58 protein-coding genes, 12 pseudogenes and 1 other annotated feature (1 of these 71 only partly in view) are annotated in these 56,576 nt (G+C 38.1%); of the genes and pseudogenes, 28 read left to right on the top strand and 42 right to left on the bottom strand.

All coding sequences use genetic code 11. The features are described 5' to 3' along the window. Positions 1 to 36 precede the first annotated feature (36 nt). The 3 genes and pseudogenes from fabI to ACEWFH_RS14190 form a co-directional block, all read right to left on the bottom strand. Entirely contained in the window at positions 37 to 816 is a 780-nt protein-coding gene (gene fabI / locus ACEWFH_RS14180) for an enoyl-ACP reductase FabI (protein ID WP_473724500.1), read from the bottom strand. Positions 817 to 924: 108 nt separating this feature from the next. Beyond that, on the bottom strand, positions 925 to 1,071 hold the full coding sequence (locus ACEWFH_RS14185) for a hypothetical protein (RefSeq protein ID WP_473724501.1): 147 nt from the start codon (positions 1,069 to 1,071) through the stop codon (positions 925 to 927). 342 nt (positions 1,072 to 1,413) lie between these two features. After that, positions 1,414 to 3,254 (bottom strand): annotated as a pseudogene (locus ACEWFH_RS14190) (monovalent cation:proton antiporter family protein). 150 nt (positions 3,255 to 3,404) lie between these two features. Between ACEWFH_RS14190 and ACEWFH_RS14195 the strand changes: the two are divergent. Together ACEWFH_RS14195 and prpE are read left to right on the top strand one after the other, a co-directional pair. Then, positions 3,405 to 4,562 carry an FtsW/RodA/SpoVE family cell cycle protein gene (locus ACEWFH_RS14195; protein WP_473724502.1) on the top strand — a complete coding sequence of 386 codons (1,158 nt, stop codon included), beginning with the start codon at positions 3,405 to 3,407 and terminating at the stop codon, positions 4,560 to 4,562. 64 nt (positions 4,563 to 4,626) lie between these two features. Beyond that, on the top strand, positions 4,627 to 5,367 hold the full coding sequence (prpE, locus tag ACEWFH_RS14200) for a bis(5'-nucleosyl)-tetraphosphatase PrpE (protein WP_473724503.1): 741 nt from the start codon (positions 4,627 to 4,629) through the stop codon (positions 5,365 to 5,367). Between the two features lie 137 nt (positions 5,368 to 5,504). On the opposite strand, the gene ACEWFH_RS14205 is transcribed toward prpE, so the two are convergent. The 5 genes and pseudogenes from ACEWFH_RS14205 to ACEWFH_RS14225 all read right to left on the bottom strand — a co-directional run bounded on the left by ACEWFH_RS14205 (position 5,505) and on the right by ACEWFH_RS14225 (position 9,119). Beyond that, complete coding sequence (locus ACEWFH_RS14205) at positions 5,505 to 6,236, bottom strand: sulfotransferase family 2 domain-containing protein (RefSeq protein ID WP_473724504.1); 732 nt, start codon at positions 6,234 to 6,236, stop codon at positions 5,505 to 5,507. A 137-nt stretch (positions 6,237 to 6,373) separates the two neighbouring features. Beyond that, the gene (locus ACEWFH_RS14210) at positions 6,374 to 7,267 is read right to left on the bottom strand and encodes an RluA family pseudouridine synthase (RefSeq protein WP_473724505.1); all 894 of its coding nucleotides are present in this window, start codon (positions 7,265 to 7,267) and stop codon (positions 6,374 to 6,376) included. A gap of 1 nt (position 7,268) precedes the next feature. Beyond that, a pseudogene (locus ACEWFH_RS14215) lies at positions 7,269 to 8,062 on the bottom strand (NAD kinase). Between the two features lie 14 nt (positions 8,063 to 8,076). Further along, positions 8,077 to 8,724: a GTP diphosphokinase gene (yjbM, locus tag ACEWFH_RS14220; protein ID WP_473724506.1), complete on the bottom strand. Its 648-nt coding sequence runs from the start codon at positions 8,722 to 8,724 to the stop codon at positions 8,077 to 8,079. Then, entirely contained in the window at positions 8,721 to 9,119 is a 399-nt protein-coding gene (locus tag ACEWFH_RS14225; RefSeq protein WP_473724507.1) for a UPF0738 family protein, read from the bottom strand. The genes yjbM and ACEWFH_RS14225 overlap by 4 nt, the downstream gene beginning before the upstream one ends. Before the next feature lie 337 nt (positions 9,120 to 9,456). On the opposite strand from ACEWFH_RS14225, the gene ACEWFH_RS14230 reads away from it, so the two are divergent. From ACEWFH_RS14230 to ACEWFH_RS14250, 5 genes are all read left to right on the top strand, one after another. After that, positions 9,457 to 10,044, top strand: coding sequence for a CYTH domain-containing protein (locus ACEWFH_RS14230; protein WP_473724508.1), 588 nt, complete (start codon positions 9,457 to 9,459; stop codon positions 10,042 to 10,044). Positions 10,045 to 10,201: 157 nt separating this feature from the next. Next, positions 10,202 to 10,882 carry a lytic transglycosylase domain-containing protein gene (locus tag ACEWFH_RS14235; RefSeq protein WP_473724509.1) on the top strand — a complete coding sequence of 227 codons (681 nt, stop codon included), beginning with the start codon at positions 10,202 to 10,204 and terminating at the stop codon, positions 10,880 to 10,882. 132 nt (positions 10,883 to 11,014) lie between these two features. After that, positions 11,015 to 11,428, top strand: a complete 414-nt coding sequence (locus ACEWFH_RS14240) for a globin domain-containing protein (RefSeq protein ID WP_473724510.1) — start codon at positions 11,015 to 11,017, stop codon at positions 11,426 to 11,428. Beyond that, on the top strand, positions 11,412 to 12,314 hold the full coding sequence (locus tag ACEWFH_RS14245) for a ClpXP adapter SpxH family protein (RefSeq protein ID WP_473724511.1): 903 nt from the start codon (positions 11,412 to 11,414) through the stop codon (positions 12,312 to 12,314). Before ACEWFH_RS14240 ends, ACEWFH_RS14245 begins: the two co-directional genes overlap by 17 nt. Before the next feature lie 105 nt (positions 12,315 to 12,419). Next, positions 12,420 to 12,596, top strand: coding sequence for a hypothetical protein (locus ACEWFH_RS14250; RefSeq protein ID WP_473724512.1), 177 nt, complete (start codon positions 12,420 to 12,422; stop codon positions 12,594 to 12,596). A 48-nt stretch (positions 12,597 to 12,644) separates the two neighbouring features. Here ACEWFH_RS14250 and pepF read toward each other — a convergent pair whose 3' ends face one another. The 4 genes from pepF to mecA form a co-directional block, all read right to left on the bottom strand. Beyond that, a complete protein-coding gene (gene pepF, locus ACEWFH_RS14255; protein WP_473724513.1) occupies positions 12,645 to 14,462 on the bottom strand; it encodes an oligoendopeptidase F in 1,818 nt (605 codons plus the stop codon). Between the two features lie 96 nt (positions 14,463 to 14,558). After that, entirely contained in the window at positions 14,559 to 14,756 is a 198-nt protein-coding gene (locus ACEWFH_RS14260; protein ID WP_473727309.1) for a hypothetical protein, read from the bottom strand. Then, the gene (locus ACEWFH_RS14265; RefSeq protein WP_473724514.1) at positions 14,744 to 15,724 is read right to left on the bottom strand and encodes a competence protein CoiA; all 981 of its coding nucleotides are present in this window, start codon (positions 15,722 to 15,724) and stop codon (positions 14,744 to 14,746) included. The genes ACEWFH_RS14260 and ACEWFH_RS14265 overlap by 13 nt, the downstream gene beginning before the upstream one ends. A gap of 162 nt (positions 15,725 to 15,886) precedes the next feature. After that, complete coding sequence (gene mecA, locus ACEWFH_RS14270; RefSeq protein ID WP_473724515.1) at positions 15,887 to 16,555, bottom strand: adaptor protein MecA; 669 nt, start codon at positions 16,553 to 16,555, stop codon at positions 15,887 to 15,889. A gap of 322 nt (positions 16,556 to 16,877) precedes the next feature. On the opposite strand from mecA, the gene ACEWFH_RS14275 reads away from it, so the two are divergent. After that, complete coding sequence (locus ACEWFH_RS14275; protein WP_473724516.1) at positions 16,878 to 17,459, top strand: TerC family protein; 582 nt, start codon at positions 16,878 to 16,880, stop codon at positions 17,457 to 17,459. A 199-nt stretch (positions 17,460 to 17,658) separates the two neighbouring features. Here ACEWFH_RS14275 and spxA read toward each other — a convergent pair. Then, positions 17,659 to 18,056 (bottom strand): annotated as a pseudogene (spxA, locus tag ACEWFH_RS14280) (transcriptional regulator SpxA). Between the two features lie 433 nt (positions 18,057 to 18,489). Then, entirely contained in the window at positions 18,490 to 19,104 is a 615-nt protein-coding gene (locus ACEWFH_RS14285; RefSeq protein WP_473724517.1) for a GNAT family N-acetyltransferase, read from the bottom strand. 129 nt (positions 19,105 to 19,233) lie between these two features. Here ACEWFH_RS14285 and ACEWFH_RS14290 point away from each other — a divergent pair, with 129 nt between their 5' ends. The 3 genes and pseudogenes from ACEWFH_RS14290 to ACEWFH_RS14300 all read left to right on the top strand — a co-directional run bounded on the left by ACEWFH_RS14290 (position 19,234) and on the right by ACEWFH_RS14300 (position 22,171). Then, a complete protein-coding gene (locus ACEWFH_RS14290) occupies positions 19,234 to 19,413 on the top strand; it encodes a hypothetical protein (protein ID WP_473724518.1) in 180 nt (59 codons plus the stop codon). Positions 19,414 to 19,509: 96 nt separating this feature from the next. Beyond that, positions 19,510 to 21,269, top strand: a pseudogene (locus tag ACEWFH_RS14295) (UbiD family decarboxylase). 362 nt (positions 21,270 to 21,631) lie between these two features. Next, a complete protein-coding gene (locus ACEWFH_RS14300) occupies positions 21,632 to 22,171 on the top strand; it encodes an HD domain-containing protein (RefSeq protein ID WP_473724519.1) in 540 nt (179 codons plus the stop codon). A 32-nt stretch (positions 22,172 to 22,203) separates the two neighbouring features. Here the strand turns inward: ACEWFH_RS14300 and ACEWFH_RS14305 are convergent, their stop codons facing one another. From ACEWFH_RS14305 to ACEWFH_RS14330, 6 genes and pseudogenes are all read right to left on the bottom strand, one after another. After that, on the bottom strand, positions 22,204 to 23,055 hold the full coding sequence (locus ACEWFH_RS14305; RefSeq protein WP_473724520.1) for a DegV family protein: 852 nt from the start codon (positions 23,053 to 23,055) through the stop codon (positions 22,204 to 22,206). 143 nt (positions 23,056 to 23,198) lie between these two features. Next, positions 23,199 to 24,196, bottom strand: a pseudogene (locus ACEWFH_RS14310) (ABC transporter ATP-binding protein). Continuing rightward, the gene (locus tag ACEWFH_RS14315) at positions 24,165 to 25,214 is read right to left on the bottom strand and encodes an ABC transporter ATP-binding protein (RefSeq protein ID WP_473724521.1); all 1,050 of its coding nucleotides are present in this window, start codon (positions 25,212 to 25,214) and stop codon (positions 24,165 to 24,167) included. Before ACEWFH_RS14315 ends, ACEWFH_RS14310 begins: the two are co-directional and overlap by 32 nt. 15 nt (positions 25,215 to 25,229) lie before the next feature. Continuing rightward, the gene (gene opp3C / locus ACEWFH_RS14320; protein WP_473724522.1) at positions 25,230 to 26,252 is read right to left on the bottom strand and encodes an oligopeptide ABC transporter permease; all 1,023 of its coding nucleotides are present in this window, start codon (positions 26,250 to 26,252) and stop codon (positions 25,230 to 25,232) included. Continuing rightward, positions 26,252 to 27,179: pseudogene (gene opp3b, locus ACEWFH_RS14325) on the bottom strand (oligopeptide ABC transporter permease). The gene opp3C and the pseudogene opp3b overlap by 1 nt, the downstream one beginning before the upstream one ends. Positions 27,180 to 27,416: 237 nt before the next feature. Beyond that, positions 27,417 to 29,096, bottom strand: a complete 1,680-nt coding sequence (locus tag ACEWFH_RS14330) for a peptide ABC transporter substrate-binding protein (protein WP_473724523.1) — start codon at positions 29,094 to 29,096, stop codon at positions 27,417 to 27,419. A gap of 429 nt (positions 29,097 to 29,525) precedes the next feature. Between ACEWFH_RS14330 and ACEWFH_RS14335 the strand changes: the two genes are divergently transcribed. Next, positions 29,526 to 29,897, top strand: coding sequence for a DUF3899 domain-containing protein (locus tag ACEWFH_RS14335; RefSeq protein WP_473724524.1), 372 nt, complete (start codon positions 29,526 to 29,528; stop codon positions 29,895 to 29,897). Positions 29,898 to 29,924: 27 nt separating this feature from the next. Further along, positions 29,925 to 30,173: a binding site (T-box leader), on the top strand. Between the two features lie 57 nt (positions 30,174 to 30,230). Next, positions 30,231 to 31,220 (top strand): tryptophan--tRNA ligase, encoded by a 990-nt coding sequence (gene trpS / locus ACEWFH_RS14340; protein WP_473724525.1) that lies wholly within the window; start codon positions 30,231 to 30,233, stop codon positions 31,218 to 31,220. 419 nt (positions 31,221 to 31,639) lie between these two features. On the opposite strand, the pseudogene ACEWFH_RS14345 reads toward trpS, so the two are convergent. The 3 genes and pseudogenes from ACEWFH_RS14345 to ACEWFH_RS14355 form a co-directional block, all read right to left on the bottom strand. Further along, positions 31,640 to 32,385, bottom strand: a pseudogene (locus ACEWFH_RS14345) (DUF3603 family protein). A 139-nt stretch (positions 32,386 to 32,524) separates the two neighbouring features. Beyond that, positions 32,525 to 33,735: pseudogene (gene fabF / locus ACEWFH_RS14350) on the bottom strand (beta-ketoacyl-ACP synthase II). 69 nt (positions 33,736 to 33,804) lie between these two features. Next, complete coding sequence (locus ACEWFH_RS14355) at positions 33,805 to 34,737, bottom strand: beta-ketoacyl-ACP synthase III (RefSeq protein ID WP_473724526.1); 933 nt, start codon at positions 34,735 to 34,737, stop codon at positions 33,805 to 33,807. A gap of 188 nt (positions 34,738 to 34,925) precedes the next feature. Between ACEWFH_RS14355 and ACEWFH_RS14360 the strand changes: the two genes are divergently transcribed. After that, entirely contained in the window at positions 34,926 to 35,228 is a 303-nt protein-coding gene (locus ACEWFH_RS14360) for a YppG family protein (RefSeq protein WP_473724527.1), read from the top strand. Between the two features lie 37 nt (positions 35,229 to 35,265). On the opposite strand, the gene ACEWFH_RS14365 is transcribed toward ACEWFH_RS14360, so the two are convergent. The 4 genes from ACEWFH_RS14365 to ACEWFH_RS14380 form a co-directional block, all read right to left on the bottom strand. Continuing rightward, positions 35,266 to 35,445, bottom strand: coding sequence for a ComZ family protein (locus tag ACEWFH_RS14365; RefSeq protein WP_473724528.1), 180 nt, complete (start codon positions 35,443 to 35,445; stop codon positions 35,266 to 35,268). A 439-nt stretch (positions 35,446 to 35,884) separates the two neighbouring features. Beyond that, positions 35,885 to 36,490 carry an NAD-dependent epimerase/dehydratase family protein gene (locus tag ACEWFH_RS14370; protein WP_473724529.1) on the bottom strand — a complete coding sequence of 202 codons (606 nt, stop codon included), beginning with the start codon at positions 36,488 to 36,490 and terminating at the stop codon, positions 35,885 to 35,887. Then, on the bottom strand, positions 36,406 to 36,789 hold the full coding sequence (locus tag ACEWFH_RS14375) for an NAD-dependent epimerase/dehydratase family protein (protein ID WP_473724530.1): 384 nt from the start codon (positions 36,787 to 36,789) through the stop codon (positions 36,406 to 36,408). The genes ACEWFH_RS14370 and ACEWFH_RS14375 overlap by 85 nt, the downstream gene beginning before the upstream one ends. Positions 36,790 to 36,902: 113 nt before the next feature. Beyond that, positions 36,903 to 37,643, bottom strand: coding sequence for an alpha/beta hydrolase (locus ACEWFH_RS14380; protein ID WP_473724531.1), 741 nt, complete (start codon positions 37,641 to 37,643; stop codon positions 36,903 to 36,905). Positions 37,644 to 38,058: 415 nt separating this feature from the next. On the opposite strand from ACEWFH_RS14380, the gene ACEWFH_RS14385 reads away from it, so the two are divergent. Next, positions 38,059 to 38,238: a YjzD family protein gene (locus ACEWFH_RS14385; RefSeq protein ID WP_473724532.1), complete on the top strand. Its 180-nt coding sequence runs from the start codon at positions 38,059 to 38,061 to the stop codon at positions 38,236 to 38,238. A gap of 38 nt (positions 38,239 to 38,276) precedes the next feature. Here ACEWFH_RS14385 and ACEWFH_RS14390 read toward each other — a convergent pair whose 3' ends face one another. Together ACEWFH_RS14390 and ACEWFH_RS14395 are read right to left on the bottom strand one after the other, a co-directional pair. Continuing rightward, positions 38,277 to 38,456, bottom strand: a complete 180-nt coding sequence (locus ACEWFH_RS14390; RefSeq protein ID WP_289495922.1) for a YjzC family protein — start codon at positions 38,454 to 38,456, stop codon at positions 38,277 to 38,279. Positions 38,457 to 38,545: 89 nt separating this feature from the next. After that, positions 38,546 to 38,773, bottom strand: a complete 228-nt coding sequence (locus tag ACEWFH_RS14395) for a hypothetical protein (protein ID WP_473724533.1) — start codon at positions 38,771 to 38,773, stop codon at positions 38,546 to 38,548. Positions 38,774 to 38,961: 188 nt separating this feature from the next. On the opposite strand from ACEWFH_RS14395, the pseudogene ACEWFH_RS14400 reads away from it, so the two are divergent. After that, positions 38,962 to 39,254: pseudogene (locus ACEWFH_RS14400) on the top strand (HNH endonuclease). 46 nt (positions 39,255 to 39,300) lie between these two features. Here ACEWFH_RS14400 and ACEWFH_RS14405 read toward each other — a convergent pair. From ACEWFH_RS14405 to ACEWFH_RS14425, 5 genes and pseudogenes are all read right to left on the bottom strand, one after another. After that, entirely contained in the window at positions 39,301 to 39,540 is a 240-nt protein-coding gene (locus tag ACEWFH_RS14405) for a hypothetical protein (protein WP_473724534.1), read from the bottom strand. Between the two features lie 119 nt (positions 39,541 to 39,659). Then, complete coding sequence (gene moaD / locus ACEWFH_RS14410) at positions 39,660 to 39,899, bottom strand: molybdopterin converting factor subunit 1 (protein ID WP_473724535.1); 240 nt, start codon at positions 39,897 to 39,899, stop codon at positions 39,660 to 39,662. Beyond that, positions 39,899 to 40,359: pseudogene (locus tag ACEWFH_RS14415) on the bottom strand (molybdenum cofactor biosynthesis protein MoaE). The gene moaD and the pseudogene ACEWFH_RS14415 overlap by 1 nt, the downstream one beginning before the upstream one ends. Next, complete coding sequence (gene mobB, locus ACEWFH_RS14420; RefSeq protein ID WP_473724536.1) at positions 40,356 to 40,886, bottom strand: molybdopterin-guanine dinucleotide biosynthesis protein B; 531 nt, start codon at positions 40,884 to 40,886, stop codon at positions 40,356 to 40,358. Before mobB ends, ACEWFH_RS14415 begins: the two are co-directional and overlap by 4 nt. Continuing rightward, complete coding sequence (locus ACEWFH_RS14425; RefSeq protein WP_473724537.1) at positions 40,826 to 42,145, bottom strand: molybdopterin molybdotransferase MoeA; 1,320 nt, start codon at positions 42,143 to 42,145, stop codon at positions 40,826 to 40,828. Before ACEWFH_RS14425 ends, mobB begins: the two co-directional genes overlap by 61 nt. A 102-nt stretch (positions 42,146 to 42,247) precedes the next feature. Here ACEWFH_RS14425 and ACEWFH_RS14430 point away from each other — a divergent pair, with 102 nt between their 5' ends. After that, positions 42,248 to 42,439 carry a hypothetical protein gene (locus ACEWFH_RS14430; RefSeq protein WP_473724538.1) on the top strand — a complete coding sequence of 64 codons (192 nt, stop codon included), beginning with the start codon at positions 42,248 to 42,250 and terminating at the stop codon, positions 42,437 to 42,439. Here ACEWFH_RS14430 and ACEWFH_RS14435 read toward each other — a convergent pair. Then, entirely contained in the window at positions 42,394 to 43,218 is an 825-nt protein-coding gene (locus ACEWFH_RS14435; protein ID WP_473724539.1) for an alpha/beta fold hydrolase, read from the bottom strand. The two genes, ACEWFH_RS14430 and ACEWFH_RS14435, sit on opposite strands and share 46 nt — an antisense overlap. A gap of 141 nt (positions 43,219 to 43,359) precedes the next feature. Here ACEWFH_RS14435 and ACEWFH_RS14440 point away from each other — a divergent pair, with 141 nt between their 5' ends. From ACEWFH_RS14440 to ACEWFH_RS14450, 3 genes are all read left to right on the top strand, one after another. Next, positions 43,360 to 44,172: a Cof-type HAD-IIB family hydrolase gene (locus ACEWFH_RS14440; protein ID WP_473724540.1), complete on the top strand. Its 813-nt coding sequence runs from the start codon at positions 43,360 to 43,362 to the stop codon at positions 44,170 to 44,172. Between the two features lie 371 nt (positions 44,173 to 44,543). Continuing rightward, positions 44,544 to 44,687 carry a hypothetical protein gene (locus tag ACEWFH_RS14445; RefSeq protein WP_473724541.1) on the top strand — a complete coding sequence of 48 codons (144 nt, stop codon included), beginning with the start codon at positions 44,544 to 44,546 and terminating at the stop codon, positions 44,685 to 44,687. 2 nt (positions 44,688 to 44,689) lie between these two features. Next, positions 44,690 to 45,091 (top strand): DUF3813 domain-containing protein, encoded by a 402-nt coding sequence (locus ACEWFH_RS14450; protein ID WP_473724542.1) that lies wholly within the window; start codon positions 44,690 to 44,692, stop codon positions 45,089 to 45,091. A gap of 27 nt (positions 45,092 to 45,118) precedes the next feature. Here the strand turns inward: ACEWFH_RS14450 and ACEWFH_RS14455 are convergent, their stop codons facing one another. Then, positions 45,119 to 45,706 (bottom strand): GDSL-type esterase/lipase family protein, encoded by a 588-nt coding sequence (locus tag ACEWFH_RS14455; protein ID WP_473724543.1) that lies wholly within the window; start codon positions 45,704 to 45,706, stop codon positions 45,119 to 45,121. A 145-nt stretch (positions 45,707 to 45,851) separates the two neighbouring features. Here ACEWFH_RS14455 and ACEWFH_RS14460 point away from each other — a divergent pair, with 145 nt between their 5' ends. The 3 genes from ACEWFH_RS14460 to ACEWFH_RS14470 are packed head-to-tail and all read left to right on the top strand — an operon-like array spanning position 45,852 to position 46,590. Then, the gene (locus ACEWFH_RS14460) at positions 45,852 to 46,070 is read left to right on the top strand and encodes a hypothetical protein (RefSeq protein WP_473724544.1); all 219 of its coding nucleotides are present in this window, start codon (positions 45,852 to 45,854) and stop codon (positions 46,068 to 46,070) included. Beyond that, on the top strand, positions 46,061 to 46,303 hold the full coding sequence (locus ACEWFH_RS14465; RefSeq protein ID WP_473724545.1) for a GNAT family N-acetyltransferase: 243 nt from the start codon (positions 46,061 to 46,063) through the stop codon (positions 46,301 to 46,303). The genes ACEWFH_RS14460 and ACEWFH_RS14465 overlap by 10 nt, the downstream gene beginning before the upstream one ends. A 26-nt stretch (positions 46,304 to 46,329) precedes the next feature. Then, complete coding sequence (locus ACEWFH_RS14470; protein ID WP_473724546.1) at positions 46,330 to 46,590, top strand: NifU N-terminal domain-containing protein; 261 nt, start codon at positions 46,330 to 46,332, stop codon at positions 46,588 to 46,590. Positions 46,591 to 46,676: 86 nt separating this feature from the next. On the opposite strand, the gene ACEWFH_RS14475 is transcribed toward ACEWFH_RS14470, so the two are convergent. Together ACEWFH_RS14475 and ACEWFH_RS14480 are read right to left on the bottom strand one after the other, a co-directional pair. Next, on the bottom strand, positions 46,677 to 47,492 hold the full coding sequence (locus tag ACEWFH_RS14475) for a BsuPI-related putative proteinase inhibitor (RefSeq protein WP_473724547.1): 816 nt from the start codon (positions 47,490 to 47,492) through the stop codon (positions 46,677 to 46,679). Between the two features lie 141 nt (positions 47,493 to 47,633). Then, positions 47,634 to 48,500 (bottom strand): YitT family protein, encoded by an 867-nt coding sequence (locus ACEWFH_RS14480; protein WP_473724548.1) that lies wholly within the window; start codon positions 48,498 to 48,500, stop codon positions 47,634 to 47,636. 157 nt (positions 48,501 to 48,657) lie between these two features. Here ACEWFH_RS14480 and ACEWFH_RS14485 point away from each other — a divergent pair. Next, positions 48,658 to 49,520: pseudogene (locus ACEWFH_RS14485) on the top strand (DegV family protein). A gap of 56 nt (positions 49,521 to 49,576) precedes the next feature. Continuing rightward, entirely contained in the window at positions 49,577 to 49,714 is a 138-nt protein-coding gene (locus tag ACEWFH_RS14490; RefSeq protein ID WP_473724549.1) for a hypothetical protein, read from the top strand. A 37-nt stretch (positions 49,715 to 49,751) separates the two neighbouring features. On the opposite strand, the gene ACEWFH_RS14495 is transcribed toward ACEWFH_RS14490, so the two are convergent. Then, positions 49,752 to 50,885 (bottom strand): histidine kinase N-terminal domain-containing protein, encoded by a 1,134-nt coding sequence (locus ACEWFH_RS14495; RefSeq protein ID WP_473724550.1) that lies wholly within the window; start codon positions 50,883 to 50,885, stop codon positions 49,752 to 49,754. 161 nt (positions 50,886 to 51,046) lie between these two features. Here ACEWFH_RS14495 and ku point away from each other — a divergent pair. The 3 genes and pseudogenes from ku (at position 51,047) to ligD (ending at position 53,776) form a co-directional block, all read left to right on the top strand. Next, positions 51,047 to 51,927 (top strand): annotated as a pseudogene (gene ku, locus ACEWFH_RS14500) (non-homologous end joining protein Ku). Then, positions 51,924 to 52,748 carry an ATP-dependent DNA ligase gene (locus ACEWFH_RS14505; protein WP_473724551.1) on the top strand — a complete coding sequence of 275 codons (825 nt, stop codon included), beginning with the start codon at positions 51,924 to 51,926 and terminating at the stop codon, positions 52,746 to 52,748. The pseudogene ku and the gene ACEWFH_RS14505 overlap by 4 nt, the downstream one beginning before the upstream one ends. 287 nt (positions 52,749 to 53,035) lie before the next feature. Then, positions 53,036 to 53,776, top strand: coding sequence for a non-homologous end-joining DNA ligase (ligD, locus tag ACEWFH_RS14510; RefSeq protein WP_473727310.1), 741 nt, complete (start codon positions 53,036 to 53,038; stop codon positions 53,774 to 53,776). Between the two features lie 35 nt (positions 53,777 to 53,811). Here the strand turns inward: ligD and ACEWFH_RS14515 are convergent, their stop codons facing one another. The 3 genes from ACEWFH_RS14515 to ACEWFH_RS14525 all read right to left on the bottom strand — a co-directional run. After that, positions 53,812 to 53,934, bottom strand: a complete 123-nt coding sequence (locus tag ACEWFH_RS14515) for a hypothetical protein (protein WP_473724552.1) — start codon at positions 53,932 to 53,934, stop codon at positions 53,812 to 53,814. Positions 53,935 to 54,000: 66 nt separating this feature from the next. Beyond that, on the bottom strand, positions 54,001 to 55,023 hold the full coding sequence (locus tag ACEWFH_RS14520; protein WP_473724553.1) for a LacI family DNA-binding transcriptional regulator: 1,023 nt from the start codon (positions 55,021 to 55,023) through the stop codon (positions 54,001 to 54,003). Between the two features lie 415 nt (positions 55,024 to 55,438). Beyond that, positions 55,439 to 56,576, bottom strand: the 3' portion of a protein-coding gene (locus tag ACEWFH_RS14525; protein ID WP_473727311.1) for an alpha-amylase family glycosyl hydrolase. Its footprint extends 173 nt past the window's final position; only the last 1,138 of its 1,311 coding nucleotides appear in the window; its start codon lies beyond the right edge, outside the window; the stop codon is at positions 55,439 to 55,441.

The raw sequence follows: 56,576 nt of genomic DNA on the forward strand, positions 1-56,576 counted from the left end.
ATTGAGAGCATTCGGGGTTTTGTCTATTCATCTTTATTAGCGTGCTATTGTATTATATCCGCTATCCACGTGAAGGATTTCTCCTGTAATTCCGCGTGCTAAGTCACTCATCAAGAATAGTGCTGCGTCTCCTACTTCTTCTTGTGTATTAGCTTTTCTAAGCGGTGATTTTTCTTCGATCTCTTTTAATACGGAATTGAAGTCACCGATTCCTTTTGCAGCCAGTGTACGAATTGGTCCAGCTGAGATCGCATTTACACGGATTCCGTCTTTTCCAACATCACTTGCTAAATACTTCACACTTGCATCCAGTGAAGCTTTCGCGACACCCATTACATTGTAGTTGGAGACAACTCTTTCTCCACCGAGGTAAGTAAGGGTTACAACGCTTCCGCCTTCTGTCATTAATGAACGAGCTTCTTTCACTACAGCCGTAAGAGAGTATGAAGAAATATTATGAGCAAGTAGGAAGCCTTCACGCGTAGTGTTCAAGTACTCTCCTTTAAGCTCTTCTGTGTTCGCAAAAGCAATACAGTGTGCTAATCCGTGAATAACTCCTACCTCTTCTTTAAGTTGAGCGAACGTGTTTTTAATTTCATCATCATTCGTAATATCACAAGGAAGAACGATTGAATCATTTCGATCTAAAGACTCTGCTAAATCTCTAACATTTTTCTCTAGTCTTTCACCAGCATATGTAAAAACTAATCGTGCACCAGCATTTGATAGAGATTGTGCGATTCCCCATGCGATACTTCTTTTATTGGCTACACCCATTACAACAAACGTCTTGTTTTCTAGTGATAGTTGATACATAAAAGCATTCCTCCCAATTGTTTCGGTTTTAAGATTTTTATAAATTAGTAATTGTTATTAGTACCAAGTCCTAATTAGTATAACAGAAACAATGGGGAAATTCACTAGTTAACCTTTACTAGTCTGAATATTTTTCACTTCGTAACCGCACGAATCACAGCGATAGATAACGTTTTGATTAGATTGAGCGATCAAAATCTCATGGTTTAAATCATGCATTTTATGACATTTAGGACAATGAACAACTGGCTGCATAACTATTTTCAGCTCCTTTTTTGTTTATATTTAGCATGCTCATATATTCAAAAAATAAGGCTTGTTTTGCAAAATTTGATGTTTTGAGAGAGAACAATGAAGCAGTTGATTTCCGTTTCAGATGCTTCCTTTCCGCGGGGCAGGCGGTGAGCCACATTCATAACGTTTCACTTTTAAGTGTCTCACCTGCCCACCTGTCCCGCAGGAGTCTCGCATCTTACACTCCAATCAACTTTCAATGAAGTTTACAAATAGATAAATGAGAAGTCATTAGTAGACATGAACCTAATTAAAAACGAAAAATAAAAAGCACTGGCATTTAACCAGCACTTTTAATGGACCTTAACTCAGTATTTGTCTCATTTGTTGAATCTGTTCCTTGCTTCCTGTTACAACCATCTTATCTCCTAAAAGAATCTCCGTATCACCATGTGGAACGATTGACTCTTTCCCTCTATAGATACGTACGATGATACTATCACCTAAGAATGGGAAATTTCTTAATGCTGTACGGTGGTACGAACTATTCGAAACGATAATCTCGTTCAAACTATTATCTGATGTAGTAAGGATATCGACAACGGCAGGATTTTCAATTAAAGCTTTTAATAAAACTTGCGACGAGAAGTAAACAGAATAAACTTCTACCCCTTCTTCTTTAAGTGCATCTCTTTTAATAGGGTCTTCAATACGAGCAACGATTCGTTGTACTCCTTCCTCTTTTGCAAGGAGCGCAAGATTTTCGTTCGTTTTATCGTTTCCTGTTGCAAATACAATTACATCTGTTTCAAAAACGTGAGATGCTTTTAGAGTATCTGCTTCGTAATTTTCAAGTTCACGTATATTAAAGCTTTCTAGCTGTTTCTGATCTTTCTCTTCTTGTTTTGTGTGATACATTCTAAATTCAAAACGAGTTTGATCTAATTCTGTAGTTAATGGCAGCGTAAATTGGTTTGCACCGACAAACACAAGCTGTTCTTTTGCTGCTTCTTCTTCCTTTTTTTAGGGAAGAACTTCTTAAAGAATATCGGTGTAATAATCGCACTTATAACGGCTGTTAAGATTAATGCTGATGATGTACGTGCATCAATAATCTTAATTCGTTCTCCAATTTTAGCAGCGGCAATAACAAGCGAAAGTGTTGACGTTAACAAAAATCCAGCTGCCGTTACGGTTTTCCAGTCGTACCACTTTCTAAGGTATAGAATAGGCAAGAATTTGGAGATTAACAGAGCCAAGAGCAATAAAGGAATCAATGCCAATGCTTTTGAATCAGCAAAAATTGAACGAATATCCAGCTCCACCCCTACCATTACAAAAAAGATAGGAATTAAAAAGCCATACCCAAACGAGTCTAACTTATGAACAAGCTGCTTATTAGGTGATAGAAGCGAAACTAAAACTCCCGCTAAGAATGCTCCTAATATATTCTCAGCACCAACCGATTCAGATAGTCCGACTAACACGATGATTAACGTAAATACTGCTCTTGTATCAAGCTGAATCGTTCCTTTAGACATCGTTTCAAGAAAAGAACGGTGTCTTATTTGCTTTCCGACAAAATACAGAAGAACACCTGCAGCGAAAAGAATAAGCAATAGCCACATTCGGCTTGGATCTCCTGATTCCATAGAAACAAATAGAGCAAGAAGAATCATTGTAACAAGATCCGCGATAACAGCGACTAATAATATAATTTGGCCGATCGTGGTTTTCGATAACTTTTCTTCTTTTAGCGTTGGTACTACCACACCTAAAGAAATAGTAGAGATTACTAGTGTCATGAAGAGCGCACTCTCCGTAAACCCACCCCATACAAACAATAGAGATAAACCATAAGAGAGAATGAGAATAAATAGAAAAATCACACTCGATACAGCAAGACGGTTTGGCTCTTTTTTTACATTCTTTTTCTTTGAATTAGATTCTCCTGCAAATATACTAAAATCTATCTCAAGACCGCTTAGAAACATTAAAAAGATAAATCCAAGTACAGATAAGATTTCAAGCCAAGCGTCTGAATGAACAATATCAAAACCGCTTTTTCCTAATATGATCCCGACAATAATTTCTGCGACTACAACAGGAATAACCCTTAAGCGAAATTTGTTTAGCAAAATAGGAACAAAAAATGCTGTAAGAATGACGATCACTAACGAAGCAAAAGATGCATGTTCTTCCATAATCCCTCCATAGTTTCTATATATTATTGGTTTACTATAGTAAAGCAGAAAAAGAAATGTCAAACGATTGTGCTCAAAATGATTTGCAAACGTTCTGTTTTTCGGTAAGATAATACATGTTATTGTTTTACTTTAAGGAGTCGATTCCACATGCAAAATAACCATAAATCTCCATGGCAGCAACTCGATTACAATCTTTTGTTTATTTTATTCTTAATGGTCATCTCAAGCTGTATTGCGATCTATAGTGCACAGATGATGGATCAATACGGCAGCAACTTCGTAATAAAACAAATCGTATGGTACATTATCGGTGGAATTGCTGTAATCGGAGTCATGGTGTTAGACTTTGATCAGTTCAGAAAGTTATCTTGGTATCTTTATGGACTTGGGATCATATTGCTATTAGGTATTCTTGCTGCACCAGAAAGCATTGTTCCAAACATTAATGGTGCACAAAGTTGGTACAGATTTGGACCTTTTGCACTTCAGCCATCAGAACTTGTTAAAGTGGCACTCGTTATAGCCTTAGCTAATACGATTGCAACACACAATGAAAAGTATATTATTCGTACAATTCATGAAGACCTATTATTGCTCGGAAAAATTGCTGTAATCGCTGGTTTTCCTACTTTTCTAGTGTTATTGCAGCCTGACCTTGGTACGAGCCTTGTTTTCATGGCAATCACCGGTAGCCTTCTACTTGTGTCAGGAATTAGATGGAGAATTATACTTATTCTTATTCTTTCCTTTATCTTGTTCATATCAATCCTGGTTTGGATATATTTTACCTTCCCACAATTTTTCGTAGATCATATCCTAGATCAATATCAGCTTAACCGATTCTACGCATGGCTTGATCCATATGGACATAAAGATGCAGGATATCATACGAGAAACGCACTGCTTGCGATTGGAAGCGGAATGCTGTTTGGAAAAGGATTTACAGAAGGCTCTGTATATCTGCCAGAAGCACAAACTGACTTTATTTTTTCAATCATCGGTGAAGAATTTGGATTTGTAGGAACAAGCTTTGTTATTTCACTCTTTTTCTTAATGGTCTACAGAATGATTAACACAGCCCTCGAAAGCAATGAAGCGTTTGGAAGTTACCTTTGTGCAGGTGTAATTGGAATGTTTACCTTTCAAGTATTTCAAAATATTGGTATGAACATTCAAGTGATGCCGATTACTGGTATCCCGCTCCCGTTTATCAGTTATGGAGGAAGTTCAGTACTCGCATGTATGATCGCATTCGGTCTCGTTCTAAATGTTCGATCTAGAACTGTAAAATACATGTTTGAATAACACCTGATTTTTTCAGGTGTTTTTCTTTACCTTTGAAGTATCCTATTGGGGATGAGGTGAAATTATGAGATACGATATTATTGGTGACATTCATGGGTGTTATAAAGAGTATTGTGAGCTAGTGTCAAAATTAGGATACGAGTGGAAAAATGGTCTGCCCGTACATAATGATAGCCGTAAACTTGTCTTCTTAGGAGATTTAATGGATCGTGGGCCTGAGTCCATAAAAGTTATGGAACATGTTTACAAGCTTGTACAAAATGATCTTGCCCTTTATACACCTGGAAACCACTGCAACAAACTATACCGATACTTTTTAGGGCGAAATGTACAGATTAAACACGGACTAGAAACGACTGTAGCTGAAATAAAAGCACTTAGTCAGGATAAAAGAAAAGAAATTAGGAATCATTTTTGTGACCTTTATGAAAATGCACCCCTTTATTTACATCTTGATGATGGGAAGTTAGTCGTTGCCCATGCTGGAATACGTGAAGATTATGTAGGGCAGACGCATAATAAAGTAAAAACATTTGTCCTATATGGAGACATATCTGGCGAAACCAATCCTGATGGAACACCTGTTAGAAGAGATTGGGCAAAAAAACATTCTGGCAGGATTACCATCGTTTATGGACATACACCGGTTGAAGCAGTCCGTCATATTCAAAACACGTGGAATATTGATACAGGCTGTGTGTTTGGCGGTAAATTAAGTGCATTAAGATATCCAGAGCTTGAGTCGGTAAGTGTACCTTCGTCGCTTCCGTTTGTACCTGAAAAGTTTCGCTCATTTGATGATTAAAAATGAATATAAGCAACAATTCTTTAGAAAACAGCCAATAAAAAAGAGAGGTAGATAAATTTTAAACTACACTCTTTTTTGACTCTTGGCATTATTTTTTGCTTTTGAGTGGTTGGTTTCTCACCAACTCAGCCTATTTATAAATTGTTAGGATTGTACCCCAGCTTTTTAAAATCATCAGCATATAAATTTTTTACAATCGCGATCGTCTCATTATCATAAAAATTCTCGTATGATGGAATGTCTTTTAATAGAAAGGGCTTCATGTTTATGTTTGCATAGGAGTTTGTCACTTCTAAGTTCATTCTTTGACTATTATGATGATTTGATGAAGACATTTGATTTAGCGGGGCTGTTTTAAGACCAAACATCTTTTCTAAGGATCTAAGTTCTTCTGTGAAATTTTCCAATTTTAAATAGTGATCGATGATAAGTTCTTCACCATCACTGTATTGTTGAGAGATATGGGGATTTATTTTATTTCTTTTTACTCCAATTGCTCGAATTCGGTATAAAAATTGTTTAAAAGAAATACCTTCTGGTTTTCCTGGAGCAATTTGTTCCAATAAAGAAGGAACTGCTAACACTGCAAAATAAGAACTCACTGCTCTTTTGTATGGATTTCTAACAAGTTTATATGTCGTTTTGTTTCCATGACGCAATTCATTTTTTACGATCGTTGTATAATGTCTTTGTTTTTCAAAAACTTCTTCGCGGTATGCATGAATCCATGTTGAATACCCACTAGCTTGTTCAAGCTGGCCAATTTGAAAGAAAAACCATTTCATTAATGAAGTGCAACCACATTTGGGATTCCAGAACAAAACGATCGGGAAACTGCTATGATATAACGGAATAATAGGATCCATTAAATTTAAAATTACTTCAGTGCGTTTTTTTATCCATATTCATTTCATATATTCACTCCTTATTTATTAGTAGATGAAGGGCTTGTTCTTTTTGCTTGGATTCTAAAAGCCTAAAACCAAAAAATAAAGGATTTGTGCTAGTTCCACAAATCCTTCATATCTTTTGGACAACTTACTTCTAATTTTATTTGTTCACCGGTAAATGGGTGTGTGAAGATCGTTCGTTCACTGTGGAGCGCTTGGCGATTAATGAGGTTCAATCGGCCTCCATACAAATCATCTCCTAAAAGCGGGTGGCCGATCGATGCCATATGAACTCTAATTTGATGAGTTCTTCCCGTCTCCAACTTAAGTCTAACTACTGAAAAATCACGATCAGGATGATAATCTATTTTTTCATAATGAGTGATGGAATGCTGTCCATCTTCCCTAACCATTCTTTCAATGATACTGTCAGGATTTCTTCCAATGGGGGTATCTATTGTACCTTCTAGGTTTTCTATTTTTCCATGTACAAAAGCGATGTAACCTCGTTTAATAGACTTATTAATCTGTTGCTTTGACATAAGAGAATGAGCAAAGCGGTGTTTAGCTATTAAAACAATTCCTGAGGTGTCCTTATCTAAACGATTTACAGCATGAAACGTACCCGGTATTCCTTTTTCTTGATAGTAAAATAACACTGCTGCAGCAAGTGATCCTTTTGGTTGGTACAGAGACGGAATCGTTGGCATACCAGCAAGTTTATTTACCACTAAAAAATGTTCATCCTCGTATACGATGTTAATTGAAATATTCTCTGCTTCCATAGTTTCACTTTTCGTCTCAGGTGGAAAACAGACAGTTACTTCATCTCCGCTATTTAAGAGCGTTCTTACCGTTACTTCTTCTTTATTCACAAAAAGAGCGCCGCCGTGAAACTTAATATCGGTCAGCGCTGCTTTCGAAATTTCTTTCGTTTTTAGATAGTCTCGTAAAAGAACGGGAGCCTCTTTTTCTTCAACAGTCCAAGTGATTTTAAAATTTTCCATATTAATCTCCAACAAATGACTCTTTCACTCTTTTCCAAAAAGGAAATGGCCGAAACCTAGCAAATCGAATTTTCTCTTCTGCGACCCTGTACTGAATCGACTTTACTTTTTTCTGAACTAAAAATCGATGGTCGATCGTAATATGAAAATCCACATCGTTCACAGGTTTCAAAATACACGTATGATGCTGCGGCAGTACGAGCGGCGAACCTATCGTTCGGAATACACGGTTGTTTATTGAAGCCATCTCTGATAGTTGAATGGATGCCAAAGAAGGATGAATAATAGCCCCGCCGAGTGCCTTATTGTAAGCGGTACTTCCAGATGGTGTTGAAATACACAACCCATCTCCACGGAACGTTTCGAATCTCTCCCTTTAATCTCAACGTCCATTACGAGAGATCCTTCAACACTTTTTACTGTACATTCATTAACAGCTAGATATCTTTTCTCATCAATTCCATCTATATATCTAACTGTTACTTCTAAAAGTGGATATTCTACGATTTGAAAAGGTGTCTTGGCGATATGTATAACGAGCTTTTCCACCTCTTCAGGGAGCCAATCAGCGAAAAAACCTAAATGACCTGTATGAACACCAACAAATGCAGTTTGATCAATTCTATGCACATAATGATGAAAAGCATGAAGTAATGTTCCGTCACCACCTACTGTTATGACGATTTCAGGTTCTTTTTCTTCATAGACTAGCTCGAATTCTTCCAAATATGAACGGATTTTTCCCGTTAGAATATTGGATTTGCTATCGCCTTTTGATATGATGGCAAATTTCATTCTCTCTCCATCCTTTATGATTCTAGATTGGTTTCATTGGAATTATCATTTCGCTCTAAAAACACGAGCTGTGCCTCTTGAATTTCCCCTTTGATCTGAGACATTTCTTCGTCCAGACGATTTGCCGCTTCAGCAGCTCTTTGCAGACGCTGACGAATATCTTCAGGAATTTGCCCTTGATACTTATAATTCATAGAGTGTTCGATTGTTGCCCAAAAATTCATAGCAAGCGTACGTACTTGAACTTCAACGAGAATCTTCTTTTCTCCATCTAAAACTTGAACAGGATACTCGATGACAAGGTGATATGATCGATAGCCACTTGGTTTTTTGTGCGTGATATAATCTCTTTCTTCTACAATCGTAAAATCATTACGCTGACGAAGAAGATTAATGACTGTTTTGATATCATCTGTAAACTGACACATGATTCGAAGACCTGCTAAATCTTGAATTTCCTTCTCAAGATGGTTATCCGGAATATTCTTTTGATAAGCTTTGTTCACGATCGACTTGATGGGTTTCACTCTTCCTGTAACAAACTCAATCGGACAATGCTGATTTGATTTTTCGAATTGTTCCCGGATCCCGCGAAACTTTATCTTCAGTTCATCTACAGCTTGCTTGTAAGGAATTAATAGTGCTTCCCAGTCCATGCTCATTGCGCTTCTTCCTCAGTTCCAAAAACCTTTATCACTTCATTCTCCATTTGTTGCCCATAGTTTGCGTTACCTTGTATGTTATCAGTTAAAAATTCCATTTCTCTAGAGAAAGCAGATAGTTCGAGCTCTTCTCCTTTTTCATTTTGAACAACGAAATCAGCTTCTTTTTGCAGACCGTTTTTCAGTTCATTCCAGTGATTATTATCGATTGAGATATAAATAAATCCTTCTTCGCTCTCAAGTACATAAATGAATGCTAAACCATCAGAATCTACTAGCATTCTTTCGCTGTCTTTCCATTTTGATAATTCTTTGCTGAATTCACTTTGTACAAGCAGTATTAGTTTATTTTCTTTCCATGCAGTTGACTGCACATTCATTCGTAGTGGCATCATGTTAAAACCTCCTGTTTCTTCCCTATTAGTGTAACACAAAATAGAAATTTATTAAGAAATTGAGAAGCAAGAATCGCTATGAGATAATGAGTTTGATTTACCTTTTGCTGGTCGGGACTGAACGAGCCACTTCCACTTTTCGGACTGCCCGCCTGTACCGCAGGACAAGGAAGGCTTCGGCAGCGTCGCATCGCACGAAGAAAATGTGCTTTTCATTTTCGAGGAGTCTCACACCCTACACTCCAATCAACATGTCAATGAAGTAACTAACAAAATAACTCATAACAAACATCTTTAAGATTAGAGCCAATATTAAAGGAATCTAGGGGGATAAATAATGTCTCAAGAAATAGAAATTGAATTTAAAAACTTGCTAACGCAGGAAGAGTTTTTAAGGCTCATTCATGAGTTTGTGGTCAACGAGAATGATTTTAATAAACAAACCAATTATTATTTCGATACTGAGGATTTTAAGCTGAAACAGCATAAAAGTGCCTTACGAGTACGTATGAAGAAAGAGGGATACACACTTACGTTAAAACAGCAGTTTGAAGAACATATTTTAGAAACTCATCAGAAACTTTCCAAAGATATTTTTGACGGTTTGTTAAAAGGGAAAACTCTGCCTGATGGTGCTGTATCCGATGTTATTAAGAATTTAGGTATCAATGTATCCCAGATTACATTTTTAGGAGAGCTCACAACATTTCGCGCAGAGTTTCCTTACAAAGACGGACTGCTGGTTTTAGATGAAAATCACTATTTAGGTAAAATCGACTATGAAATTGAGTATGAATCTGCCGATTATAAGGTTGGACTGAAAAATTTTAATGATTTGTTAGACGAAAAGGAAATACCAGACCGTGTTACAGAAAGCAAGATTGCTCGTTTCTTTTCCGAAAGTAACAGAAGCACTAAAGGTTAAGCGTCATTTCAGCATTAATTGTCTAGCTTCAATGACCAGTCCCTCGAGGTCACATTCTCCCCTTCCCTAGATACAAATACCGTATCTTGGTCAGGTGATTATGTGCTGGTCGGGACTAAACGGTCATTTCAGCATTTCAAATTAAGGAGGATTTTCCTTGAATATCCAATCATATAAGGCACTTATGGAAATACAGGCATTGCAGCAGTTGAACGTTAACCCTGCGTCTGCCCCGTCTGCATCAGGATCTCTCCAATCCAATGAAAGCCCTTTTGCTGCTTTGTTACAGGAAGTATTTTCGAAGGCAGGATTGAATAATAACTCAACCGAGCTGCAAAACAATAGTACTTACACAAACTCTAGATTACCGTTCGGAGCAAATGTTTCATTTTCACAGCCTGAACCATCTTCTTTCGCCGTTTCAAGCTTTTCATCAGAGAAATTAAATATACCGTCAAAAAATTTGGATGAACTGATCCAAAAAACAGCAGGTAAGTTTGGAGTCGACCCTAACTTAATTAGATCAGTGATTAAGCATGAATCCAATTTCAAACCTACTGCACAAAGTCATGCAGGTGCACAAGGTCTGATGCAACTAATGCCAGCAACTGCAAAATCTCTTGGTGTTACAAACCCTTTCGATCCGGTACAGAACATTGAAGCAGGGACAAAGTACCTAAAGATGATGCTAGATAAATATGATGGCAACAAGCAGCTTGCTCTTGCGGCTTATAATGCTGGCCCTGGAAACGTTGAAAAATACAATGGCATTCCGCCTTTTAAAGAGACGATTGCCTATGTAAAGAAAATAATGAATACGTATCAAACGTTCGTTTAGCCCTCAAACATTTGAGGGTTTTTTAATTACACTTTAAGTTGTCGTACACTCTTAGACATTCATATTGTTTGCTTACTCTTCATGAACCTTGCTACAATAAAATTACAAATTGACGCAAGGAGCTTTTGCACCATGTTTGACGAAACAAAAACACCATACGATCTTTTAGGAGAAAGAGAAGGCATCAAGAAGCTTGTGACCACTTTTTATAGCTTGGTCGGACAAGATTCTTTGCTGTCCCCACTTTTTCCTGACGACCTTACGGAGACTGCTTATAAACAAACTCAATTTCTAAGTCAGTTTTTTGGCGGACCTCCACTATATACGGAGGAACATGGACATCCTATGCTCAAGATGCGTCATATGCCGTTTCCTATTACAAATTCGCATGCAAAAGCTTGGCTTGCGTGTATGGAACGAGCGATGGCGATTCATAAGCTAGAGCCTGAATTACAAAACTTTTTGTTAAGCCGATTAAAAATGACTGCTTACCATATGGTTAATACTGAGGATTCAGAAAGGGGCGAGAATGCTGACACTGTATAATTCCAATTCCTTTTACGACGATCTAGAGAACAATAAAAACCATGCCTGTCAAAAGCCATTGGAAATCTATTCTGTCATCGATCCGCTATGCCCAGAATGCTGGTCATTAGAGCCTGTTCTAAAAAAATTACAAGTTCAATACGGTAAATATTTTACATTACGCCATTTTGTTAGCGGCAGCCTGGAATCACTTAATACGTATGTACCTCGAAAAAAAGGAATAAACAGCGCTGAACAGATTGCTGAAAAGTGGGAAAAAACAGCTTCTCTTTCCGGAATGAGTTGTGATGGAGATGTGTGGCTGGAAAACCCAATCTCTGCTCCACACAAGGCAACACTAGCAATAAAAGCTGCAGAGCTACAAGGAAAGCAACAGGGAATGAAGTTTTTAAGAAAACTAAGGGAAAATCTATTTTTAAACAAACAAAACATCGGAAACGATGAGGTTTTGTTAGAGATCGCTCGCTCTGTTCATTTGGATGAAGAAGAATTTTTGAGTGATCTGTCATCTGAAGCGACTATAAAAGCACTGCGCTGTGATTTGAAATTTTCTCAGGAGATGGACGTTACACAAATTCCTACGCTCATTGTATTTAACGACAAAACAGATGACGATGGAATTAAAATCTCAGGCTGCTATTCATACGACGTTTATGTAGAAATCCTTAAAGAAATGTCAGGTGTGCCATTGGAGCCTTCTCCTCTTCCTGAACTTGAAGAATTTCTTTCCATGTATTCATTTGTTGCAACTAAGGAAGTTTCTGTGGTTTATCAAATTAGTTGTGAAGAAGCAGAAAAGAGATTAAAACGTCTTGTATTGCAGCAAAAAGTAGAACGAGTCCCAGTAAAATACGGTACATTTTGGAGATACGTCCCAACCCGCTGAATCGTTGAAGCGGGTTTTTTTATGGATTTCAAAAAAGTCATTAAGGACGTGCTTGCATATCCTCCCTTCCCATGAATAAACATGTACAAAGGAGGGAGAAATCACATGTATTTGATTATGATTATCGTAAGCCTTATTTCATTAGCAGGGAGTTTTTATTTTTTTGTGCTCTCTCTATTAAATATGGCACCAAAACTTCTTGCTGTACCGAGCCTCTTTATCGCGGTACTCTTAACAACTCTTTGCTATAACTATCGATCAAAACTTAGACGAATCGGATAAAACAACATAACAAAATCCTGCCCGGTTATACGGACAGGATTTTTGTGCTTATTTTTCAAAAAGCAGCTCTTCCATCTCATCAAGAATAGATTCAAATACTTTTAGAGCATTTTCGATCGGCTCAGGAGTTGTCATATCAACTCCAGCTTTTTTCAACACTTCGATTGGATAATCAGAACTTCCAGCTTTCAAGAAATCGAGATAACGATCCACAGCAGGCTTTCCTTCTTCTAAGATTTGTTTTGATAAGGAAGCTGCAGCACTGAAGCCAGTAGCATATTGGTACACATAGAAATTGTAGTAGAAGTGAGGAATTCTTGCCCACTCTAATCCAATCTCCTTATCAATTACTAAATCTTCCCCGAAATATTTAACATTAAGGTCGTAATAGATCTTCGTTAATAGTTCAGGTGTTAGTGGCTCTCCGTTAGCTGCACGAACATGTATTTCTTGTTCGAACTCTGCAAACATAGTCTGACGGAAAACGGTTCCTCTGAAGCCTTCTAAGTGATGGTTCAACAAGTATAATTTTTCTTTTTTGTCAGATGTCTTTTCCAGCATGTAATGATTCAATAATGCTTCGTTGCAAGTAGATGCCACTTCTGCAACGAAAATTGAATAATCCGCATACGGATACGGCTGACTTTCTCGTGTATAGTAACTATGAACCGAGTGGCCGATCTCATGTGTTAATGTAAATAAGTTGTTCACGTTATCTTGCCAGTTCATTAAAATGTATGGCATTGTACCATAGGCACCTGAAGAATACGCTCCGCTTCTTTTGCCTGCATTCTCATGTACATCGATCCAGCGCTTCTCATAGCCTTCTTTTACGATTGTTTTATACTCTTCTCCCATTGGATCCAAGCTGTCCAATACAAGCTGCTGTGCTTCTTTAAAGCTTACTTCCATCTTTGCGTCTTTCACAAGTGGCGTGTAGAGATCGTACATGTGAAGCTCATCAAGACCAAGAGCTTTTTTACGAAGACGCACATAGCGATGCAATAAACCTAAATTATCATTCACGGTTTTTACTAAGTTATCATAAACAGCTTCTGGAATATTGTTATTGTTCAGAGCAGCTTCACGAGCTGAACTGAACTTTCTTGTTTTTGCGAAGAAGTTGTCGCGTTTAACCGTTCCGGCAAGCGTGCTCGCAAACGTGTTTTTGTAGGAGTCATATGTCCCATAAACAGCTTTGAAGGCATCTTCTCTTACTCTGCGGTCAGAGCTTTCCAGGAAACGGATGTAACGGCCGTGTGTTACCTCAATCTCTTCCCCGTTTTCATCTTTAATTACAGGAAATTTAAGATCGGCGTTATTAAGCATACCGAATGTATTGCTTGAAGTATTGGCTACTTCTCTCACGTCCGCCAGCAGGGCTTCTTCTTCTTTAGAAAGCACATGCGGACGCTGACGGTTAATCTCATCTAAAGCGTGTTTATAGAGCTTTAATGGCTCATAGCTTTGTAAAAATTGAATCAATGCTTCTTCTGATAGAGATAGGATCTCAGGAACAGCGAATGATACGGTACTGCTAACTTGTGTAGCAAGGTTAGAAGCACGGTCGTTCAATCCTTGGTATAAAGAATTTGTTGTATCCTGATCGTATCTCATATGAGCGTATGTATAAAGTTTACCAAGCTTTTTGGTTACTTCGTCTTGTTTTTGTAAATAAGAGTATAATGTTTCAGCTGATTCTCCAAGTTTTCCTTGGAACGATTTCAATTCTGGCAAAAGTTCTTTTGTTTCATTAAATTCTTTTTCCCATACGTCGTCAGACGCATATATTGCTTCTAAATCCCATGTATCTTCTACAGGTACTTCATTACGTTTAGGCAATGATTTTGTTTTTGTTTGAGACATACATACACCTCCAGGTAAATTAAAGAGAATAGTAATTACACTTTCTCCTTATGTATATCTACATATTACCAGAAAATGCTTATACAAAGTCAAAAATTACGTCTTTTCACTGAAAATTTTGTCTAGTTTAAATGCTTCTTCAACTGTTTTTGGATCTGGAATTTTTCGTATTTTTTTATAAGTCTCTTCTGTTACCTGCTCCAGAAATTTATGTTTTTCTAAAAAAAGAAGATAACCTCTGATTGCATTCTTCCAAGATTCATTGATATATGGGAATTCTCTTAACTGTAAAATTCTTTTTGAAGCAACCTTTCAAACTCTTGCTCAATGAAGTTAATTGAGAACAGTGAAACAGGCAGTTTTTCAATAAAAAATAGAAGATAGGTTTGCCACAAATAGGGAGACGTTTCGAAATGATAATAACTATTGGAAGGAACACCCGCAACAGGTGAAAATAAGGTTAAGGAGCGGTTATTAAAATATAAAATTTTTTTAATATACATAACAGATGGAGAGGTATTTTTAAATGCAGTCATCCTCCATGTTGTTTTTTGTTTCATCCATAACTCTTTATGATGTGAACGTTCATCACCGTTAAAGGCTTTTGATAACCAATGAAAATGTTTGAAAGTCCTAGAGGAAAACCGGTACGAAATAGCAGCTGCTTTTCTTTGCGAAAGAGGTAGGATGTTTCTAAGGAGCACGAACTGATTTTGCAGAGGACAATAGTAATTAAGATAAAGATTTCCTTCGTTGTCTTTCTTTGCAGCAGAAAAATCAGTACTTTGAATAAAATGAAGATCGTTTCCTTTATGCGTTAATCGTTTCAATCCAAAAATCCAATCCGACTGAACGTTAAGTGACTGATAACCTAAGATACGACTCCTCAACTGATCTTGGCTAATAGTCGCACATTGAAACTCAATCGCATAGTTATGCTTTGGAAGAAACAAATCAGGGCGCTGAGCAATATCGCGTAAAAAATATTCAACAATTGGCTCTTCGGATGATTCTATCAGCCATTTGTACAGCCCCTTTTTTCCAAGTAAATGATAGTTGGTTTCAGCTTCATGAAAACCTGCACATTCCTCATATGATTGATGTGCAAAATGCCATGTCTTTTTTGTTCCGCATTTCGGTATAACTTTACATTGGCATACGGGACATAACAGCTTTCCCTCTTTTGTTTTAGAAACCCATTCCTCCTTCGTTGTATCTCCCACCATATCAACAAACTGATTTTTATATAGAGCAACTAACAAACTACTCACCTCTTTGTCACTTTCTTACCATGATGAAAGAAGAAGGGATAAATATCATTTTCTTGTATGCTCAATTTAGCGTTGATAAAGTGCTGATTTTTGTAAAAACACTTAATAGAAAAAACAAAAACCGATTTCAATGAATCTGAAATCGGCTATATCTTATAATTTAAAATATTTTTGTACGTGTTCTAGAGCACCATCAGAAACGATCGTTTTGCCATATTCTTGTACGCGGTATACGGATAAATCTGAATCGTTACCGTATTCCAAGAGTTGAGCTAATAAATCATCTTGTTCACGATCTGACGTTTCCACATTGAATGTCACATACAAATAATATTTACCCTCGAAGTGAAACAGCGCATTTTCAAAGGACGATGAATCGATGGTATGACTTAAAGAGATTACATCTTCAAAGTCTCCAAAAGAAATTAAGAATGACAGGTAATCTTCCTCTGTTTCTTCTAATTCATCAAATTCCTCTTCTGATTGAAACTGTTGATCTAATATTTGTTCGATATTTTGATCAACAGGCAAATCCAATTTATCTTCGCCAATTGGCAGCTCAATTTTTTTACCGTCTTTAGACATTTGAGCACGAGTTACAATAATTTCAAGACCTTTATCCAGAGCCTGTACTTGAATCCACAGAGGACCTTCTAATGGAAACTGCTCTTGCTGATGTGCTTCGTCCATCATTTCCCAAAAGAGTTCTTCTCCTCTTTCGCGATCAGACCATATTTCTTCACGGTCGAAACCGCGATCTTCAATATCTCTGTACGTAATGAAAAATTTAATGGTGAACTCATTCACTCTTTCAATTTCCATTCTGCTTCTCTCCCTTCTCTCCGGTTTGTTCGTGAAGGGATAAATACCCCTAGAAAAAAGCAAATCTTATTTCCTTTTATCTCCGTCGAAAAAAACATCAATCACAATTAAACCTCTTGTACCTTATTCTATGACAAAACGGAAAATATGGAAATAAAAAAGGCCTGTATAAACTGCCCTTTTTTGCCCCTAATCAGATGATGAATTTCAAGCTCTCAACTTGACTCAGATGACCAAGCTAGACTATAATTCAAAGGTCTTTAAGGTTAACATATTGTACCATAATTCATCTGAAATTTCATTACATACGGGGGGTTTACGTTTGGAAACAGAATTTCTGATATCACTGTTGCAAATCATAGCAATTGATATCCTTCTCGGCGGAGACAACGCAATTGTAATTGCCCTTGCCAGCAGAAATTTACCAGAGACTCAAAGAAATAAAGCGATATTCTTAGGAACTGGACTTGCTATTGTTGTACGCGTAGTACTAACCATTGTAGCTGTTTACTTGTTAAATATTCCTTACTTATATCTTGCAGGAGGAATTTTGCTGTTAATCATTGCTTACAAGCTTATTTTAGAAGAAGATGAAGAGCTTGATGTAAAAGCAGGCAAAAACTTATCTGATGCTGTAAAGACAATCGTATTTGCTGACATTGCTATGGGACTAGATAACGTACTAGCAGTTGCTGGTGCTGCACATGGAAATATTGTTTTAGTTGTAATTGGTCTATTAGTATCTGTACCCATTATTATATGGGGAAGTAAAATAATATTGCACTTTATGGAACGTTTCCCGATATTAATTTACATTGGGGCTGGTGTACTGGCATTTACTTCAGCTGGTATGATCGTTGAAGAACGTATGATTCATTCCTTTTTGAAGGTAACGATGTGCTGAAATACGGTTTATATGTATTTTTAGTTGTAGGTGTCATAATGGCTGGAGTCCTTACAAATACATTTAAAAAGAAACGTGCAAAATAACTGAAAAGAAGTCCTGTAAACTTTACAGGACTTCTTTTCAACTTATATCTATATATCTATATATATAAATAGATAAAAAAACTTCCGCTTAAAGTGAGCGGAAGTTTCTTTATTTATTCATTTACAAGACGCTGTGCTTCCATAAGCTGAAACGTGCGTACTCGTCTTGGTAAGAAGCGACGAATTTCATCTTCGTTATAACCAACTTGCAAACGTTTTTCATCAAGGATAATTGGTCTACGCAATAACCCAGGATGGTCTGCAATCAATTGGTATAAATCTTGCAAAGGCATGGATTCAAGATTAATGTCAAGTTCCTGGAATGTCTTAGAACGAGTAGAGATAATTTCGTCTGTACCGTCCTCTGTCATTCTCAAGATTTGCTTAACTTCTTCTATTGATAAAGGTTCTGAAAAATATTTCTTTCTTGATAAGGAATGTCATTCTCTTTTAACCATGCTTTTGCTTTACGGCATGATGTACAGCTCGGCGAAGTAAATAGTGTGACCATAGTGGATCTCTCCTTCCCCTCTCTCTGATTTAGGTACTTTAAAAAAGTTATTAAATCATCATTCATAGTATACTACACATTTTACATTTTCGGTAGAGGTTATACAGACTTTTGTACATTTTTACGAATTTGTCATACAAATGTAATACATCTACAACTTGTCTTCCATAACATGACCGTATCTACATATATATAGACGTATTACCCAAGAATAAGTTTCATAAAACATAAAAAATAAAAGAGTGGAAAAAAACCACTCTTTTTTATGCAATAGTTTTCTTAACTTGAGATGCAGGGCCTTTTCTTGCGAGGTTTGGCTTTAAATTCTTAAGATTCTTCTTAAGCAATTCTTTCAATAGCTCGCGCTTCGTTTTTTCTTTTTGTCTTTTTGTTTCATAACGCTAATCCTCCTTTAAAAAGGAAAATAGTAAAACTACTCGGTAGCGGGTTTTTCTGATGAATCAGAAGTCTCATCGTCAATCTGTTTTGGCTTAGGAACCGCATTGCCTTGATCGAGTGTCAGCACTTCACTTGCGGGCTGATAAGACTTCCCGTACAACTCACTATCTTTGTACGTGTGTATTTCATTATACGTCTTTTTCATGTTTTCATAAATAGTTTCTTCAGATTCTTCTGTTGGTGACCAATATAGAATTTCCATTTCATTTATTTCATTTGTTGCTAATGAACGTCTTCTATATCCAATACTTGAAGCATGTTCAAATCCTTCTCGCGTATAAAAACGAAGTCGCTTCTCAGTGTCAGTGTCTTCATAGTCAACAGGCTCAACTTCCAAAATGATCGGTTTTCCTTTTGCCTTCAGTTTTTCAATAAGTTTATGCCCAAGGCCTTGTCCACGAGCGTCCTTTGAAACAAACAGGTAATCAATAAAGACAAAGTCAGAAAGCTCGATGTACATCAAAACGTGATGTTTACCTTCATCCTTATGGTAAATGTCGCTTTTCTCTTGCAGCAAAAGTTCCATGTGTTCTCTTGATTTCATCTCTTCAACCGGAAAATATTGATTTAACTTCTCATACCAATTCATTGTTTCCCCATCAGCTCCTTTAATTGTGGTGATTAATTATAGTTTTCCCTCTTTCTTCCTTTGTTATCATGAGATACAATAAAGAAAGAAGTATGTGGTGAACTCGTTGTTATAAGGAGGAGTCCTCATTTGATTTCATTTTTTACCGATTTAACGTTATTAGCTTTGTGTGTGGTTGGTATTACAGCACTGATGGGAAGCATTTCCCAATTCATCGCGGTAAAATTGTTCGGCGGTAAAAAAGTTTCACATTTTGTGGATAAATCGAAGTCTTTTCAAGAAAATTGGAGTCCTGTAAAAAGAAGATAAAATGCGAACAACCCGTGAATTTTGGGTTGTTTTTTTACATTTTAAGTACGAACTGCTTTATAATACAAGGGTAGCATACATAATAGAGGTGTACAAATGCATAGAAACCTTAGAACATTTATTAATCAATTAAGATCAGAAGAAGAAATAATTGAAATTCATGCAGAAGTTGACCCGTATTTAGAAATTCCAGAGATCCATAGACGCGTTATCGCTGAAGAGGGTCCTGCACTTCTTTTTACAAATGTAAAGGAAAAAACATACCGGTAGTAACTAATCTGTTCGGTACTATTAATCGTGTAGATATGGCTTTTGGTCCAAAGCCGGAGCAATTAGTCAAGGAGTTAGTAGGATCAATCGATGAATTAATGCCTCCTTCCCCTTCTGTTTTATGGAAGAAGAAAGGCATGATCAAAGATGTATTATCTCTTGGTACAAAAACAGTAGGAAAAAATAAAGCACCATTATTAGAAACGTTTACTACGAACGTAAACATGAAGGATCTGCCTGCGTTAACAGGATGGCATTTAGATAGCAATCCATTTGTTACTCTTCCACTTGTTTATACAGAACATCCCGACAAGCATGAGCATAACCTAGGTATGTACAGAATTGAGATCAAGGAAGAAAACAAAACCGGTATCCACTGGCAGATTCATAAAGGCGGAGGTTTTCACCATTATGCAGCAGAACAAAAGAACGAAGCCCTTCCTGTAACACTGTTCCTAGGCGGGCCACCTTCGTTAATGATTTCTGCAATTGCGCCACTGCCAGAAGCAGTTCCTGAACTTATGTTTTCATCCATGCTAATGGGTGAAAAGTTAAGTCTTGCACATGTTGACGGGCATCCGCATCCATTAATCGCAGAAGCTGAGTTTGCGTTTGGTGGCGTTGTACCACCACATGTGAGAGAACCAGAAGGACCATTTGGTGATCATTACGGCTATTACTCATGGGCACATGATTTCCCTGTATTTAACGTGGATAAAATGTGGAAACGAAAAGATGCTATCTATCCTGCTACAGTGGTAGGAAAACCAAAACAAGAAGACTATTTTATTGGGGAGTATTTGCAGCGTTTGATGAGCCCGTTGTTCCCTGTTGTCATGAACGGTGTCCGTGATTTATGGACTTATGCTGAAACCGGATTCCACGCACTTGCTGGAGCTGTTGTACGTGAATCATATTATAAAGAAGGATTAGCACATGCTTTCCGTATTATGGGTGAAGGTCAGCTTACGTTAACGAAGTTCTTAATGGTAACGAATAAGCCTGTAAATCTTCAAAACTTTGCAGAACTAGCTGAAGGTGTCTTAGAGAGGTTCCTGCCTGAACGTGATTTATTAATCATTCATGATACCTCAATGGATACACTTGATTATACAGGACGAAAATTCAATACTGGATCTAAAGCCATCATGACAGGACTCGGTGAACCAGTTCGTGAATTAAAACGAACATATGAAGGCGGAACTATTTCTGGAATAGATAACGTAGGCGTATTTTGTGGTGGATGCTTAACAGTAAGCGGTCCATCATTTGACAAGGCACCTGATTTTGCAGAACATTTACTCGCAAACAGCCATGATTGTTTTAAGGAATGGCCTCTAGTATTTCTTGTAGATGATGCTTCCATTGCAGCAACACAAGCTGAATTTTTATGGACAACCTTTACCCGATTTGATCCTGCTTATGATGTGTATGCAAAGAGTACGATTGACCGCAATCGAATTAAATATGAAGGTACCATTATTATTGATGCGAGAATGAAACCATTCTATCCAGATGTGGTGGAAACGAGAGAAGATATCGATAAATTGGTTACTGATCGTTGGGATGAGTACTTTAAAAAATAATCATCAATTCCAAAATAAAATTAAAAGTTTGTTTTCATAACTTTGTTGTTAGTGGAAGTGGTTGATTTCCGTTTCACGTGCTCGCTTTCCGCGGGGCAGGCGGTGAGCCACATTCTTAACGTTTCACTTTTAAGTGTCTCACCTGCCCGCCTGTCCTAGCCGAGAGTCTCCCACCATCCACTCCAATCAACTTGTCATTGAAGAGAATGAACAAAATGAAATAAGCAACAATCTTTTAGAAAAGAGCTAAATACAAAAAAGAAGCGTCTAATCGCTTCTTTTTTGTATTTTTAAGTTGATAATTTGTCCGATCGGTGTTAATGTATATAACAATATACATTTTTACAGTAAGGAGAAACCTTATGCGAAATATTTCATTACTTGATTTATATAAACACCCGCATGTACAGAAATATGTAAAGCGTTCTGGAATGGTTCATGCCATTTCTACTGCTTACCATGCCTACCGATTAGCCCTTAAAACTGGTGTTGATCCGGATCTAGCAACAAAGGCTGCTTTTCTTCATGATATCGGTCACTATACATGGTATAAGAACGGACACTGGGATTACGACATGTATAAAGAAAACGACATTCATGCTATTAAAGGAGCAGAACGTGCACACCGAATATTAGTATCTTTGGGTGAAGACCGTAAAAACGCTAAAGAAATTGCTCTCGCGATTTTATTGCACACCGATTCCTATTTGCCTGCAGGCTCATTAAACTTAAATCCCTTGCAACAAGTAGTTGCTTTAGCAGATGAAGCGGACGAAGAACCAGGCGGAAGCCACCACTATCGTACGATTAGTGATATGAAAGCGATAACCATGATCAAAAAATTAGATGAAATGGTAGATGAGTATCATGAAGAAGAAAAAGTAAAACACTCTGTTTCCTAAGAAGGAAAAGAGTGTTTTTAAATTCTTACATATTAGTAGGCTACAAAACCAATTGCTTTTTCGCTTGAATATGTCCCAATCGTGCTTCCAAAACGAGTATAGATTACTTTTGGAAAACTAGATAACGAAAACAATTCTTCAAATTCTTTTTTCACTTCGTCAGTTGAAGAAAAACTGTGAATTAAGTAAAGAGCTTTATCAGGATTTTCCTCTTTCCATTCGGAAATAATATCTTTCATTTTAGAAAGTCCTTTTTTACTTCCTCTAAACTTTCCGATCGTCTCTACAACTCCATCAACTATAGAAATCATCGGCTTAATATTTAGCATACCTGCAATAGCACCTTGAACGGCAGAAATTCTCCCGCCTTTTTTAAGGTTTTCTAATGTTTCCAAAAGAACGTATGCTTTTATGCCTGATTTTGTTTTATTAAGCTGATTCACAATGTCAGTCAATGATTTACCTTCTTGAGACATTTCAATTGCTTCATTTAATAAAATCTGCACGCCTCCCGAAGCAATACCCGAATCAATGATCGTTACTCTTTCTTGTTCATCTTCTTTCAGCATGCTTTTTCCAATAGTGGCACTTTGAACTGTTCCACTCAGATTAGATGAAATACCAATGTATAGGACGTCATTGCCTTTATCAACTTCTTTTTGAAACGCTTCATAAAAGGATTGTGGAGAAGGCTGGCTTGTTTTTGGTAATTCCGGTTCAATGGACATCCGTCTATAAAATTCATCTTCAGATATGTTAACACCATCTAAATAATGGTCTTCACCAAACTGAACATTTAATGGAACGACCGTTAATGGGTATTCCAGTTTATCACGATTTATTTTAAGGTCACTTGCGCTGTCAACTATAAAACTAAGGTTCATATTGTTCTACCCCATTTCTGCTTCTGGTTCAATTATTAGGGATGTGCAAAGAATTTCATAGGACTTTGTATACGCTTTACACACTTGTTTTAGTTTAACATAAAAAACAGCCTCCTGTAAGGAAGGAGACCGTTTTAAATGTGTTAATTATTTTGTTTAACAGCTTCCTCGTCATAAAGGTGACAAGCTACCCAATGTCCTTCTCTAGCTTCTTGCCATTTCGGCTTAACAGCAGCACATACATCCATTGCGTGCGGGCAACGTGTACGGAATCTGCATCCGCTAGGAGGATTGATCGGACTTGGTACATCACCTTCAAGTATGATACGCTCACGGCTTCTTTCTAATTCAGGATCCGGAACTGGAATCGCTGATAAGAGAGCTTGCGTGTAAGGATGTAGCGGCTCTTCGTAAAGCTCATCACTTGAAGTAAGCTCAACGATGTTACCTAGGTACATTACACCAACACGATCAGAAATATGTTTAACCATTGATAGATCATGGGCAATAAATAGGTATGTGAGTCCGCGCTCTTTTTGAAGTTCCATCATCAAGTTTACAACTTGAGCTTGGATGGAAACGTCAAGAGCTGATATTGGCTCATCGGCAATGATAAAGTCTGGATCTACTGCTAGCGCACGCGCGATTCCGATACGCTGACGCTGACCACCTGAGAATTCATGCGGATAGCGATTTGCGTGCTCTTTGTTCAAACCAACTGTTTCAAGAAGTTCGTAAACACGGTTATCACGATCCTTCTTTGTTTTCGCCAGTCCATGAATATCAATACCTTCAGCAATGATATCCTTAACTGTCATACGCGGGTTTAATGATGCGTATGGATCTTGGAAAATCATTTGCATCTTACGGTTAAATTTCTTTAGTTCAGAACGAGATTTTCTTCCATGAACGTCTTCGCCTTCATAAAATACTTCTCCATCTGTTGCATTATAAAGTCTGATAATTGTACGTCCAGTTGTAGATTTACCACAACCAGACTCTCCTACAAGACCAAGTGTTTCACCTTTATAAATGTCAAAAGATACATCATCTACTGCTTGTAGAACACCCTTTTTCCAGCTGGAAAATACTTCTTAAGATTTTTAACTTCAAGCAACTTTTCTCTTTCTACAACTGCCATTATCGAGCACCCCAACTACTGCCGCTTCAGGCGGTTCAACTTTTGGCGCTCGCTCATCTAATAACCAGCAAGCAGCTTTATGCGATGAAGAGACATTCGTCGCTTCTGGCATGTGTTCTACACATACTTCCATCGCATACGGACAACGCGCTGCAAACGGACATCCTTTCGGAGGATTCATTAAGTCCGGCGGTGTTCCTGGTATTGCTAATAACTCTTTTGAATCTGCATTTAATTTTGGCATGGAAGCTAGTAGGCCCCATGTATACGGATGTTTTGGCTTATAGAAGATTTCATCAACCGTACCTGTTTCCACTATCATTCCACCGTACATTACAGCTACTCGCTGAGCAAGGTTTGCAACTACTCCTAAATCATGCGTAATTAGGATAATTGCAGTTCCAGTTTTATCTTGAAGGTCACGCATTAAGTCCAAGATCTGAGCTTGAATTGTAACATCAAGTGCTGTTGTCGGCTCATCTGCAATTAATACTTTAGGATTACATGCTAGTGCAATTGCGATAACAACACGCTGACGCATACCACCTGAGAATTGGTGAGGATATTCTTCAACACGAAGTTCAGGGTTTGGTATTCCTACAAGTTTTAATAGATTGATGGAACGTTCTTTTGCTTCACTTTTACTCATGTTCTGGTGCTTACGCAAGCCTTCCATGATCTGCTTGCCGATTGTCATAGTTGGATTCAATGAAGTCATCGGATCTTGGAAGATCATAGAAATTTCAGCACCGCGAATTTTTTCCATCTCACGTTCAGTTGCTTTAGCTAGATCTTTTCCTTGAAAGCGAATAGCGCCTTCCTTTATTGATCCAATTTTATTTGGCAGCAATCTCATTACTGCTTTAGAAGTAACAGATTTACCTGATCCTGACTCACCTACAATTGCAAGTGATTCACCTTTTTCTAGTGTAAAGCTAACACCGCGAACGGCCTTAACTTCTCCCCCATACGTCTGGAAGGAGACATGTAGGTTATCTAATTCTAATAATTTTTCCATTGATTAATCTCCTTCCTATCTTCTCATTTTTGGATCAAGTGCATCACGTAATCCATCCCCTAGTAAGTTAAAGCTGATCATTAGAATACACATGATCATTGCTGGATAGATAGCTAAATGCGGATAAATTCTCAATGATCTAAAACCATCTGAGATTAATGCTCCAAGTGAAGCTGTCGGTGGCTGGATACCAAGTCCGATAAAGCTTAGAAACGCCTCAAAGAAAATAGCTCCTGGGATTGTAAAAGTACTTGTAATAATAATTGCACCTAATGTATTAGGCAGCAGATGCTTTGTAATTAATCTTCCATTCGTTGATCCAAGCGTTTTGGATGCTAAAACAAATTCGCGATCTTTTAAAGATAGAATCTGTGCACGAACAATTCGAGACATCCCTATCCATCCAGTAATAACTAATGCGAGTGTTATAGAGAGTATACCTGGATCTAAAATAATAATGAACAAGATGATTACTACCAGATTTGGAATACCATATAAAACCTCTACGATACGCTGCATCACATTATCTACTCTTCCGCCATAAAATGCGGATATTCCTCCGTATGCTACACCAACGATTAAATCAATTGTTGCTGCAAGGAATGCGATATATAAAGAAATTTGTGTACCTTTCCATACACGCACCCATTGGTCTCGTCCAAGAGGGTCTGTACCAAACCAGAAGTTTTGGTCCTTTGGCACATTTTTCATTTCATATTGATTGACGCCACGAATGTCAACACCGTCTACTCCTAAGAAACCGATTTTTTCTAATCCAGGAATCTTAGGCGGCAAATTTGCACGCATTAACTCTTGATCATCTATACCATATTTGCTAAATGTAGGAGCTATTAATGAAAAGGCAATGATAAATACAATTGCAAATAAACCAAGCATTGCGGCTTTATTTTTTCTTAGTCTTCTAAACGCATCCTGCCAAAAACTTAAGCTTGGCTTTGTAATTTCTTCACTCTTTCCTGTACCTAGTTGTGCAGGACGAAATAAATCAGGTGTTAGTTTTCGTTCTGACATACTCATTATGATTTACCTCCTGCAACACGAATACGAGGATCGATGACGCCATAAAGGATATCTACTACTAAAATAATGACGATTAGTAGGAAACTATAGAATAATGTTGTACCCATAATTACCGGATAATCATTTAGGTTAATACTCTTTACGAACTGTTCACCAAGACCAGGTATCGCGAAGATGTTTTCAATAACTAAAGTTCCTGTGATAAGTCCAATAGATAAAGGACCAAGTATTGTAATGATAGGAATCATGCTGTTACGGACACAGTGTTTCAAAATTACTGCATTTTTGCTTATACCTTTAGATCTTGCCATCAAAATATAGTCTGTTCCTAATACCTCAAGCATTTCAGTACGCATAAAACGAGCCACTGTTGCAATAACTCCTACGGATAGAGAGAATGCTGGCATGATGTGATACTCTGGACCATTCCAAAAGCTACTGGAAGCCATCCTAACTTAACACCAACGTAATATTGCAAAAGTCCTGCAAAAACGAAGGAAGGTATAGCAATACCGAATACAGCCACGACCATAGCCCCATAATCCACAAGTGAATTATGCTTTAGAGCTGCTGCTATCCCTAGTATTAAACCAATCACTGTACCAAAAAGAAGTGCTTCCATTCCTACAGTAGCCGATGGTCCGATACCGTTCGCGATCATAGAATTAACGGTACGTCCATCAAATTGGAACGTATATCCTAAATCACCCTGTGCCAATTTCCTAGATAATTGATGTATTGAACAGGCACCGGGTCATTTAACCCGTATTTTTCATTAAGTGCAAAGCGCTGGGACTCAGTTAACTTCTCTTGATTGTTAAAAGGAGAACCAGGTAATAATTTCATTAAAAAGAATGTAAGTGTTGCTATGATCAGCAGTGTTAACAACATCGCAAACACACGCTTAGTTATATAACGCAACATTACACACACCTCCCCCAAATGTCTCAAACTTAATGTTCTGAAATCTTTCTGTAATATCTATCTTAAGGGACAAAATATTTTATATCAATAGAAAATATTCTTTTTCGACATTTTCTGATATCTTTTTTTAAATCTTCATAGAAATTATATTACTGTTTTACAGGCAAAAAAGAGAGTACATGTCAGGAATACATGTACTCTCCTGAGAAAAACTATATACTATTTTTCAATAGAATATTATTGTTTTCCTTCAATGTAAGCCCACTTGTAAGAAACATCAGCTCCGAATAAGTGATGAGCTAAACCTTTAACATAAGGCTTTTGAAGGCCAGTTACACCACGTTGGTAAAGTGGAGAGATTGCTTGATCTTCGAATAATACTTTCTCAGCTTCAAGCATTGTTTCCCAACGCTTCTTCTCATCAGTTTCTTTCTTAGCGCTTTCAATTAGCTTGTCATACTCAGGGTTAGAGTAAGCCATTTGGTTATGCGGTCCATCTGTAATAAACATGTCGAGGAACGTCATAGGATCTTGATAGTCAGGACCCCAACCAGCATATGAGAAGTCATACTCACCTTTAGACTCAAGTTCAAGCTTTTGCTTAAATGGTTGTGCTTTAATAGTAACTTTGATTCCAGGTAGGTTCTTTTCAAGTTGGTTCTTGAAGAACTCACCCATTTTCTTAGCGCCATCAGAATCATAGTTCAATAGTTGAAGTTCTACAGAATCTTTACCAAGTTCTTTTAGACCAGCAGCCCAAAGTTCTTTAGCTTTTTCAAGGTTATACTCACCAAAGTTACCATTTGTTTTACGGTAGTCTTCACCGTCTGGACCAGGCGTGAAATCACCAGGTACTAGGTAGTATGCAGGTGTAGAACCGTTGTTAAGAAGTACGTCTACCATAGATTGCTTGTCATAAGCCATGTCGATTGCTTTACGGATGTTAGCGTTCTTAAGAGCTTCTGATTTTTGGTTTAAACGTAAGAAGAATACTGAAGATTCTCCACGAGTATAAAGATCTTCATGATCTTTGTACTGATCAACAAATTCCATGCTTAGACCAGTGATATCTGTTTGACCAGTTTCATAAAGGTTAACGCTTGTTGCAACGTCTTTAACGATTTTAACGTTAATTTCGTCTAATTTTACGTTATCTTTATCCCAGTAGTTATCGTTTTTCTTGTATTGCCATCCTTCGTTGTGTTTCCACTCGTTTAGTACGAAAGGACCGTTGTATAATAGAGTGTTAGCTTCTAAAGCGTACTTGTCGCTTTGAGATTTAACAAACTCTTCTTTTTGCGGATAGAAAGTTGCGAATCCAGTAAGTCCTAAGAAATAAGGAGCTGGAGCTTCAAGAGTTACTTCAAGAGTTGTGTCGTCAACAGCCTTAACACCTAGCTCTTCTACTTTACCGAATAATGGGTCACCATCAGTTTGAATCGCGTTAGCGTTCTTTACAGGTCCCATGATGTAAGCATACTCAGAAAGTGTATCTGGATGTAATGCTTTTTGCCAAGAGTATACGAAATCTTTCGCTACTACTTGAGATCCATCGCTCCATTTAGCGTTTGGATTTAACTTGAATGTGTAAACAGTTCCATCTTCGTTAACTGTGTGACTTTCAGCAACACCTGGAGTCGGCTTGTTGTCTTTATCAAGACGGTACAAACCTTCCATAACGTTGTTCAATACTTCGAAAGAAACAGAGTCTGTTGCTTGTGAAGAATCCATTGAAGGAATTTCTTCCCCATCAAGGATGTTAAGTACTTGCGGCTCACTTGGTGCAGCTGCTTTTGGATCATCTTTGTCTTTGTCCTTACCGTCGCCAGCATTTTTGTCTCCGCCACTACAAGCAGCTAAGAACATGCTCAATGCTAGAACCAAAGTAAGTAGTAATGACCATTTTGACTTCTTCATGTGTTGACCTCCCTTTTTATCCTGTTAATTTGTTAGCAGATAAAAGCATCAAGAATTATCAGATATTTTCATCTACAAGTTCGATTATACAAGTTTTCAAACAATTGTGCATTTATTTTTTTTAAGAGTTTTACAAAAAGCCCATTATATTTACTTTTCCTTAACAAAAAATAGGTACAAAGACTCATTCCTGGAGGGTGATTATTTTCTGATAATTCTACAATTTTTACCAAAATTATGTGTAAACTAGCATGAATATTACATTCTCGATTTTTTGTGATGATAGAACATGAGTTAAATGAGAAGATAATTCGTCAATTTTATATTTCATTTGTTACAATGGGAGTATAGTCTGACGGTATAATGCAAATTATGTGGTACATTTTTAAATGTTTATGGTGTAATTTTTACTAGATGGAGGCAAGATTGATGAACGTAACTTTAAGAAGGATTCTGATTATATCAGCATTCCCTATCTTTATAGCATTAGGAGCTGCTTTATTCTCTACCGGACCTTTTACCCTTGAAAAATACATAAACACGCTTTTTTATTTTTCAATCTCGATCGCACTTATTGGGATCGCATTATATGTAGTGAAAGGTGGTTTTTTTGATTTCTTTACATATAGTGTCAAAAGAGTTTCTAAAGTTCTTTCAAGAGCCCCAGAAATTGATGAACAAATTTCTTTTAAAACGAACTTTCATTTGTCAGAGCGTGTAAATGTTTCATATATGCAAGCGTTTCTTTACAGCAGCCTTATGTTGACTTTACTTTCAGTTGCCGTTGCATATCTTTTATAATTTGTGTATACTACTAAAAAATAAATGATACATGCGATGATAAAGAAGAGTACATGGTGTGATACTTTCAGAGAGTCTGTGGTTGGTGCAAACAGGCAGTGGATCATGATGGAATGGGCTTTTGAGCATTCTGACCGAACCTTATAAGTAGGCTCAGACGTGTAGATGTCCGCACGATATAAATGGACAGCGTATCGGATATTCCTGTACGTTTTGAGTGATTTTCATTATATTTGAGAATTATAAGGGTGGCACCGCGGTCCATTCGTCCCTTGCATAAGGCGACGAGTGGGCCTTTTTATATTGATTTTAAAAATAAAGGAGAGATGAATCATGTCTGTAATCTTTTCAGGCATACAGCCGAGTGGAAATTTAACAATCGGTAACTATATTGGAGCTATGAGACATTTTGTCGAGCTTCAACATGAACATGAATGCTACTTTTGCGTAGTAAATCAGCACGCGATTACGGTAGCACAAGATCCAGTTGCTCTAAAAAAGAACAGCAGAAATTTAGCGGCCCTTTACTTAGCAGCTGGAATTGATCCTGATAAGTCCACAATATTCATTCAATCAGATGTTCCAGCGCACACGAAAATGGGATGGATGCTTCAGTGTGTAACGTACATCGGAGAATTAGAGCGTATGACACAGTTTAAGGACAAATCTACAGGTAAAGAAGCTGTTTCTGCAGGATTGTTAACATATCCCCCACTGATGGCAGCAGATATTCTTCTTTACAATACTGGAATCGTGCCTGTAGGAGATGATCAGAAGCAGCATCTTGAACTTACGCGGGATATTGCAGAGCGCTTTAATAAGAAGTACCGCGATATTTTTGTAATCCCAGAGCCAAGAATCGCTTCTGAAGGGGCTAGAATCATGTCCCTTGTTGATCCAGAGAAAAAGATGAGTAAGTCAGATCCGAATCAAAATTCGTTTATCTCTATGCTCGATGATGAATCTGTGATTTTAAAGAAAATTAAGCGTGCTACAACGGATTCAGATGGTGTAGTTGCTTATGATAAAGAAAACAAACCGGGAATTTCTAATTTGCTGACGATCTATTCTCAACTAACTGGAGAAAGTATTTCTTCACTTGTTGAAAAATACGAAGGCAAAGGATATGGAGACTTTAAACAAGGTGTTGCAAAAGCTGTAATCAATGCGCTAAAACCGATTCAAGAACGTTACAAAGAATATGTTGAGTCTTCTGAATTAGATGACATTCTTGATAAAGGTGCCGAGAAAGCAAACTTTGTAGCGAATAAGACGTTGAATAAAGCGGAACGTGCGATGGGGTTAGCTCGTAAAAGAATTTAATAGCTGATTCTGAGTTTTTTATTTTCCTAATTACCAAAAGCCAATGGGGCAGATCATTTTGATTCTCCACTGGCTTTTTTTAGATTTTTTGTTGGACAGCGCTCATAAACTTCGGGAATCGCTCATAAACTTCGGGAATCGCTCATAAACTTCGGGAATCGCTCATAAACTTCGGGAATCGCTCATAAACTTCGGGAATCGCTCATAAACTTCGGGAATCGCTCATAAACTTCGGGAATCGCTCATAAACTTCGGGAATCGCTCATAAACTTCGGGAATCGCTCGTTCAGCGAGCATAAATGCCGCTGAACGAGCGCAAATCATCCTGAACAATTAAATGAACTGTTCGCCAGCAGAACCTACTCACCAAAAACCATAAAAAGCTGACTCCCACATGGAGCCAGCTTCTTTAAGTTCTATTAATTCACTTGAGTTCCGTTTTCAAGTTCCCATATCTTTTCGAAATAAGGTTGTCCTTTTACTAACCGTTCACACATATCCATATGCTTCTTGGACCAACCGCTTTTTAATTCACAATACAGTGCGTCCCATGCTTCGTCAAAATCCATTCTCTGAATTCTTCCGTATTGCTCAGGCATCCACTCTGTGCACCAATATCTCATCTCAGCAACATTTTTTGTCGAATGCAGTTGATCTAGTGTCATAAGAGAAGCTGCTTTAACTGTCTTTCTTTACGCGTTAATCCCCTCATGCTGTCAGGGTTTGGAGAAAGAATGTGATATTCCTTGCTCATCTGCTTTTCACTAAACGTATATACCGTTGTTTCTGTCTGCTCTGCCATTTCGAAGACTAGCTGTTCTTGTCGTGGGATGAGTCTGCTCTTACGGATTGGTATTCTATATCCCATTGTATCAACGATGAGAGATTTCTTTTCATCCGTAATAATAAAGCAGTGTTCTAGCTGTACGCGCTGGTTGTTCTTTCTGACATAAGCTTTCTGATGTACTTCTTCAAGAAGTGCATCTGGAAGGTCATTTAAGTCATTTTCAATGTAGTGAAAGAGTGTGGATTCTATTTTAATAATGGGTACTTGGTCCAACAACTCAATGTAGTCGTCTTTTCGCCATTCATGGAACTCACAAACGTTATAGCCATTCTCTTCTCCTTCAAACCAGTTGACCCAAACATCACGTAAGTATAACATCTGTACCCCTCACTTTTTTACCGATTTGTATTTAAAATCAGTATAGTCAGAGGTTGTCCTTTTTATTCTAAAATAAGGTAATTTACTCGAAGTATGCAAAAACCCCGCTTTCAAAAAGAAAACGGGATTTTCCATCGTATTATTCTTCTATTTTCTTAAATACTAACGACGCATTGTGCCCGCCAAATCAAGCGAGTTGCTCAGTACGGCTTTCACTTCTGCATTTCTAGCTGTATTCGGAACATAGTCGAGATCACACTCTTCATCAGGTGTTTCATAGTTAATGGTTGGCGGCAGAATATTCTCTTGAATGGCTTTAACAGAGAAAATGGCTTCGATTCCACCAGCAGCACCTAGCAAATGGCCTGTCATGGACTTTGTCGAACTAACAGGAATATTGTAAGCATGCTCATTAAACACAGCTTTAATCGCAGCTGTTTCGAATTTATCGTTAAAATCAGTACTCGTACCGTGTGCGTTAATATACGAAATGTCTTCTGGTGTTAGTCCGCTGTCTTCAACTGCCTGTCTCATCGCACGTGCACCGCCTTCTCCACCAGGAGCCGGCTGTGTAATATGATGAGCATCACCAGTCGCACCATACCCTACGATTTCTGCGTAAATTTTTGCACCGCGTTTTTTGGCAAATTCGTATTCTTCAAGAACAAGAATTCCAGCACCTTCCCCAATGATAAAACCACTTCTGTTTTTATCAAACGGACGGCTTGCTGTATTTGGATCTGGATTAGTAGATAATGCGCCTGCTTGGCAGAAACCAGCTAGAGCCATATCTGTAATAGGTGCTTCTGTTCCACCGGTCACCATAACATCTGCATCTCCGCGCTGAATGACCTTGAATGCATCACCAATTGAGTTCGCACCAGATGCACAAGCGGTTACTGTACATGAGTTCATCCCTTTTGCACCAATTGTGATTGAAACTTGGCCTGAAGCCATGTCTGGAATCATCATCGGTACGAAGAATGGACTTACACGTCTTACCCCTTTTGCTTCAAAAATACGAAACTGTTCTTCATGTGTATCCATACCACCAATACCAGAACCGATCCAAACACCTACGCGTGGAGCGATTTCTTCCGTGATATCTAAATTTGCATCTTTAACAGCCATAATGGATGCTGCAACAGCAAATTGTGTGAAGCGATCCATTCGGCGTGCGTCTCTTTTATCCATAAAGTCTTCTGGATTAAATTCAGTAGCTTCAGCAGCTACTTTTACCGGAAACTTTTCTGCATCTCTTCTTGTAAGCGGACCTACCCCGCTTTGACCTTCAACAATCTTTTTCCATGTTTCTTCTACACTGTTTCCAAGAGGAGTTACGGCTCCCATGCCTGTTACGACTACTCTTTTTTCATTGTAAAACCAACTCTCCTTTGTACATCATTGTTAGAAAAGAGCTTACCTTCCCCAGCGAAGCGCAACAGCACCCCAGGTTAGTCCGCCACCGAATCCAACAAGTACGATTGTATGATCTTCTTTTATTCTACCATCTTTTAATGCTTCTTTTAATGCCATTGGAATGGATGCAGATGACGTGTTGCCAAAGCGATCAATCGTCATGACCATTTTTTCTTTCGGAAGTTCTAATCTTTCTCTTGATGCTTCCATGATTCTGATGTTTGCTTGATGAGGTATCAAAAAGTCAACATCTTCTTTCGAAAGTCCTGCTTTGTGAACTACATTTAGTGATGACTCACCCATTTGTCGAACAGCAAATTTGAAAACTTCGCGTCCGTTCATATGAATAAATTCATTTTGATAAAGATGTTTTGCACCCGTTCCGTCAGACCCAAGCTCAAATGAAAGAATTCCTCTTCCTTCACTCACCTTAGATAGAACCGCTGCACCTGCTCCATCACCAAAAAGAACAGCTGTGTTACGATCTTTCCAGTCTGTAATCTTTGAGAGCTTTTCAGCACCAACGACTAAAACATTTTTATATGTTCCCGTTTCAATAAACTGCTTTCCTACGACCAAACCGTAAATAAAACCTGCACACGCAGCACTTACGTCCATTCCTACTGCGTTCTTTGCACCTAAGGACTCTTGCAGCTGACATGCTACTGATGGAAAAGGATTATCAGGAGTAACGGTTGCTACAACGATCAGATCGATTTCCTCTGCAGAGATACCGGCATCTTTTATTGCTTCTTCAGCTGCAAATCGTGCCATATGAGATGTTGTCATTGATTCTTCTGCAATTCTACGTTCTACGATTCCTGTCCGAGTTCTGATCCACTCGTCATTAGTATCTACCATTTTTTCCAGGTCGGAGTTCGCTAGAATTTTTTCCGGGATATAGCTGCCCATCCCTATGATTCCTGCATTCATAACATTACCCCTTTGGCTTTAAGTTTTAAAAAGTTTATATCAAATATTATGACCTGGTACTAATTTTATGTTATCTATAAGTATTTGTCTAGTTAAAGTTCTTTTCTTTCACCAATACAGGGCTTAGGGCATATCCTGTATGGAAGAAAAATGTAAGTTTAGTGAAATTGATATTAGGAGTGGTTCACATGCACAACTCTCAGCATCAACATCAACCAATGTATCCTCCACAGTTTCCTGGACGCTTCCCGATGGGCCAAAATCAGCACCAGCATATGCAGCAAGGTTTCCCACCTCCACAACATTTTGGTGGCCCTGGATTCAGAGGCATGCCTGTACCTTTTCAACAACCAATGCCTCGCCCATTTTTACATTCTTTCAGAACGCAGGAAGGCTCACTGGATTATAATAAAATTTTCGCCGTTATCGATCAATCCGTTAAAGTCGCCCAACAGATATCACCTATCTTCTCTGCGTTTAAGAAGAAGTAAAAAAGCCAACCCGACACGGGGTGGCTTTTTCTTATGTTTACTTATTCTCTTCTTTACCAAGTTCGTAAGCGTCGTTCATCACATTCATCAAAAGTTGAAGCATTGGCTGAACATCTTCCATACCTAGCTCAATTCCTTTTTTCTCAAGAAATGCCTGTGCGTCAGGCAGATGAGACATGGCGATCTGCATAAATTTCATGTTGCGTTCTGTATCCATCTTACAAGTTCCTCCCTTACATTATGTACACGGTTTTTAACCCGCTTTCTATTATAAAGAAAAATGTGCGGTGGATAAACGTTTTATGAGTAAATTTCAATCAAGATGCAGATCTTTATTTGTTAAGTAGTATTTTATTCGCATCATAATATTTTCTGTTTTATTAAGTAAGCAAAACAGGTGCATTTTTGTTCTTAAAACAGGGCTTCACTTATACTGACAGGGGTATCCGGACAATTAATTCAAGAAGTTTCCGGAATTATCCTAGAAATTTTAGACGTATTCCGGCGAGTTTTGGTCATTTATCGGCGAGTCGACATACCTCGACAATGATTCCCCAACAATATACCCTCAACCTCAAAAAACAGTCAATTCACGCATTATAGCCCCACAACATAAATAAAGGTGCTCCCGAAAAACTTCAGGATCACCTTTACAGCTAAATTTCTTTTGAATTAGGTTTTGTTTTCTTATTTCTGAAATGCATGATCTGCTTCATGATGCCATCTTTTATTTTTGTCTTTGCTCGAAATCCGAGTTCAGCTTCAGCTTTTTCTCCTTTTATCCTCATTTTTCGTTTTTCTTTAAAGGATAATTTATCTGCTTTTAATTCGTTTAAACCTTCTAGCCACTGGTTTGGGTTGCCGCTTGAAATGTTATAGATCTCATTCTTCGCTGAAGACTTGCCGGCTAAGAAAAGTGCCTCAGCTGCATCGTCAACGAAAAGCACGTCTTCAGTAATCGAATCTTTTGAAATGGACTCACTTCTTTGCTGATCTTGATCTTCTATTGAGATCACTTGTTGGTAAGTATGATGCTCTGGCTGCCCTGGTCCATATACTGTAGGTAACCGCATAATGACAAAAGGAAAATCGTACTGTTCTGCTAACTGTTTCACCATATTTTCTTCTGTAAGCTTAATAAGTCCAAACAAAGTCTCAGGATTTTTAGGTGAACTCTCTAGAACATCACCTTGCCTTTTACCGTATACATCATAAGATGATACGTATACGAGTTTTGTTTGACTGTTGGCAAAAGAAGCCACTTTTTTAATACAGAAACATGCCTTTGTACCTCATCCTCTATATTTGCCCACGGTGCCGTAGGTTTTACAGAACATGCCAGATGAAAGATCACATCACACCCGTTAGTGTGAGGTTGAAGGTCGGCTTCATTAATATCAAAAGGAAGGTATTGAAATCCAGCATGGCGTGCGATATAGTCAATCCGCTCTGGAGAAGCTGCCATATCTATTCCGACTACATCAACTTCTTCATCCAATAAACGGCTGCACAAATGATAACCGATAAAACCTGCCGCTCCTGTTACAAATGCCTTTTTCATGTAAGAGCCTCCAGTTCCATTTTTCTCCTCTTACTATCCTATGGGGAACTTACTAAGAATACGATACTTTTTTACACACAAAAACCTCATTGATTACTTCTTTACAATGAGGTTCATAACACTTTTTCATGATCTTTGAAGAATTCTTGAAAGGCCCTGGCCGGATTGAATGTAGCTTCAGGTACATGAATGGAAAGGGAAATCGGTGCTTGAATATCCTGTCTTCTTTTCTCATACGGTCTGCTGTGTTCTTTGAAATTAAAAGCTACACCTCTTGCGGCATGCCATATTCGAACGGGAGTTTTCGCTTTAAGCTCTTTTAGAGAAGGAAGACTGTCAATAAGAAATTCTACGTCATCTTCCTGTGCTTGATAAGCACCACTTATTTCTCTGATCAGCCTTTTGAAGAATAAACGGTTTTGTCTTTCATGGTTAAAATGCTGTTTTAAATCCATACAAGGGTTAATAAACAGAGCGGAACGAATTTGCTTTTCCATATCCTCCATTAGCCGCAGCGCAACGAGTGAACCCATCCCCTCCGCGATCAAATGTATATTTGGATTTAAGATCTCATGCTTCATGACATAGTGGTATAGTCTCTTTGCAAGTATTACCGATGCTGGACTGCCCCAATGTCTTCCATATAAGTTAGAATAAAAGATGGTATATCCTTGATTTTTGAGGGATTGTATGAGGTTAGCGCGTTCAGTGTTTTGTTTCCAAAGACTTGTATGTTCATCAACATAATGACTGCAGTCACCGATGATCATGACTGCGAAACCATTCGGCCGCTTTGGTAGATGTATAATATTCCATTGATTGTCAATTTGGAAAGTGCGTTTATCGATACTCACATTTCTCCCTCGCATTAGCTTTTCTTAACTAATGTATGCAGGGGAAAATTTTTAGCTAAAGTTATCTGCCTAAGTTTTATGAATTGAGCTCTTTTTTAAGTTGTTCTAACGTTTCTTTTCCTTGTTCAGTCAAGTTCTTTTCATCTTGCTCTTCCAACGCCTTTAATTCCTCCCACTTTTGCTCCATTTTTTTACCTCCCTAAATTTTCACACGAAAGTGTTACAGAGTGTTGGTTTATGTACCTTCTTCTTTGTTTATGCTCTTTATCCTGTTAAGCTTGAACAATTTATGAAAATTTTTAACATTTATGACATTATGCTCGATAAAATACAGAAAGAATCTTTCCCTTTATCTCAACTTTTGTTACTATACAGAAGGGTAAAGAATTCGTTTACATAAAGAGGTGAATGTAGCATGCGTTATCTTTGGACATTAATTTGGTCTTTATTATTAAGTAATATGATTTTTTATGTGCTCGTTTCCATGCAAGGCGGAACATTTGATTTTCTTAAAGCTTCTATTTTCGGAGTTGTGTTTACAGTCGTTATTTCTATACTTGGTGAATTGTTGCCAGCAAAAAGCGAAGAGATATAAGATAAAAACCCGGTTTATGTCCGGGTTTTTTATTTTTGTTATGGTTTTCTTTTATACGACCACACGCGATTATGGTTCGTTGTTTCCGGAAAACGGTCACCTGCTGATAAATGAATCTGCTGAGGATCATTTACCATGCTTCCTGTCTCACCGATCTCAACATACATCCCGTTATTCGGTGCTTTTTGACCATGTTTAAAATGTTTGTTCTGCCCCATTTGATGTACCCTCCTTTCTTTTATAGGTTACCCGCGGTTGGCGTGATAACACTTGCTAAAAAAAGAAGTAATTACAACAAAAATTCCACCTAATATGCTCCATTAACTCCCGCTACAGCATGCAGCGGAAAAACACAACGATAGATCTGATAGCCCCTAACATCGTACTGAGCGTCTTGATTTCGGTTGTTTTCTTGCTGCTTCTCAACATACGGTATCGCAAAATAAACGTTCTGCTGATCGACATACTCAATAAACCCTGTATACGTTACACCGTCCATCAGCATTAATTGAACATGCTGATTTCTGTTTTTCATACATGTCTTATATATTTTTTAAACGGCGAACGTCCCATCCCTGCTGACTGTCCTCCGAAGTTTTGTGATCCTCCGAACGGATATGGTTGTGGATACATATTACCCCCTCCTTTTACCACATCCTATTCAAAGAGCAAGGACATGGTACTTGTGTCCTTAATTACTATTGTGAAGGGATTGAATAAAAAATGGAGAAAGGTACATGTGAGCTTTGCAGAAGAGAACCAGTCGAATTAACGGTTCATCATTTAATCCCAAAAGAAGAAGGCGGCCGATTTTCCGAAACCGCTAACCTTTGTATTCCTTGTCATAAACAGATTCACTTTCTTTATACTAATGCCGAACTTGCATTACTTTACGCTACTGTTGAATCTCTGAGAAATGCTCCTGAGATAAAAAATTTCTTAAGTGGTTGAGAAAACAGCCTGCCTCCGCTTTACCCCGTATGAAAAAATCCAATCGACTTAAAAGAAGGAGATGATCATATGAACGAATTAGTAGGCACTTGCGGAATCTGCGGTAAAGATTTATATTGCACAGACGGCTTTTTTCAAGGATACATAATAAATGAAACAAATATATGTTACACCTGTTTTGAGCAAAACAAAAAGGAATCTGACGAGTAAACTAAGGTCAAATTCCTTTTTAATAGCTGTTTTCGTATTCAATGTTGTTATTGAAAGTGGTTTATTTCCGTTCCAGGTGCTTCGCTTACCGCGGGGCAAGCAGTGAGCCACATTCGTACGTTTCACTTTTAAGTGTTTCACCTGCCGGCATGTCCTAGCCGAGAGTCTCCCACCTTCCACTCCGATCAACTTTTTAAAGAAGCGAATGAATTGGAAGGTTATAAGCAACAACCCTTTAGTAATGACGTATTTTAATTAAATCAGCCACCACTAACTGGTGGTATGAATGCGACTGTATCGCCATCATTAACTTGATCGGTAAGTTCTACGTATTCTTCATTAACAGCAACGAGTGCATGTTCGATTCCGTTGAGTCGTCCCACCTCATTTTGCAGCAGACTTCTGATATCCTCCACTGATACGGATGAGTTCACAGCAATTGATACTTTTTCTGTTTTTGCTTGCTGTGCTAAACTTGCAAACAATAATATGTGTACCACTATTTCTCCACTCCTTCTGGATGGCCAGCAGGATAGCTTTCTGTTCCCTTTTGATTACCAACCCACTCTTCTCCATCTGAATAATGTTCCTTTTTCCAAATCGGCACTATTTCTTTAATGCGCTCAATCGCGTACCGGCTTGCTTCAAAAGCATCTTGACGGTGAGGGTTGATACAGCGATGGTGACGGCAACATCAGATATTTGAAGTGTACCGATTCGATGAGTAATAGCAGTTGTTGCATTCGGCCATTTCTCTTGAATCTCGTCCCCAATTTTCTGAAGCTGTTTTTCTGCCATTGGTACATACGCTTCGTAATGAAGAAACTTAGTTTGTTTATCTCCAGTCATCTCTCTAACCGTTCCAATAAAAACAGAAACTGCTCCGGCATTATGATGGACCACTTGATCAATAACGTCTTGATTATTAATAGGCTCTGTGGAAATGTTAAACTGTTTCATGATCCTCTTCTCTCCTTATAGCAATTCAGGATGTATCGCAGTAAATGATCCAACCACTTTTCTTCTTCTACCCTATTAAAATGAGGGGTATCTGTGCTTTGTTGTATTTGGTTCTCATCTATAAGGGCTATAACATGGTCTGACTGATTTAAAAGGTCTTTGTCGTCTTTTTTGTCACGAAGAAGCACTACCCGTGGGTGTTGAATATTTTTGTATCCCTCTATTATAATGCAATCCATCTTTAATACAGTGTATATGGCGATCACTTGATCAATCGATAATTCTGAATCTAAAGATAAAATCGAATTTTTTGCTGATGTTACACTCGTAATATAAGCTCCCGCATTCCGGTGCCGTTCTGTATCTTTACCAAAATCGTTATGGTCCAGGCTGTCGCCGTGTCCGTGATGTTTAATAACTCCTGTTTGTATGCTATGCGCTTCTAATTCTTTGAGCAATTTCGTAATTACCGTTGTCTTTCCACTGTTTTGGTACCCGACGACTTGGAGAATAACGGGTGGTTCCACGGCCATTCACTCCCTTCTCCTTTCCATGTGAGAACGCCAACCTCACTTCCTTTTTCCCATCCTCTTGTACCGCCTGGCAGGACAATTAGACAATTCGCTTCGATGAGTGATGAAACAGAGCTTGATTTATCTAGACCAGCAGGAGTCACGTTTTTGCGATCCAAATCTTCTGTTAATGTTGCTCTAACAAATCGCGTGAAAGGATTAGGTTTAGGAAAGTCGCTTGCAAGTGTGGCTTTTGTGACAGTGCAATGCGGTTTATTCATTTTCATACCTGATAAAATAACAGGTCGGACAAACAGTTCCGCACCCACAAAGCATGCTGAAGGGTTTCCCGAAAGACCAAACAGCCATTTTCCTTTGTGCACAGCAACCGTGGTTACACTACCAGGGCGCATGGCAATCTTATTAAACAGCACTTCTGCCCCCAACTTTTCGTAGATCGCAGGAAGGTAATCGTAATCACCAACAGAGACACCGCCCGTTGTAATCACAACATCCGTTTCTTGCAGACATTCTTTTACGCTTTGATGCAGGGAATCAAAATCATCTTCTCGGTGCTGATACAACTTCACCTCAGCCCCCATCGCTCTAACCTGTGCTGCCGTCATATATGCATTGCTGTTTCTAATTTTTCCGGGTTGAAGATCTTCATGTACATCGAGAAGTTCCGTTCCTGTTGAAAGGATTCCGACTACAGGTTTTTTGAATACAAAAACACGGTGATAACCAAATGTTGCAAGAATCGCAACGATACCAGGTGTGATTTTTGTACCTGCTTCCACTAAAAGTGTCCCTTGCTTTGTATCTTCACCTTGAAAAGAGATGTTTTCATCTTTTCTTACAGATCTTTTTATTTCTATATAAGGTGTTTCTTGATCTGTTATTTCTTTTACCAGTTCGAGCATGATTACGGCGTCAGCACCATCTGGAATCTTTGCACCGGTCATGATTCGAATGGCGGTGCCACTTTCGACACTACTTGATGCTACATGCCCCGCCCCAATTGTCTCAACTACTTTTAATGTTATAGGATTGGTTTGTGACGCATTCTTCGTATCCTTAGAAAGAATAGCAAATCCATCATATGGTGAACGGTTAAAAGGAGGAACGTCATGTGTAGCGATTAAATTCTCGGCTACGATTCGGTCATCACTCTTTATAAGAGGAACTTCTTCCGTACCCCATAATCTTGAGTGAGCCATGATTTTATGTACGGCGTCAGCTACAGGAAGTGGTGTTCTTTTTGTAACAGGCAAAACATTCCCTCCTTAATTTATCAGAAAATACACACTTTTCAGTTTACTTTTAAAGCCAAGTTTGTTATTATTTTTTTAAATTACAGAAAGGATGTTGATTTTATGAAGGTTTCTTATGAATATTACCACCGTTCTGGCTATAAAGTAACCATTACCGACATCCCAGAAGAATTAAACGAACAAGGAGTTTTCTCACTCCGCATCATGCATTCCCTGCAAAAACAAATCGACGAAATTGATCATATGTATCAGCCAAAAAGAACATATCGACTTAAATTAGAAGAAACGGGGTAATGTTTACACCGTTTCTTTTTTACTTTTAACTGTTGTGTGATCCATTCTACCGCGTTTAAATAGGCAGCGCGTGAAACTTTATGACCTGATGTTTTATCGTTCATGTAAACGGAATTACTGTTTTTATTCGTTAAAGTCTCTACGTATGGTTTTGTAAACTCATAAGGTATAACCGCATCGACTTCACTATGCCAAATAAATAACGGCCTGTCGTTTAATTTTTCGATATTCATGGTAAGGTCATAATCCTTGATAAACGAAATGGACTTTTCCAGTTCATTCATAGAAAGCGGGATCTCATAACCTGCTTTTTGTATTCTTTCAATTTGCCATCTTGCAAATTTTTCATGAGCTGGTGTTCCCATAAGTGCGCATCCTGCACTAATTTTAGGGTTATTCACAAGTGATCCGTACGTAATAATTGCCCCCATCGACGTTCCACCAACGGCAATATGGTCTTCTGCAACGAGTTCGTTATCATTAGCCCATTCTATAATTGTGTTCACATCCTGAATGCCTTGATTAACAATATTCCAGAAATCATAGTCCATACTTATTGGCGGATTGGATACGATTCGTTCACCATGATGGAGAGCATCTGGTAAAATCACACGAAACCCATTTTCCGCAAGTGAATAAGCAAAATGTAAATTATGTTCTTTTGCACTTGTGTATCCGTGTATAAAAATAAAAAGCGGCAAAGATTTACCGGTATTTTCTTGCTTTTCAGCCATTAAGAAAGGAATATCCCCAACCGTTCCTTTTTGTATTGAAACCATGTGTGTATCTCCTCTTTCTCTTTTTTCCATCTTATCATGAGACATGTTTCTTTTTCATGAATGAAGACCTGTATGAATAGACTTTTTCTAAGTAAAATAATACACTTTACGTAAAGCATTCTAAAAAAGGCAGGTACTTTCGTGACACAACCATACTTAATTGCACTGGATCTTGACGGTACTTTATTGACAGATGAAAAGAAGATTCCCCGTAAGACAAAAGAAGTACTATTTGCGTTGATCGACCAAGGACACCATGTTTGTATTTCTACTGGCAGACCGTACCGCTCATCTAACATGTACTACGAAGAACTTGAATTAAAGACTCCCATTGTTAACTTTAATGGAGCATTCGTTCATCACCCGCATGACGCTGAATTTGGTATTCACCATTCTCCACTTGAACTTGATGTTGCCAAGCGGATTATTACTGCCTGCGAAACGTTTAAAGTAAAGAATATTATGGTAGAGGTTCTGGACGACGTCTATTTAAAAAGACCCGATGAAGTTATTGTGAACACATTCATTATGAATGAGAATCCTCTTCAAATTGGCGATCTGCATAAAACGCTTAAAGATGATCCAACCGCTATTTTAGTTCATCCAGAAGATCATCATATTGCAGAATTAAGAGCGATGCTTGAAAAAGAACATGCTGAAGTGGTTGATCAAAGAGTTTGGGCAGCTCCTTGGAACATTATTGAAGTTATCCGCTCAGGAATCAGTAAAGCAACAGGTCTTAAAAAAATCGCCGAATATTACAATATCCCACAAGAACGCATTATCGCTTTTGGCGACGAAGACAACGATTTTGAGATGATTGAATATGCAGGTCATGGTGTGGCTATGGGAAATGCCATCGATGAATTGAAAGAACGCGCAAATTATGTAACATTAACAAACCAAGAAGAAGGAATCGCCCATTATTTAAAAAATGTCTTGAAGTTGATTTGATTTTTTATCGAAAACCGTTGTAGTTCCTTTGTTGTTTTTGTAAGGGTTGATTTCCGTTCCAGGTGCTCGCTTTCCGCGGGGCAGGCGGTGAGCCACATTCTTAACGTTTCACTTTTAAGTGTATCACCTGCCCGCCTGTCCCGCAGGAGTCTCGCACCTTACACTCCACTCAACTTTGCTAAGAGGACTATTGGAAACTGCTCAAATAGCCACTTCTTATTAAAAAAGAAACAAATCATAAGATCTCAAGCTGAAAAAGCAGCTGGGGATTTTTGTTTTTCCATTTCTTTTTATAATGGAATGATTTTATGACTACATATTGTACTAACTACGGTAAAAACTAAACGTACGGGAGAAAAGGAGGAATTCCAATGAGCAAAAAAAGCAAATCGAAACGCACCATTAAGCAAGGCGCCGATATGGTAAGCCAAGAAACAACAATGGCTTTCAGTAAAGATGAACAAGAAGATCGTAAGCATGAAAAAGAAGAGAGAAATTCATTAGGAGGCATATAACGATGGCAAACAAATTATTTCAAATCGCTAAAAATGCCGTTCAGCAGGCTGTTGGTAAAGTGCAAAATTCAACACATGAGCTGAATAACAACATTTCAAACAAACAACATTCCGCTCATACCGAACTTTCCGGGCATGATATGGAAGTTGCACAGAATGCTCTTTCTTCTGCAATGGCTAATTCATCTGATGCAGAGCGTGCGCAACTTGCTGAATTTCAAAAGGAACTTGATGCACATTCTCATTCTGGAGCAGCAAATGCACATTCTGAACAGCTAACATCTGGTCATGCTGAATCCAGCCACTCAGACTCTGGACAGCCTCAATCTTTCTCTCAAGCGACTGGCCTAAGTTTAGAAGACGCGCAAAGCCTTATAGAAGAAAATCCAGATTCTTTAAAGTAAATAATGACGAAAGAACAGCTTTCTCTTTTAGGGAGAAAGCTGTTTTTTTGGAAAAGTTATCGCAGTTAACGTGTTTATTTTTCTTAAAACCAGCTCACTTAACTCCTCATATCCAAACTTATTAAAATGAAGCCCATCGTCAATTACGTATCTTTGAATGTTTTTTTCAACAAGGGTTTCGAACAACGGTACATAGGAGGTTCCTTCGTGCTTTGCGACCTTTTTTACAATCTGAGCGTATCTTTTCATTCTTTCATTTGTTCGAGCTTTTTGCTGTTCTTCGTAAACGGGTGCTGGACTTATTAAAATCACTTTTTCTGCACCGATCTTATTTACCATGTATGTGAGGTTTTTTTCGTATTCTTTTAAAGGAATGAGCCTGTGATCACTCGAATCGTTCGCTCCAAAAAGAATCGTCACAAAATCGGGGTGATGACGTAATACATCGTCTTGCAGTCTTACAAGAGCAGCTCTTGTCGTTTCTGCTGGTATTCCAGCATTCATGACCACCCACTCTGTTAGTTCTTGTCTTAATCGGGATGTTAATCTTAGCGAGCCATCTTTACTCTTTTCTTTTGAAGTGATGCTGTCTCCAAAACAAACAAGAGTCTTCATTCTTACTCATCTCCCTTTCGATACCTATTATTAAAGTATTCGAAAGAAATTTCCATTTATCAAACGTCAAACACTCAATAAATTTGTTATAATGTGTTATGTGAAAGAGACATCTTACGTTTTAGAGTAATTTTGGGGGCATTGTATGAAAATATATCGTGTAACAAATGAAGCTGAATCCCATATCATCGAAGAAATTGCACATTTATTCCTACAGCAGCGAACGATGGATGGTGAGCCTGAAGAACAATCCAGAACGCTTGCAGGTATTAAGATGGCACTTGATAATCCTGATAAAAGCGGGATTATTGTTGCTGAAGAAGAAAATTCTGTGATTGGTATAGCCTTTTTAATTTGGGAGTAAGTCTTCGCATCGGTGGACCTTATTTATGGTTAAACGAGCTTTATGTACACGAAGAACACCGAAACAAAGGTATCGCACGGAAACTTTTGCTTCATTTAATCTATTGGGCTGAACGAGATGGAATCAAATCCATTGAACTCGAAACAGGAATCAACAATTCTGTAACGAAGCATTTGTATAACTCACTGGATTTTCATGATATCATCTCTAAAAGATATGCATTTCACTTTTAATTCTAAAATATGAAGGAGTGTTTAAAATGGCAGTCGAATTTTCGATCCAACCCACACCAAATCCAAACGCAATCAAATTTGATGGTTCTGAGAAATTTTTAGAAGGCAGACTTTCAGCACGCGTTGGAGATGAATCAGACTCAGCTCTTGCTAGAGCGTTATTATCGATTGACGGTGTAGAATCAATTTTTGGTTTTGAGAACTTTATTACGGTTAATAAAACGAACGACAGTGACTGGAACGAACTAATGCCGGAAATTCAAAAAGCTTTGGAAGAGAATGCTTAAAATTTACTTTTACGTTTGAAACCAGCCTATAGGGCTGGTTTTCTTATTGAGACTATATTTGATAAAATGCTTCCCAAAAACTTCATTTATTTAAACGTTTGTAATGGCACTGCAAGTACATCTGTTCTTTCGCCGTCTCTCGGGCTGTAATAGAAAAGTTCCAGCATGAGTGTACCGTTTATAGGAAGATCTTCCTCTGGAATGTTGATTGTAAAAGAAAATGGCGCCCAGGTTGGTGCACCTTCACTCGCTTGCTCATGCTTCTCCACGAAAACGGTATGCCCATCTGAAACTGTGTAAGCAAAAGCTGCTTCAAAAACTCTCGCCTCTCCTGAAACCTTGTACATACCATCTTTTCCGGTAAAATGTATGTTTCGAAATGAGTTGTTCTTCACGTCACCTATTCCGGATTGTAGAGTGAGCGTTTCTTCCACTGTTAAATTTTCTGTCTTAAGAGCTCCTGGTGAGATCTTGCTTGGTGTAAAAGTCGCTTTCACTTTATAGATACCCGCTTTTCTTTCTGCTGCAGGAACTCTCCACTTCGTTTTCCATATATGGCTTGCACCTGCTTTGATCTGAACTTTCTCCTGATTCTGCTCATATTTCTTACCCTTTGAATGTCTAAACACTTCTGTGTTCGATGAATCTGCAACGGTTACATCGAACATTTTAGAACTATTGAAACTCAGAGTTACCGTGTGATTGCTTTGATTCTCAATCACTGCCAAAAAGTCTATTCCATCGTTTCTTTGCTGAATGGATAGCACAGGATTTAGCTGAGAGCTTACTTCACCAGTTTTCTTTTCTACTTTCTTTTCTTCTTTAGCGCAGGCTGAAAGAAGAGATGTTACCACAAAGATTGTTAAAAAGATTTCGAATAAGTACTTAGTCATTTGCTTCATAGAGATGATCACCTCCATTACATTTTTACCTTTATATGGTGAATTTATTGAAAAGATTCATAAATAAAAACACGGTATGGATCTTGTCCATACCGTGTGTACAAAAATGATGAATTTGTAATTGTCTGGGGTCTGTCCCCCTTAGTCATTTCGGAAGAAGCCATAGATGCCAGTCGTGTGAACAATATTAGTAAAGGCATTTGGATCGACTTCTTTTAGCACTTGCTCCAGGTCATATAGTTCATAACGAGTAATGACGATGATAAGCATTTCTTTGTCTTGCTTCGAAAATGCCCCTCTAGCAGGAACAATCGTGATTCCACGAACCATTTTACCATGGATGGCTTCTTGAATCTCTTTTCCTTTTTTCGTAACAATCATAGCGGTTAACTTTTCGTGACGCGTATGTACGGCGTCGATTACTCGAGAAGATACGTATAGTGCAACAAGGGTGTATAGCGCCTTTTCCCAACCGAAAAGAAATCCAGCAGCAAGAATGATTAATCCATTAAGAACGAAAAAGTAGCCGCCGATTGGTTTGTTTTTCATTCTAGATAAAATCATCGCAATGATATCTAGTCCTCCAGTAGATGCACCGTACTTTAATGTAATTCCTACACCTAACGCAGCGATTACTCCTCCAAACACAGCATTCAGTAAAATATCGGATGAGACAACGGTTATCGGGATGATCTCCAAGAAAGCAGTTATCATGATAACACTTAAGAAGCTGTATATCGTAAATGACTTTCCTACTTTCAACCAACCTAAGATCGTAACCGGAATATTAAATAATAAGTACAGAATACCAGTACTAATAGGAAAAGCCGTATTAACGAGCAAAGAGGATATGAGCTGTGAAACCCCTGTAAATCCACTCGCATAAACTTTTGCCGGTATTAAGAACATGTTTAGAGAAACGGCATTCAATAATGAGCCTACAATGATGAAAAAGATTTTCTTTAACTCTGTTATACCAAGATCGCTTAAGCGAAAACGTTCTGTCATGTGTATGGGTCCCTCCTTTCTTAATCCAAAATTCATTTTTAACAGAAAAGGATATACCCCGTCAATAGCCAAATGAGCTATTTTTTATACATGATCATTGCCTTTTCATTCCATCACAAGTTAAACTATAGAAAAAAGCCAAGCAGGTGAAATAATAATGACTACGATAATTACCGATACAGGTTCAGATTTACCTAAACAGATTTTGGATGAGTATGAAATATCAATGCTCCCTTTAATTGTACAGGTAAATAATGAGGAGTTTCTTGACCGATCGAACATAGAACCGAAGCAGCTATATACATACATGAAGGAAGGCTCTGTTCCAAAAACCGCACAAGTCCCTCCATCCATCATAAAAGAAACGTTAACCTCTTATGCTAGAAATGGACAACCCGCTATCTATGTAACCCTGTCATCCGGCATAAGCGGCACATATCAGACAGCTGTACTTATGAAAAACGAAGTGCTTGAAGAATATCCTGACGCTCAAATTGAAGTTTTTGATAGTCAAGCTGCATCATTAGGGTATGGCTTAATGGTTTATGAAGCAGCCAAAGAAGCGAAAGATGGCAAATCGTTTGATGAAATTATACATACTCTTCAACACTACAGAAATCATCTTGAACATATTTTTACCGTTGATGACCTTGAATATTTATTACGTGGCGGCCGAGTGAGTAAAACAGCGGCAGTAATGGGTACTCTTTTGAAAATCAAACCTGTTTTACATATGGAAGATGGCAAGCTATTCCCTTTAGAAAAACTACGAGGCAAGAAAAAGTTCTTGGCCGTATGGTAGAAATTATGAAAGAGCGCGCCACGTCACTTCATGACATTACAATCGGGATCAGTCACGCGGATGATACAGAAACAGCCCAAGCTTTAAAAGAACTTATCATTGAAGAGACCGGAAACAAAAACATCTTAATTACGATGATCGGCTGCGCAATTGGCGCTCATGCTGGTCCAGGAACAATCGCGTTATTCTTTTTAAATACACCTAAAAAAGTTTCTTAAAACATTATGAATAAACGTCTACCTTCTGACAGATGTTAGTGACAGGAGGGATATTCATGACACATCGTAATACTAAAGACAACAATAAACGCCCAGAAGATAATCAGGCAATGAATCAATTGAAGAATGAAGCAGAATTAGAAAGTAAGCAAAAAGGTAAACAGCCTTATTCTAAAGAGCCTGATCATCTATAAAAAGACATATTAAAAAGCCCCTAAATCAGGGAGCTTTTTAGATTGTCGGAAATGTAATTGTAAAACACGTGAAGTCTTCTTCAGAACATACTTCGATTGTTCCGTTGTGCTTTTCAACGATCTGTTTACAAACAGAGAGACCAAGCCCCGTCCCGAGAGACTTCGTTGTAACAAACGGCTCGAATACGTTTTCGAGCAGATAATCAGGAATAGGATTACCGTTGTTGCAGATCGCTAATTCTACGGTTTGATCATCTTGCCTTATTAATGAAACCCTGATCTTTCTTTCTCCGTTCCATCCGCTTAGCTCTTCCACAGCGTTAACAAGGATATTTAATAACACTTGCTTGATCTGTGCGCTATCACCTTCAATTAGAGCTTCTTCACAGAGCTCTGTACTCGTAACAATGTTCGCTTCCGTAAACCGAGGATACATAAACTCCATCATCTCATGCAGCAGAGAAGTTAACGGAACTTTTTCAAGCTTATCTTCTAAGCCTCTCATTTTTGATAAATAAAGAAACTGAGTGATTTTTTCTTCAAGACTTTGCATCTCATTTTGAATAATTTCGAAATAATACTGAGATTGATCTGTTTTTTCCAGTTCTTTTTGCAGCAGGTAAATGAAACCTTTTACAGATGTTAGCGGATTCCGAAATTCATGTGCAAAGCTTGCTGCAATCTGACCTAACATGGTTAATCGATCATGATGCATCTCTTGTATGAATTGATTTTTCCGATCGATAATTGAATCCTTAAGTGCTGTGTATTCTTTCACACTTAAAAATACAAGCTGATCAAAATAGCGCTGCATTTTTAATACACCATCGCCTTTTGCTTGGTCATTTAACAATGAACACATTAATAGCTCATATACGATGCTTCGTCCAACATTGATGTTGTGGACAAAGTCCCCTACGTTTGCTTTCGCTTCAATCCGCTCTTTTGCGATCTTGCTTGTTAATGCATGCAATCTCTCAAGTGACCCTGTTTCCAAATAGTTAATCAGTTCTATAATCGTTTGATGGCCGTTCTTTTTTACTTCTTCATAGAAAGGGTCATTTTGAGGCAACAGTACTCTTTCCAGCCATTTTTCCACAATGCTTGATTTTTGTTCGCATAAAAAATAAGCGAGTTCTGTATTTGTTTTTGTGTTTGTACTGCTATCCAATATAATCACCCTTTAAATAAAACAAATTCTTCCCCCATTATGAATGAAATTGTATATTTCTACAATGCATTGTCGAAATCTGTATAAACCATGGAAAAATATACATGATGTACTTCAGTATGGAGAAACTATTCATAAATGATTTTGAAAGGATGGTTTCCATGCATACGATGTGGAAGGGTGCCATCAGCTTCGGTCTAGTTAACATACCGATTAAGCTGTTTGCTGCCACTGAAAATAAAGATATTAAGATGAGGTATCTTCACGAAAACTGCCATAGTCCTGTTCAGTATGAAAAGATCTGTCCAGTTTGTGAAGAAACGGTAGATTCAAAGGAAATTGTAAAAGGATATGAATACGAACCTGGAAAATTTGTTGTAGTTGAAAAAGAAGAATTAGACGAATTGGCAGGTGTATCTGATAAATCCATAGAAATCATTGATTTTATCCAGTTAGAAGAGATCGATCCCATTTTTTATAATCGTTCTTATTTTATTGGTCCTGGAGAGAATGGAATTAAATCATTTGCTTTGTTAAAACAAGCGATGGAGGATACCGGAAGATTGGACTTGCTAAATTCACTCTAAGATCCAAGGAACATCTTGCTGCAGTACGTGTTTATAAGAATGGTCTTGTTCTGGAAACGATTTTTTATCCAGATGAAGTTAGAAATGTTGACCATGTACCTGGTTTAACAGACGATGTTTCTCTAAATGAAAAAGAAGTTGAGATGGCAATACAGCTGATCGAACAATTAACATCTCCGTTTGAACCAGAAAAATATGAAGATGAATACCGTGAAGCCGTTCTGGAATTGATCAACAGCAAGATTTCTGGTGATGAAGTAAAAGTAGCTAAAGAAAAACCAAAAACTAATGTCGTGGATCTTATGGAAGCACTTCAAGCTTCCATTAATGAAAATAAAGGGAAAGAAACTGCCGATAAAGAAAAGAAAACGAAAGAAGCGTCTTCTAAGAAAAGTTCCGATGAAACAAAACCAAAAAAGAAAAAATCATCCGCAAAAAAGAAAGCTAGTTCATGATCCATACGTTTTTAAAACCAATGCTCCCTTCTCTATCAACCGATTTACCTAAAGGTGAGAATTGGGTATATGAAGTAAAATATGACGGGTTTAGGTGTCTTTTATACTGGGACGAGTCCTCCATCATCATGACTTCTAGAAACGGTCACGCCCTTCACACTATTTTCCCAGAGATACCTGACCGTTTAAAACAGTTTCAAGAGAACATTAAACACCTCTTTCCCCTTTTGGTGGACGGAGAGCTTTGTATACTTGAAAATCCTTTTAAGGCGAACTTCGAACAGATTCAAAAAAGAGGAAGACTCAAACAAAGCGACAAAATTTTAAAGGCATCTGAACTCTATCCTGCTTCTTTTTGTGCGTTTGATCTGCTTGCGATGGAAGGCAAGTATATCTATCAGCAGCGCTTTTGGGAAAGAAAAGAAAAGTTGCAGCATTTCCTTCAAAATCTTGATGTTAATACGAATGACGTATCGCCTGCAAGCTGTATGAATTATGTCCCATTTACACCAGATATAGAAGAGATAGAGACGACAGTACGTACATACAACTGCGAAGGAATAGTCGCAAAGGATATGACTAACAAATGGTCTACTGGAGTAAGGTCAAACAAATGGATTAAAGTGAAAAACCTTAAAATAAAAACATTTTTTATCCTTGGCTATGATACGGAGAACGGCTTTTTTCATGTAGGTGTTATTAAAGATCAAACGGTTTTCTTTGCAGGCTTGTTTTCTCATGGAATTTCTCCTGAAGAAAAAGAAGCATTAATTCAGATTGTGAAAAAAATCAAAACGGAAAGTCAGGTACTCTTATTTTGATAGAACCTTCCATATGCGTAGACCTTTCTTATTTGGAGCTGTATAAGAATCAACTAAGACAGCCTAGGTTTGTTTCTTTCCGGTTTGATGTAAATTGGGAGGAATGCACATGGGAAAACCTGCAAAAGGACAATTAAACCTAAACGTTTACGGTGAAGTTGTCACATTAACTAGCCCTGATAAGCCTCTTTGGCCGGAGCTCTCTATCGTAAAAGTAGAATATATAAACTATTTGACTCAAATGGCTCCCAATATGCTCCTTTTTAAGAAATCGTGCTTTAACCGTTATCAGATATCCCCACGGTGTTGGCGATGAGCGGTTTTATCAAAAAAACTGCCCAGATTATGCTCCATCCTTTGTAAACACCGTAAAGGAAGATGATATCAATTATATTGTGTGCAATAACTTGCCGACGTTATTGTGGCTCGGAAATCAGCTTGCATTTGAATTTCATATTCCCTACCGAACATCTAGTACCAGTTACCCCTCCGAAATCGTAATGGATTTAGACCCGCCATCCAGAAATGAATTTCATTTATCAGTAGAGGCAGCTCTTATGATCAAAGAAATTTGCGACAAGTTAAACCTTACTACATTTATTAAGACTAGCGGTAATAAAGGCATGCAAATTTATATTCCGCTTCCAGAGGATCGGGTCACTTTTGACGATTCCCGCATATTTACAGAGTTCCTCGCACATTATTTGATTCAACAAGAGCCTAAATGGTTTACGATTGAACGTTTGAAAAAGAACCGAGGAAACAGATGTTATGTTGACTATATTCAGCATGCGGAAGGCAAAACGATTATCGCTCCGTACTCAGTAAGAGGAAATGAGGATGCACTTGTCGCAACCCCACTTTACTGGCATGAGGTGAATCAGTCGTTAAGACCCCAAATGTTCCCTTTAAACGTAATAAATGACCGATTAAAAGAAGTTGGGGATCCATTTAAAGACTTTTTCAAAGCCAAAAGTAATCAGCCAATACTGCCTGTAATAAAAGCACTCAAAGAAAAAAGCCTCTAAGGAGATAAGAGAACCTATCTTCTTGAGGCTTTAATTTAGTGGAAGTGGTTGATTTCCGTTCCAGGTGCTCGCTTTCCGCGGGGTAGGCGGTGAGCCACATTCGTACGTTTCACGTATAAGTGTCTCACCTGCCCGCCTGTCCCGCAGGAGTCTCCCACCTTGCACTCCAATCAACTATCATAGGTGACAAAATCTGAAAGCAACAATCTTTTAGAAAAGAGCCTTTATTTAACACTGCTGCATGTTTGTCGTTTTACTAATTCAAACGGCACTACAACTCGCTTTGCTGGTTTTTCCGGTGCGTGAATGCATTCTAGCAAACCTTTTGCAGCTTCATAACCGAGCTTAAATATATTAATATCTACAGAAGTTAATGAAGGTGATGAAAGTTCGGATAACATAACATTATTAAAGCTTAACAATGATATATCTTCAGGAACACTTACACCAAGCTCATTTAAAGTGCTTAGTACACCAAATGACATAACATCATCAATCACTAGGAGTGCGGATGGAGGCTCTTTTAAAGCGAGAAGCTCTTTAACTGCCTCTTGCCCTCCTTCTTTTAAAAACTCTTCATGAACAATGTATTCGTCTTTGTAAGGAAGCCCTGCGTTTCGAATGGCTTTTTCATAGCCCAATAACCGGTCAATGGTTACCACTAGATTCAGATTCCCACCTACAAAACCAATTCGTTCATGTCCAAGTGAAATCAAATATTCCGTCATTTCTTGCGCGGCCTTAAAGTTATCATTATCAATATGAGTAATATTTTCCGCGTTCTTAAACGGCTTACCGATTACAGTAAACGGAAATTTCTGTTCTTGCAGATAGCACATGATCCTGTCATCCACACGGGAATATAACATAACGATCCCATCAACACGGCGCCCTTGCACCATACGGACAACACCTTCAAATATTTCGTCTTCCGTATTCCCCGTTGACATATATAGAGCATATTCTTGTTCGTGTGCAATTGTACTGATCCCTCTAATTACTTCAGGGAAAAAGGGATTTTGGAATGCTTTATCAGCTGAGCTTGGCATAACAAGTCCGATAGCCTGTGTGCTTCGGTTCGCTAAACTTCTAGCATTGAAGTTTGGATGATAGCCAAGATAGTCCATTGCTTCTTTAACTTTTCGTTTTGTTTTTTCTGATATGCGAGGGTTATTTGCGATTACCCTCGATACGGTAGATGGAGCAACATCTGCTAATTTTGCTACATCTTTTATCGTAACTGACATGATATAGTCCTCCTTTCAGACTATTTGGCTTAGTGTATACGCTTTCTTAATCCATCATAATTGTATAGAATTCCTAGTAAAAAGAAATATTAATTATGCACTGTTGCTCTGTCGTTCTTGAAAGTGGTTGATTTCCGTAACAGGTGCTCCCTTTCCATCGGGCAGGCGGTGAGACACATTCGTAACGTTTCACTTTTAAGTGTCTCACCTGTCTAGTTGCAGTGGCTAGCCCCTCGAGGTCAAAAGTTAAACGGTCATGAAGGCAAAGTGCGCCTTCTTAGCCCATTCACCTTTTGCTTGTCGGGGCTGAACGAGCCACTTCCACATTTCGGACTGCCCGCCTGTCCCGCAGGAGTCTCACACCTTTCACTCCAATCAACTAGACATGAAGAGATAGAAAAAAATTAAAAAATTTTCAAGATCGTTTCTTTCTTTTTAATAGATATAGGAAGATGCCGACTGCAGCTATTAGTCCAGCGGCTAGGAGATAAGTCATCCATTGAGCGTCAGCCTCTTGAACCGCATAAATCTGCGCTTTTTCTCCGTCTAGAGTCAGGTCCACTGCATTCTTCTTTACCTTAATCTCTTCATCTGATAACAGACTCACTAGCTTTTTATCTTTTAGATCTTCATCTGAAAATGAAATAGTATTTTTCTTTTTATCGTTGTTGTAGACGATATAGAGAGTTTCATCTTTATATGACCGCTTAAAGACAGCTGTTCCGTCTTTATCAACAATCATGGAATAATCTCCACGCCGGAGTGCAGGATGCTTTTGTCTAAGCTTCCCTAACTTTGCTGTAAAAGTCTCCATGTCCTTATTTTGCGAAAAATCCATCATACGGCGATTGTCCGGATCCTTCGCACCATCCATCATATGCTCTGTTCCTTGGTAAAGGATTGGAATTCCAGGAGCTGTGTACAGATAGGTTAATGCCATCTTAAGTCTATTCTCCGGATCTTCTTGCTTCAATAGCACTTCACGAACAAATCGGATGTTATCATGATTATCAATAAAGTTTCCTAACATATAAGGATCTTCATAGTAAAACTTGTTTCGTTCCCATACCGAATTTAGCTCAGAAAGTGATTGTCCGCTTTGTCTAAAAATACGAACCATTTCATTAAACAAAGGATAATCAACAAACGATTCAATTCCTGCTTTTTTGTAATCTGCGATATATCTTGGATCGTTGTGCCACACTTCCCCAATCAAATAAAAGCCAGGCTTCGTTTGCTTCACCCGTTCAGAGAATTCCTTCCAAAAATCTTTAGGAACGTGTTTTACCGTATCTAAACGATAGCCATCAATATCCGTTTCCTTAATCCAATACTCCGCCATATCTAAAAGGTAATCCCGTGTTGCTTTATTCTCTGTATTTAGATCAGGCAAGCCTGCGAGCCAACCGTTTTCAACTTCTTGTTGGTTATCCCAGTTGCCGATCTCCATCTGTGGATGGAACCAGTCTTTCTTGGACGTCTCATTTAACCAAGGATGCTGATAGCCTGTGTGGTTTACGACTAAATCTAAAATCACTTTAATGTCTCGATCA

It is taken from the genome of Fictibacillus sp. EA-CB0309, assembly GCF_055814265.1.

Coding starts and splice junctions, on each gene's coding strand:
- mecA (WP_473724515.1), bottom strand. CDS start 16,555: ATGGAAATTGAAAGAGTGAATGAGTTCACCATTAAATTTTTCATTACG.
- ACEWFH_RS14375 (WP_473724530.1), bottom strand. CDS start 36,789: ATGAAAAAGGCATTTGTAACAGGAGCGGCAGGTTTTATCGGTTATCAT.
- ACEWFH_RS14395 (WP_473724533.1), bottom strand. CDS start 38,773: ATGAAAAACAGAAATCAGCATGTTCAATTAATGCTGATGGACGGTGTA.
- ACEWFH_RS14230 (WP_473724508.1), top strand. CDS start 9,457: ATGTCTCAAGAAATAGAAATTGAATTTAAAAACTTGCTAACGCAGGAA.
- ACEWFH_RS14385 (WP_473724532.1), top strand. CDS start 38,059: ATGCGTTATCTTTGGACATTAATTTGGTCTTTATTATTAAGTAATATG.
- prpE (WP_473724503.1), top strand. CDS start 4,627: ATGAGATACGATATTATTGGTGACATTCATGGGTGTTATAAAGAGTAT.
- ACEWFH_RS14195 (WP_473724502.1), top strand. CDS start 3,405: ATGCAAAATAACCATAAATCTCCATGGCAGCAACTCGATTACAATCTT.
- ACEWFH_RS14435 (WP_473724539.1), bottom strand. CDS start 43,218: ATGGTTTCAATACAAAAAGGAACGGTTGGGGATATTCCTTTCTTAATG.
- ACEWFH_RS14315 (WP_473724521.1), bottom strand. CDS start 25,214: ATGGAAAAATTATTAGAATTAGATAACCTACATGTCTCCTTCCAGACG.
- ACEWFH_RS14450 (WP_473724542.1), top strand. CDS start 44,690: ATGGCAAACAAATTATTTCAAATCGCTAAAAATGCCGTTCAGCAGGCT.
- ACEWFH_RS14240 (WP_473724510.1), top strand. CDS start 11,015: ATGTTTGACGAAACAAAAACACCATACGATCTTTTAGGAGAAAGAGAA.
- ACEWFH_RS14505 (WP_473724551.1), top strand. CDS start 51,924: ATGATCCATACGTTTTTAAAACCAATGCTCCCTTCTCTATCAACCGAT.
- ACEWFH_RS14285 (WP_473724517.1), bottom strand. CDS start 19,104: ATGAATTGGTATGAGAAGTTAAATCAATATTTTCCGGTTGAAGAGATG.
- ACEWFH_RS14480 (WP_473724548.1), bottom strand. CDS start 48,500: ATGACAGAACGTTTTCGCTTAAGCGATCTTGGTATAACAGAGTTAAAG.
- ACEWFH_RS14210 (WP_473724505.1), bottom strand. CDS start 7,267: ATGGAAAATTTTAAAATCACTTGGACTGTTGAAGAAAAAGAGGCTCCC.
- trpS (WP_473724525.1), top strand. CDS start 30,231: ATGTCTGTAATCTTTTCAGGCATACAGCCGAGTGGAAATTTAACAATC.
- ACEWFH_RS14250 (WP_473724512.1), top strand. CDS start 12,420: ATGTATTTGATTATGATTATCGTAAGCCTTATTTCATTAGCAGGGAGT.
- ACEWFH_RS14305 (WP_473724520.1), bottom strand. CDS start 23,055: ATGAACCTTAGTTTTATAGTTGACAGCGCAAGTGACCTTAAAATAAAT.
- ACEWFH_RS14390 (WP_289495922.1), bottom strand. CDS start 38,456: ATGGGGCAGAACAAACATTTTAAACATGGTCAAAAAGCACCGAATAAC.
- ACEWFH_RS14455 (WP_473724543.1), bottom strand. CDS start 45,706: ATGAAGACTCTTGTTTGTTTTGGAGACAGCATCACTTCAAAAGAAAAG.
- ACEWFH_RS14490 (WP_473724549.1), top strand. CDS start 49,577: ATGACACATCGTAATACTAAAGACAACAATAAACGCCCAGAAGATAAT.
- ACEWFH_RS14355 (WP_473724526.1), bottom strand. CDS start 34,737: ATGAATGCAGGAATCATAGGGATGGGCAGCTATATCCCGGAAAAAATT.
- yjbM (WP_473724506.1), bottom strand. CDS start 8,724: ATGAGCATGGACTGGGAAGCACTATTAATTCCTTACAAGCAAGCTGTA.
- ACEWFH_RS14225 (WP_473724507.1), bottom strand. CDS start 9,119: ATGATGCCACTACGAATGAATGTGCAGTCAACTGCATGGAAAGAAAAT.
- ACEWFH_RS14430 (WP_473724538.1), top strand. CDS start 42,248: ATGAAGGTTTCTTATGAATATTACCACCGTTCTGGCTATAAAGTAACC.
- ACEWFH_RS14335 (WP_473724524.1), top strand. CDS start 29,526: ATGAACGTAACTTTAAGAAGGATTCTGATTATATCAGCATTCCCTATC.
- fabI (WP_473724500.1), bottom strand. CDS start 816: ATGTATCAACTATCACTAGAAAACAAGACGTTTGTTGTAATGGGTGTA.
- ACEWFH_RS14360 (WP_473724527.1), top strand. CDS start 34,926: ATGCACAACTCTCAGCATCAACATCAACCAATGTATCCTCCACAGTTT.
- ACEWFH_RS14185 (WP_473724501.1), bottom strand. CDS start 1,071: ATGCAGCCAGTTGTTCATTGTCCTAAATGTCATAAAATGCATGATTTA.
- ACEWFH_RS14365 (WP_473724528.1), bottom strand. CDS start 35,445: ATGGATACAGAACGCAACATGAAATTTATGCAGATCGCCATGTCTCAT.
- ACEWFH_RS14330 (WP_473724523.1), bottom strand. CDS start 29,096: ATGAAGAAGTCAAAATGGTCATTACTACTTACTTTGGTTCTAGCATTG.
- ACEWFH_RS14445 (WP_473724541.1), top strand. CDS start 44,544: ATGAGCAAAAAAAGCAAATCGAAACGCACCATTAAGCAAGGCGCCGAT.
- pepF (WP_473724513.1), bottom strand. CDS start 14,462: ATGTCTCAAACAAAAACAAAATCATTGCCTAAACGTAATGAAGTACCT.
- ACEWFH_RS14475 (WP_473724547.1), bottom strand. CDS start 47,492: ATGAAGCAAATGACTAAGTACTTATTCGAAATCTTTTTAACAATCTTT.
- ACEWFH_RS14205 (WP_473724504.1), bottom strand. CDS start 6,236: ATGGATCCTATTATTCCGTTATATCATAGCAGTTTCCCGATCGTTTTG.
- ACEWFH_RS14245 (WP_473724511.1), top strand. CDS start 11,412: ATGCTGACACTGTATAATTCCAATTCCTTTTACGACGATCTAGAGAAC.
- ACEWFH_RS14300 (WP_473724519.1), top strand. CDS start 21,632: ATGCGAAATATTTCATTACTTGATTTATATAAACACCCGCATGTACAG.
- ACEWFH_RS14520 (WP_473724553.1), bottom strand. CDS start 55,023: ATGTCAGTTACGATAAAAGATGTAGCAAAATTAGCAGATGTTGCTCCA.
- opp3C (WP_473724522.1), bottom strand. CDS start 26,252: ATGAGTATGTCAGAACGAAAACTAACACCTGATTTATTTCGTCCTGCA.
- ACEWFH_RS14470 (WP_473724546.1), top strand. CDS start 46,330: ATGGCAGTCGAATTTTCGATCCAACCCACACCAAATCCAAACGCAATC.
- ACEWFH_RS14460 (WP_473724544.1), top strand. CDS start 45,852: ATGAAAATATATCGTGTAACAAATGAAGCTGAATCCCATATCATCGAA.